This is a genomic window from Alistipes sp. AM16-43 (assembly GCF_003435745.1).
Lineage (GTDB): Bacteria > Bacteroidota > Bacteroidia > Bacteroidales > Rikenellaceae > Alistipes > Alistipes onderdonkii.
Genome location: NZ_QTUQ01000004.1, coordinates 57672 through 115342 on the forward strand (window position 1 = coordinate 57672; position 57671 = coordinate 115342).

Consider the following 57671-nt stretch of genomic DNA (forward strand, 5'->3'; position numbering starts at 1 on the left):
CGCTGCGACTCCTCGGCCGACACGCCGCGCTTGTGCAGCTCCTCGCGGACGTTCTCCTTGGTGAGGTTGGCCACCGGGATGTTGAACTTGTCACCCATGTACCCCCACAGAGCCCGGAGCATCTCCTCGTAGAAGGCATGGCGGTTTTGCTCCTCCATATAGCGTTTAGCGACCCGGAAACGCTGCACGGCGACCTTGTTGGCACGCTTTCCGCGCACCAGCGCGGCGTTCTGCGACTCGCGGATCTGCTTGCGCAGCGCCACGTAGACCGCCGTGAAGAAGGCCAGGATTCCGAAGAGCAGCACCCAGTAGACCGCACCGAAAAGGAACGGCTCGCGTACTGGGCGCAACTGCGCGTTGCCCAGCTTGATGAAACGGATGTCCTGGCCGAGCATCTTGACCTCCTCCTTGGACATGCCGCGTCCCTGCACGACATAGGCGTCGCCTCCGCCGCCCTTGGCATCGGGCGTGATCTCCAGTTCGAGCGGACGCGAGCGCAGCGTCATGTACTGCATGCGCGCCGGATCGAAATAGCTGAATTCGACGGGCTCGACTTCGTACGTGCCTTCGGCGCGTGCGATAAAGGGGTATTCGAACTGGCGGTAGCCGGAAATCCCGGCCGCCGAGGCGTTGATCGACTCGGTCGTCTTGACGTTATACTGCTCGAACGAGGCGGGCAGCGTCAGCTTGGGTGCCTGCACGAACGTGAGGTTGCCCGTACCGGAGATCTTCACCGTATAGGTCGCCGCAGAATTGGCTGCCAGCCGGTCAGGCGGCAGCACCGCATCCATCGCAAAACTGCCTACGGCGCCGCTGAAGCTGGCAGGAGCGCCCGCCGGCAGCGGTTTGACCGTGACGTTTATCCGCGGGCTCTGCACCTTGCGGGGTACGTTCACGAAATCGTGCCCGCCCCCGAAGAAGGGATCGAGGCTGCGCCGGCTCTGGATGACGACCTGCGCCACGGCGGTGATCTCGGCAGGCTCGATGACGAGCGTACCGGCCTGCTGTGGATAGAGCAGGTACTCCTTGGCCACGAGCGTCTCGTAGACTTTTCCGTTGAAGGTTTCGCGTTCGCGGCGGGCGTTCTCCGTATTGAGTTCCTGCGCCCAGAAGCCGTTGAACGAAGGGAATTTCACATCGTTATACCCCACTATAGGAACCCGCTCGTAGAGTTTGAAGGTCACGCGCAGCGGCTCGCCTTTGAAAACCGAAGTCCGCGACACGATGGCCCGCAACAGGATGTCGTCCTTGGCGACCCGGCTCTGCGCCGCACTCTCGGAGGAGGCTTCCTCGCGGCGCTGCGGCTGCCCGCCGGCGGCGGAACCGCCGCCTCCCGGCGCCTTGCCCTCATCCACCACCTCGATCGCCAGCGGCTTGGTACGGTAGGTAGTCCCCTCGACCGTCACCTCGGCCGCACCGACGGTGACGTTCCCAGCGCCCTGCGGCACGAGCACGTAGGTGATCGTGTAGTTGATAACCCGCGTCATCGAATTGTTCACGATCTGGATCGACTGTCCCTGCGCTTCGGCCGGGCCGGCGATCACGTCGAACCCTTCGAACGAAGGGGCTTTGAACGAGCCCGGCTCGGGCTGCGCGTTCAGTGCGAACTCCACGCGGAACGGCTCGCCGACAGCGACCGTCAGCGGAGAATTAGCCTCAAAAGTGACCTTCTCGGCAGCCGATGCCGAGAAGATCGCCAGCACGAAGAGTGCCGTCAGGGATATTTTCGCAATGAAATCTCTCATTGAGCTCTACAATAAAACCTTCTTTCAGATTTTACAACGTAAACTTTTGCCCGTTAGTATATCCGCGGGCCGGTTTTTAATGCTTGAAATCGGCAAAAAAATCGTTGCCTTTGTCATCGACGATGATGAACGCCGGGAAATCCTCGACGTAGATCTTGCGGACGGCCTCCATACCCAGCTCGGGGAAGTCCACGACCTCGACCGATTTGATGGAGTTCTTGGCCAGGATCGCCGCCGGGCCGCCGATCGAACCGAGGTAGAAACCGCCGTACTTCTTGCAGGCGTCGGTCACCTGCTGCGTGCGGTTGCCCTTTGCCACCATCACCAGCGAACCGCCCAGCGACTGGAACAGGTCGACGTAGGGATCCATACGCCCGGCCGTCGTGGGGCCGAACGATCCCGAGGCCATGCCGTCCGGGGTCTTGGCAGGCCCGGCATAGTATACCGGATGTTTCTTGAAATATTCGGGCATCGGCTTGCCCTCGTCGATCATCTGCTTGATGCGCGCATGGGCAATGTCGCGGGCCACGATGAGCGTGCCTTTCAGGTTCAGACGCGTCTTGATCGGGTATTTCGAAAGGATTTCACGCACCTTGTCCATGCCTTCGTCGAGGTCGATGTCCACGGCGGGCGACATGTTGGGCGCCTCCTTGGGCAGGAAACGCGCGGGATTCTTCTCCAGCTGCTCGAGGAAGATGCCCTCCGGGGTGATCTTGGCCTTGATGTTACGGTCTGCCGAGCAGCTCACGCCGATGGCCACGGGGCACGAAGCCGCATGGCGCGGGGCGCGAATCACGCGCACGTCGTGCACGAGGTATTTGCCGCCGAACTGGGCGCCGACACCGCTCTGCTGGCAGATCTTGAGCACCTTCTCCTCCCACTCCAGGTCGCGGAAGCAGCGGCCGCCCTCGTTACCCGAGGTGGGCAGCTCGTCGAGATAGCCGGCCGAAGCCTTCTTCACGGTCGAGAGGCACATCTCGGCCGACGTACCGCCGATGCAAATGGCCAGGTGGTAGGGCGGGCAGGCCGACGTACCGAGGTCGAAGATATGGGTCTTGATGAAATCGGTCAGCGATTTCTCGTTCAGCAGCGCCTTGGTCTGCTGGTAGAGGAAGGTCTTGTTGGCCGAACCGCCGCCCTTGGTAATGAAGAGGAATTCATACTCCATGCCGGGGTGGCCGCCGTAAATGTCGATCTGCGCCGGGAGGTTCGTACCGGAATTCTTCTCCTCGGTCATCGTGAAAGGCACGACCTGCGAATAGCGCAGGTTGCGGTCTTTGTAGGTCTCGTACACGCCTTTGGCAATGTATTTCGCATCGTCGGCGCCCGTATAGACGTCCTCGCCCTTGTGGCCGATGCAGATGGCCGTGCCGGTGTCCTGGCACGTGGGGAGTTCGCCCTCGGCCGCAACGACCTGGTTGAGCAGCATGGTGTAAGCCACGAACTTGTCGTTGTCGGTGGCCTCGGGATCGTCGAGGATGTTGCGCAACTTCTGCAGGTGGGCGGCACGCAGGTAGAACGACACGTCGCTGTAAGCGGCTTTGGACAAGAGTTCGAGGCCAGCGGGGTCGACCTTGAGGATCTTGCGGCCGTCGCATTCGACGACTTTCACGTAATCCTTCGTCAACAGACGGTACTGGGTTTTGTCTTCCCCGACGGGGAACGGCTCCTGATAAATGAAATCAGCCATAATCGTGATATGTTTTGTGTTTGTTAATGTCCGTTTGTCCCGTGCCCGGCATGCAGCGCGGCGCTTTTCCGCAGGCAGCCCCTGCAGCCGGGAGGCATCCTGCGCCGCTCTGCCGCCCGCAATCAACCGCATGCAGGCCGCACCGGGCATACCCTGCCCGCACACCGGGGCTTAAGGCCATGCAAAAATACAAAAAACTATCCGGATTGCACAACAATTTGCCGCCGGCTGTTATTATTTTCACAAAAAGAGAATAAAATAGCCGGATCGGACGCAATTAATTAGAATTTTTATTAAATTTGTGCAGTTTTTCGAGACAAACAATTCACTGCATAAATTAAATTATTATGGTATCGTACAAAGAATTGGGCCTTGTGAACACCCGTGAGATGTTCGCAAAAGCCATCAAGGGCGGTTATGCCATCCCGGCATTCAACTTCAACAACATGGAGCAGATGCAGGCCATCATCTCGGCTTGCGTGGAGGCTTCGTCGCCGGTCATCCTCCAGGTTTCGTCGGGCGCACGCAAATACGCCAACCAGACGCTGCTGCGCTACATGGCACAGGGCGCCGTCGAGTATGCCAAGGAGCTGGGCAAAAACATTCCCATCTGCCTGCACCTCGACCACGGCAACTCGTTCGAGTTGTGCAAGAGCTGCATCGACATGGGCTTTTCGTCGGTGATGATCGACGGTTCGCACCTGCCCTACGACGAAAACGTAGCCCTCACCAAGCAGGTCGTAGACTACGCACACCAGTTCGACGTAACGGTCGAAGGTGAGCTGGGCGTGCTGGCCGGCGTGGAGGACGAGGTTTCGGCCGAGCACCACACCTATACCGACCCCGCTGACGTGATCGACTTCGTTTCGAAGACCGGCGTAGACTCGCTGGCCATCTCGATCGGCACGTCGCACGGCGCCAACAAGTTCAAGCCCGAGCAGTGCACCCGCAACGCCGAGGGCATCCTCGTTCCGCCCGAACTGCGTTTCGACATCCTGGCCGAGATCGAGAAGAAGCTTCCCGGCTTCCCCATCGTGCTGCACGGATCGTCGTCCGTACCGCAGGAGTACGTGAAGATCATCAACACGCACGGCGGTGCGCTCAAGGATGCCGTAGGTATTCCCGAGGAGCAGCTTCGCCGCGCCGCCAAGAGCGCAGTCTGCAAGATCAACATCGACTCGGACGGCCGTCTGGCCATGACCGCAGCCATCCGCAAGATCTTCGTAGACCAACCCGCAGAGTTCGACCCCCGCAAATACCTGGGCCCGGCCCGCGACGAGCTGAAGAAGCTCTACATGCACAAATGCGAAAGCGTCCTGGGTTCGGCCGGACAGGCTTAATCCGAAATTCCCGACAGAAAAATCCCGGACCATCGCGGCCCGGGATTTTCTTTTATACCCGCAAGCCCGGTGCCCCCCGATCGGCACAGCCCGACAGACCGGCACAGCCGCCGTCCCGCAGATCGGCATAGCCCAGCACCTCGCAGTTCGGCACAGCCGGCACCCCGCAGTATACCCCGCCGCCGCGCCAGGCTCCGCCCCAAGGCCACCGACCGTGCCGGGAGGCCGCCTACACGCTGAACCGTTCGGCCTGCTGCCGGGTATTGCGCCCCAGCACATCCGATAAAGCCGCCCCGGTCAGCCGCGCCTCGATCCATGCCGTAAAATCGAAGTATTTGAGTAAAGGCCGCTCGTATTTATCGGCCGCAACCGCCTGCACCACACCGTACAGCCGTTCCCAAAGACGTCCCCTCTCGCGCCGGCTTGCAGGCAGCGGAAAGAGGCGCACAAACCTGAAAACAAGTTTTTCGACCGAGCTGTTTCCGATAGCGGTACTGCGGCGTATGGATTTGATTTCGTTTTCGGCGAAATCGAACCGCCCGCATTCCGCCTGCAGGAGCAAATTCACCAGCCGTGCAATGCGGAATGCCGGGAAATTATAGAACACGAGCCCGGTCGCCTGGATCCGGGTCATGGCCTTGCGGGCTTCGCCACCCCGGTCGCACACCAGATGCAGCACGACCAGATTGAGTTGCAACAACAGTTGGACATCGAGTTTTTGCTGCGACAGTTTGCGGAACAGGGTCTCCTCATGTTGCTTATAAAGTTCCTGCGCATCGGCGAACGCCCCGCAATTGATGAGCCGGAACGAATCGTACAGATAGATAAAGGCCAGCACTTTGCGGACAAACTCATGGGGGTAGTCGCTTTCCGTAAGCCGGTGCAGCTTGGCGATAAAAAAAGGCATCTCATCGTAAAGCCCCGCCGAAAGCAGGCTGTCCAATACCCCCAGCACGGCATCGAGGTAGTGCAACGGAGGGTTGAGCATCCGGCCCGGATTGTGGTCGAACAATTCGAGCAGTTGCTGATAGATGCGGATGGCAGCCTTGTAATTGCCCGACTGCAGGAAATAGGTCGACTGGAACAGCTGGTGGAGTTTATCCACCTCGAACCCGTTGTACGTGTTATTGGCGATCAGGTGCAGCTCGCTCAGCACCAGATCGTTCAGGCTCTGGCACTCCTGTTCGGAACGCACCTTGCTGCGGTAAAGCGCCCGGTACTTGAGGATATCGTAAAGCTGCATGTGCTGGTTGGCGCTGCGCAGATGCTTGAACGTCTCGTTCACTTTCATCTGTTTTTCGACCAACTGCTTTTCGCTCATCCCCTGATAATCCCCGGCACTCAGGTAACGCAATTCCGTCTGCCGGATCAGCATGAGCAAAGCCGTCATCTCATACTGCCCGGCCAGTTTTTTCGCCCGGCTCAGCTCTTCGGTCGCGGCCTGCAGCAAGCCGCAGCGGAAAAGGATCTCCGCCTCGGCCATGCGGTTGGAAATGCGGGCCTGGATGTCATACCGGCTCCGTAAATGCAGCAGGCAGTCGACAACTACCTTATACAGGTGCTTGACGGCAATGTCGAAGCTGCTCTCCCCGGCATCGACGCCAAAACGCCGGGTAACCTCCTCGACCGAAGAGCACTCCTCCATCAGGGCGAACAAAGTCAGATAGACCTTATCGCCCTCCTGCAGGTTGCTGTAAAGTTTGAAATAGCGTTTTTCCGCCTTCGTCATCGAATGGATAAGTACAAGCAGCGAAATAGCTTTGTTCATGGCCTTGCGGGTTAGTTACACAAAGATAGGAATTATTTGCCGGAGATGAAATCCCGGAAATTCCTGATGGAAGATCCGGGTTATAAAGGAATATTCCCGGACAATTTTGCACATATCCGGATAATCCCAAAAAGGTCATTTCACAGCCAAATACACGCAAAACCGGTATTGTCGCTCTATCGGGCAACTTCCCGAGGTATTTTTTACAGCCACAGGCCCTTATAAACATTAAGTTCGGATAAAATCATTTGAAAACAACCGGATAAAACATATAATAACACCCATAGTAATATAGCCACATCTATAATATTCAATATTTTAAATCCAACAATGCAATACATATTATTTTTAATAAATCACTTTGGGTTTATCCTAATTAAAGTAAAAATACACCTCCTTATTAGAACTTTTAAACTTATATTTGTATAACAAACGGCCGGACAAATACGCCAAACGATCCGCAAACAAGGCGACGAACCTATATATTCAATAATTTAATTAACCCAAAATACGCATAACCATGTAACCCAATGCCGGGGCAAAGCCCTCCCACCACCAGTTTAACCAACCAAACCTGTAAAACTATGACCCTAATTCTACGAAAAAACATGCTGCGCACCTGTTGTCTGGCCGCGCTGCTCGGTACGCTGCCGGCCGTCATGCATGCAGCCGGTACCCCAGATTACGACACCTTGCAACAAAACGACACCCGCCGGATCTCCGGCCGGGTAACCGACGACACAGGCAAGCCCCTGATGGGCGTAACGGTCGTCGAGAAAGGTACGACCAACGGCGTCAGCACCACTGCCGACGGCAGCTATACGCTGCGTCTGCAAAATGCGGAAAATGCCGTCCTCGAATTCTCATTCATCGGCTACCGGAACACGGAACTTCCGGCAGGAACGAAAACAACGCTCGATGTGCAGCTCACCGAGTCAGTCACGACGATGGACAACGTAGTCGTGATCGGGTACGGTACCACCACGAAAAAAGAGCTGACCGGCTCGGTCTCCTCCCTCAAGAGCGATGATTTCAAACAAGGGAACATCACCAATCCGCTGCAACTGCTCCAGGGACAGGTTGCAGGCCTGAATATCGTACGCGCCGACGGCGGAGACCCCAACGGCGACTTCGAAATCCAGTTGCGGGGCATGACCACAATGGCCGGCGGCGCTTCGCCGTTGGTCGTCATCGACGGCGTCGTGGGCGGCGACCTGTCGAACGTCAGTCCCGACGACATCGCCTCGATCGACGTGCTGAAAGACGGTTCGGCCGCTGCGATCTACGGCACACGAGGTACGAACGGTGTGATTCTGGTGACAACGAAAAAAGCCCATGCGGGGGAGAACCGTATCGAATTCTCGGCTTATGTCGCCATGCAAAGCGTGGACAAAAAACCCGACGTGATGTCGGCGAGCGAATACCGCAACACGATCCGGCAATATTTCCCCGACAAAGCGTCGTCGTACGATTTCGGCGGATCGACAGACTGGTTCGACGCCGTCACGCGCAAACACCCTGTAAGCCAAAATTATAACGTATCCTCATCGGGCGGCTCCGCAAAACTCAACTACCGCGCCAGCGTCTCCTACACCAATGACATCGGGCTGGTGAAAAAAACCGGGAACGAGAAACTCCGCGGTCGCCTGAACGTGAGCCAGTCGCTCATCCGGGATCGGCTGAAGGTGGATTATAATTTTGCGTACACCACCGGCAAGGGTTCCTATGCGGACAAGTTCATCATGCGACAGGCCGTATTGCGCAACCCGACCGAACCCATTTACGAAACCAACGGCAACAACCCCCAGTACGGCAAATACTTCTTCTCGCCGGGAATCGACTACCACAACCCCGTGGCGATGCTCGAACAACGTGACGACGAAGGCATCCGCAAAGAGTTCTCGGGCAGCGTCAATGCTTCGCTGCGCATCATAGACGGTCTGAAAATCAGTGCCATGGGCGCCATCATCGAGCGTTCGGAACGCTATGGGCACTATTACGGCCGCTATTACCCGGTAAATATCGGCAACAACGGGACGGCGGAAACTTACAACGACCACTACAAGAACAAGATGCTCGAAGCGACGATCGATTATTCGGGCACGTTCGGCGACCACAAACTGCAAGCCATCGCCGGTTACTCGTTCAGCGAGGAAAGTTCGGAAAGCTACGACCAGATGAACTACAAGTTCGATACGGACATCTTCGGGTTCTACAACATCGGCAGCGGCGGGGCGCTCAAGGAAGGGCTCGCCTCGATGGGCAGCAGCAAGGAAGACAACCGGCTCATCGCCTTCTTCGGCCGCGTGATGTATAATTACAAGGAAAAATACCTCTTCTCGGCATCGGTGCGCTATGAAGGTTCATCGCGTTTCGGCGACAACCACAAATGGGGAACCTTCCCGGCCGTGAGCCTCGGCTGGCGCATATCGCGCGAACCGTGGCTGAAGGACGCCAAATGGCTCAACGAGCTCAAGCTGCGCGCCGGCTTCGGCATCACGGGCAACCAGGAGATCGGCAACTACCGTTCGCTGTCGATCCTGCGCAAGGGTTCGTCGAATTTCTATTACAACAACAAGTGGATCAGCACCTATGAACCCGGCAGCAATCCCAACCCCGACCTGCGCTGGGAGAAGAAGAAAGAGTTCAACGTCGGGCTCGACATGAGCGTGCTCGGCAACCGGCTCAACGTCACGGTCGACTACTACAACCGCCGCACCAAGGATCTGCTCTACACCTATACCGTACCCGTACCGCCCAACCTCTACCCTTCGAAATTCGCCAACGTCGGCACGATCGACAACAAGGGTATCGAAGTGACGGTCAACGCCACGCCGATTTCACGCAAGAATTTCAGCTGGAACCTCGCGGCGACGATAAGCCACAACAAGAATAACCTGGTCAAATTCTCCAACGAGGATTACGAAATGGTGCAAATCCAGACCGGCTACTTCCCCGACGACCTGAAAATGTATACCATGCGCATCGTCGAAGGCGGTTCGCTGGGCAACTTCTGGGGCCCGAAATTTTTGGGATTCAACGATAACGGCGGCGCCATCTACGAAGACTTAGACGGTGTAGAGGGCATTACCGAAGCGGACTACCAGGTTATCGGCAACGCATATCCCGACGTACTGCTGTCGCTGCAGAATACCTTCAGCTACAAACAGTGGAGCCTGAGCTTCCTGCTGCGCAGTTCCATCGGCAACGACGTCCTGAACCAGAGCCGTGTCTATTACGAAGGGTTCGGTTACTTCGGCACCCGCAATATTCTGCGCTCGACACTCGACCATGCCAACTACAAGGACGGCGCATACTATTCGTCGCGGTTCGTGGAGGACGGCTCCTACCTCAAGCTCGACAACATAACGCTGAGCTACGACTTCAAACTCAAATCGAAGGTCATCTCCAAGCTGCGCTGCTATGTCACGGCACAAAACCTCTTTACCATCACCGGCTACAAGGGAATCGACCCCGAAGTCAGCATTTCGGGGCTGCAACCCGGCATCGACTGGTATGACTTCTATCCCCGCACGCGTACATTCGTTCTCGGAGCCGCCATCGCATTCTAAATCATCCGACCAACAAACGAACCTATTATGAAAAAGATAGTATCAATCCTGTCCACGATATTCCTGCTAAGTGCAACACTGAGTTCCTGCACCGACCTGGAAGAGAATCCCTACTCCTCGATCCCGTCCGACGAATTCTTCAACAACGAAGAAGAATTCCTGATGAGCGCCGGGCGTATTTACGCTTATCTGGTACGCTATACCTGCTACCGCTGTATCTGGGGCACGATTTCCGTATCGACGGACGAGGCGGTCAGTCCCCTGCGCGAAGGAAACCAGTGGGTCGACGACGGCGTATGGCGCGACATGCACGCACACACGTGGAATTCGCAGATGCAGGATCTGCAAACGATCTGGGAGTTCCTTTTCGGCGGCATTTCGCTCTGCAACCAGATACTCTATGAGTTCGACCAGTCGTCGGTCGATTTCGAGGCCAAACCCAGCCTGGTAGCCGAGGTGCTGGTCATGCGCGCATGGTTCTATCTGAATGCCATGGATCTGTTCGGCAATGTTCCCTTCACCACCGACTTCTCGGACACGAGCCTGCCCAGGCAGGTGGATCGCAAGTTCCTCTTCTCGTTCATCGAACAGCAGATCAAGGATAACGTCGGCCTGTTGCAGGACGTGCCTACCGCCTCGAACTACGGCCGCGTAACCAAGGCGATGGCTTACACCACGCTCGCCAAACTGTACATCAATGCGCAGGAGTGGATCGGCGAGGCCAAATGGGACGAAACCATCGCTGCCTGCGACCAGGTGATCGGGTTCGGGAAACTGGAGATAGAACCCGACTACTTCACGAACTTCAAGGTGGACAACACTTCGTCGAAGGAGAATATATTCGTCATCCTCTACGACAAGGTTTACACGTCGCAAAACTGGTGGCACGTCTTCCGGTTCCACCAGCTGACGCTCAACAGCCTCTCGCAACAGACCTACGGCATCCTCGACTTTTGCTGGAACGGTTTCGCCGCAACCGAATCGTTCTACAACAAGTACGATCCGAAAGACATCCGGCGCAGGCAATGGCTCGCGGGCCCCCAGTACGACATGTCGGGCAATCCCCTCCTGATGCAGAACGGGGAGCAGCTCGACTACACGCCGCATATCACCTCGCTGTTCGACTTCTCGAACCCGGCAAAATCGAACGAAGGCGTCCGCTCGGCCAAATACGAATATGCGAACGGGCTGCAGGGCGAATGCATGGACAACGACTATGTGGTCTACCGTTATGCCGACGTGCTGATGATGAAGGGCGAGGCGCTCGTGCGCCAGGGGCATGCCGATCTGGCCGTTCCCCTTTTCAACGAGGTTCGCCGCCGCACGGGGCTGGAAGACTACAAGGCCGCCGATCTGACACTCGATGAAATTTACGACGAACGGGGCCGGGAATTTGCATGGGAAGGATTACGTCGCCAGGATATGATCCGGTTCGGCAAGTGGAGCGAAGCACGCGACCTGAAACCGGCCGTCAGCCCGGCATACACGAAACTTTACCCTATTCCGGCCAACATCCGCAAGACCAACACGAACCTCAAACAAAACGACGGATATACCGATTGAACACCACCCCGCCCTGCCGGTTTGTAGGAACCGGCAGGGCGGGATAAACAGCCACACAGAAAAAACACCATGTCAGAATCAAAAATTCTCGTAATCGGCAGTTCGAACACCGATATGGTCATCTGCACCGGACACTTACCCCTTCCCGGCGAGACGGTCATCGGGGGCACCTTCTTCATGAACCCGGGCGGCAAAGGCGCCAACCAGGCCGTCACAGTGGCGCGTCTGGGCGGAAGGGTCTCCTTCATCTGCAAAACAGGCAGCGACATCTTCGGACACCAAGCCAACCAGTTGTTCAATGAAGAAGGGATCGACACTTCGTATGTATTTTCCGACACGAAAAACCCGTCGGGCGTGGCTTTGATTACCGTAGATACCGACGCTGAGAACTGCATCGTCGTCGCACCCGGAGCCAACGCACATCTCACCCCGAACGACCTCAAACGGTCGGCCGAGGCGGTCGAAGCGGCCGATATCATCCTGTTGCAACTCGAAATCCCGATGCAAACCGTGGAAGCCGCAGCCGCCATGGCATACCGGCTGGGCAAGAAGGTCGTCCTGAACCCGGCCCCGGCCTCGAAGCTCTCCGCCGGACTGCTCGAAACGCTGTACGCGATCACCCCGAATGAAACCGAAGCCGAAGCCATTTCCGGAATCCGCATCACCGATGAACACACGGCCGAAGAAGCCGCCCGTAAAATCGCGTCGATGGGCGTGTGCAACGTCATCATCACGCTCGGAGCCAAAGGGGCCCTGGTCTTCGACGGGGAACACTGCGAAGTCGTCCCGGCATATAAGATACAGGCTGTCGACACGACCGCCGCGGGCGATGTGTTCAACGGGGCGCTGGTCGTAGCCCTCTCCGAGGGGCGGACACTTCCCGAAGCCGTGCGTTTCGCCTGTAAAGCCTCGGCCATATCGGTGACACGCCCGGGTGCGCAAAATTCCGTACCTTACCGTACCGAAGTCGACGTATTCAACCTATAACGCTAAAACAGACCCGACCATGAAAAAAACCTTTTTGTTACTCTGCACGGCCGCGACCATCGTCTCGTGCAATGCCCGCCCGGCGCCCCGCGAGCTCCCGGAACAGGTCACCCTCACCAAAGAACGGCTGCTCGACAAAATCAAGGGCGGCTGGGCCGGCCAGACTATCGGATGCACCTACGGCGGCCCGACGGAATTCAAATTCAACGGCACGATGATCCAGGAATACACCCCGATCCCGTGGCCGGAACACTACATCAAATGGTGGTATGAAAACACCCCGGGACTCTACGACGACGTATACATGGATCTGACGTTCGTCGAAGTTTTCGACCGCCTGGGCATCGACGCCCCGGTGGATTCGCTCGCCGCAGCCTTCGCCAATGCCGGCTACGTACTGTGGCACGCCAACCAGGCCGCACGCTACAACATCCTCAACGGCATCCGCCCGCCCGAATCGGGGCACTGGATCAACAACCCCCATGCCGACGACCTCGACTTCCAGATCGAAGCCGATTTTGCGGGGCTCATGTCCCCGGGCATGCCCAACGCGGCCTCGGAGTTCTGCGACCGCGTGGGACACATCATGAACTACGGCGACGGCTGGTACGGCGGAGTTTACGTGGCAGCGATGTATTCGCTTTCGTTCGTCTCGGACGACATCGGATTCATCGTCGAGGAAGCCTTGAAAACCATCCCCGAACAGAGCCGCTATTACCGGTGCATGAAAGACGTCATCGCCTGGCACAAGCAGTATCCCGGCGACTGGAAACGCACCTGGTTCGAATGCGAAAAGAAATGGAGCTCGGATATCGGCTGCCCGGACGGCGTATTCGTGCCGTTCAACATCGACGCCGTGATCAACAGCGCCTACATCCTTATCGGCCTGCTTTACGGCGAGGGCGACTTCTCGAAGACACTCGATATCGCCACCCGCTGCGGACAGGATTCGGATTGCAACCCGGCATCGGCCGGCGGTATCCTGGGCGCAATGCTCGGGTACGGCAACATCCCGGAAAAATGGATGCGCAACCTGCGTGAAGTGGAAGATATGGACTTTGCCTATACCGACATCTCGCTCAACCGCACCTACGAAATGAGTTTCTGTCAGACTTTGGAAGTGATCCGCCGCAACGGCGGTTCCGTAGGTGAAACCGACGTGACCATCGCATGCCAGCAACCCGTACCCGTCCGTTTCGAACAGTCGTTCGAAGGGCATTATCCGACCGAACGCCGTTCGATACACAAATCGCTTCCCGAAGCCGGCGGAATCGAATTCGACGGCATCGGAGCGGTATTGACGGGCGCCCTGCGCTGCCCCGACGAGTCGTACGTGGCCGAAGTAACCTTCTCGATCGACGGGCAACCGGTCGAACGCGTCAAACTCCCCGCCCGCTACCGCACGCGCCGGCATGAACTTTTCTGGCGCTACCAACTCCCGTCCGGCACCCACCGTATCACGGCCGAATGGCATAACCCGCGCAAGGATGCATCGTTGCAGATCCGCGACCTGCTGGTCTACGACAAAGCACCGCGCCCGTCCGGAATTTAATCCAAAACCTGTAAAATACGGCACATTATGTTCATCGTTCAAAGTTATCCCCTGGCAATCGCCTTTTGCTTCATCACCATGCTGTGCTGGGGCTCCTGGGGCAACACCCAGAAACTGGCGGCCCGCACGTGGCGCTATGAACTCTTCTATTGGGACTACGTGGTCGGTGTCCTGCTCTTCTCCTTGCTGTCGGCCTTCACGCTGGGCAGTTTCGGCGCCGAAGGGCGCGGTTTCCTCGCAGACCTGGCACAGGCAGACGCAGGCAGCCTCTTCTCGGCATTCATGGGCGGCGTGATATTCAACGCATCGAACATCCTGCTCTCGGCAGCCATCGCCCTCTGCGGCATGTCGGTAGCTTTTCCCGTGGGTGTAGGGCTCGCACTGGTACTGGGCGTAGTGATAAATTATTTCAGCGCGGCCAAAGGCGACCCGACCTTCATTTTCCTCGGGGTACTGCTCATCGCCGCAGCGATCGTCATGAACGGATTCGCCTACAAGAAAGCCCAGACCGAAAAACGCAAACTCACGACAAAAGGCATTCTCATTTCGGTTGCGGCCGGCATCATCATGGCATTCTTCTACCGGTTCGTGGCCGCTTCCATGGATCTGAACGATTTTGCCGCCCCGGCAGCCGGCAAAATGACACCCTATACGGCCGTATTCATCTTCGCTGTCGGGGTTTTCATCAGCAATTTCCTGTTCAACACCGTCGCGATGAAACGTCCGGTGGACGGTGAACCCGTGCGGATCGCCGACTATTTCAAAGGCGGCTTCAAAACCCACATGGTCGGCGTGCTGGGCGGTATGATCTGGTGCCTGGGAGAATCGTTCAGCATGATCGCCTCGGGCAAAGCCGGGGCGGCAATCTCCTACGGCCTGGGACAGGGGGCGACACTCGTTTCGGCACTTTGGGGAATACTGATCTGGAAAGAATTCAAGGGGGCACCCAAAATCTCCCACAGGCTCAACCTGGGAATGTTCCTGCTGTTCCTCACCGGGCTCGGGATGCTGATCTATGCGGGCGCATAGGCGACTGAATACCCTATTAAAAAATCCCGAAGCATTGGCTTCGGGATTTTTTATTCTGGGCAGCAACCATCCCCGCACCCAACGCCCGGGCACCGGATGCGGCCTGGAGTAGCCAGGCGCCGCAATGAGCTACCCGACAATGATCCGGAAGCGGCATTCTCTGCCGCCCGACAACACGGTCTCGAGCTCTTCCACCCGGATGTCCTTGCCGGGCAACAGCTCCTCCATGACATAGAGGATGCTCTGGCGGGAGCATTCGCAATGGGCCGGAGAGTCCACGAACCCGGCGTCGACCTGCGGGCAGAGGCACCGGGGATACCCGACCTCGTAAACCCGCCCCGGCTCGATGATGTCCGCAAAAAAATACTCCGAGCGGCCGTATTTCGTATACTGCCGGTCGAGATCGCGGCCGCATTCTTCGAATTGCCTGCGGAGCTCCCTCAGGACGTCGTCCTTCACACAATCGACGGCACACGGCCGGTAAAGCGCCCCGCGCACATCGGCCGGGAGTTTAGCGACGCCTTCCTCCAAAATCCGGTAGAAGGACTTGACCCGCTGTTGATTATCGTTTTCCATAGTTTATTTCTATTATCCGAAGGGCATACTCCGAACCGGCAGAAGCGCCCGGAAACCGCCCCGGGCCCTTTTCAAGCGGGCCCGATATATTTCCCGACGAACTCCCCGACGCGGCGCGTGTATTCCTCCCGGTTGTCGCGGTACGAAGCGGCATGTCCGGCACCCGGCACGAGCCACAGCTCCTTGTCGCCCGGCTTCGCCTCGAAAAGCGGACGAACCATCCAGGTAGGGACGTAGTCGTCGGCATCGCCGTGGATGAAGAGCATCGGCAGGCGGCATTTCGCGACCTGCGCCAGCGCAGAAGCCTCGCGGAAATTCCACCCATATTTCAGGTCGCACAGCCAGCTGGCCGTATACAGCAGCGGGAATGCCGGCAGCCCGAACGACGACTTCAGTTCCTTGGAGAACTCGTCCCAGACGCTTGTATAGCCGCAATCCTCGACAAAACACCGAACGTAAGGTCGTTGGGGTTCGCCCGAGGCCATCATCGTCGTGGCAGCTCCCATCGAGATGCCATGCACGACCATCCGCGTGTCGCCGCCGAAAATCCCGTCGGCAACCTCCATCCAGCGCAGCAGATCGAAGCGGTCGAGCCACCCCATGCGGATCGCCCGCCCTTCGCTCTGTCCGTGGTAATACAGATCCGGCAGCAGGATGTTATACCCCAGGTCATGGTTATAGAGGTAACCGATCATCAGCATCCGCACGGCGCAGTCCGTATAACCGTGGACGATGACCGCCGTCCGGTCGGTCGGCACGGGAGCCGCCGCGTAGAGGGCGTGCAGCCGGACACCCTGCGGATCGGCGATCACGGTGTCGCGCAACGCCCCGGCCGTCTGCAAACTGTCCACCCACGGGCGCAGGAATGGGTATTCGGCATACATGTATTCATAGGCCGTGGCATTCTTTTCCCGCATCCTGGTGTCGGGACGCAGCGAGAACGCGAGCATATAGAAACTCCCGCCGATAACCGCAGCTACCAGCAACAGGATAAAACCGGTAATGATTCGCGCAATTCGTCTCGTCGTCATAACTTCTGGTTATAGGTCTGCACGCTCGGAAAGCGACATGCCCTGTGTTCCGGCATAAAACATCACCAGCTCCAGCTCCCCGTCGCCCCGGTTCTCGCCGTAATGGCGCGTACCGACCAGCTCCACGATGCCCTCTCCGGCCCGGAACATCCGTTGGGCACCGGTTTCGGCAATGACGGTCGGCTCGCCCCGCAGGATCACCCCCGCATTGACCAGGGCGTGCGTATGCATCGCCAGCGTAGTATGCGGCGGCACCGTTGCCCGGAGTATCGTCACCCGCGGCGCACCCCGCGGATAGGAGGGCAGCGGCGCCCCGTCCCAACTGGCCGCGGTTTCGACGACACGGGATATGGCAACGCCATCGTCCCCCGGATTCACTTCGCGGCGACTTTGGCACGGATATGCTCCAGCATATCGTCCGTCATGCGCGAGAGATCCCATTCGGGTTTCCACCCCCACTCCTCGCGGGCGCAGGTATCGTCGAGCGAGTTGGGCCAGCTCTCGGCGATCTCCTTCTTCACGGGGTCGACGTCGTAGTCCATCGTGAAGCCGGGCATCCGCTTTTGGATTTCGGCGCAGATAATCTCCGGGGTGAAACTCATCGACGCGATATTGAAGCTGTTGCGGTGCACGAGCTTCGCGGGGTCGGCCTCCATCAGTTCGACGCAGGCACGCAGCGCATCGGGCATGTAGATCATGTCCATATAGACGTCCGACGGTACGGGGCAGGTGAACCGGCCCGACCGGATCGCCTCATAGTAGATCTCGACGGCGTAGTCGGTCGTACCGCCGCCCGGCAGCGTGACGTTCGAGATAATGCCCGGAAAACGCACCGAACGGGTATCCACACCGTACTTATGGTGGTAGTAATTCCCCAGCATCTCGCCCGTGACCTTACAGATGCCGTAGATGGTCGTGGGCTGCATGATCGTGTCCTGCGGGGTCTTGTCCTTGGGGGACGAGGGCCCGAAGGCGCCGATCGAACTGGGCGTGAAGAGGGCGCAATGGTGCTGGCGCGCCACCTCGAGCGAATTGTTGAGCGCCCCCATATTGACGTTCCAGGCCATCTGCGGATTACGTTCGCCCACAGCCGAGAGCAAAGCGACCAGGTTGAAGATCGTATCGATGTGGTAACGCGCCACGACCGACGCCATCGCCGTCGCATCGAGCGCATTGAGCACTTCGAAAGGGCCGGCCTCGCCGAGGGCCTTGCATTCGCGCATGTCGGTAGCCACGACATTGTGGTCGCCGTAAATTTTGCGCAGATAGACTGTCAGCTCGGAACCAATCTGGCCTCCGGCACCTACTATTAGTATACGTTTCATGTGCATGGGTTATAATTCAAAAGTAAAGATAGAAAATAATTATGAATTATTCACAATTTTTTGGTCTTTTCATTTTTCTTATGTACTTTTGCACCACTCGAACGGGAAATGTTGCTGTTGTAGCTCAGTGGTAGAGCACTTCCTTGGTAAGGAAGAGGTCACGAGTTCAATCCTCGTCAACAGCTCTCGAAATCAAGCGGTTGCCAAAACAAGGCAGCCGCTTTTTTCGTGCATATACGGCAAAAAAGGCATGATTCGGAGCGGTTTTTCACCCGAATTTTTACCCGAATCCGACGGGTAAACGGCGAAATAGAAACGCGCGCTGCAAATAACGTAAAGCCATGAATATCACCGTTAACGTTGTTTGTCGCAAGGATAAGGCAAACAAAAACGGAACTACTCCCATCCATCTGCGATTTACCCGAGGCTCGAAAATTCGCTGTGTCAGCACCGGAACAGCAATCGTTCCTACGGCTTGGGATGCCCAAAACCGCAGTATCATCATTCAGAACGAGGAGCCGCAGGAAATCCAGTACCGCATCGACAGCCTGCTTGCAGAATACCACAAACGCCTGAAACGACTTGAGATTTTGGAAGCAGACATCACGCTCGATAATCTTCTCGAAACAAACGGGCGGAAAAACGACGGTACGACAGCCGAATATTTTGCACAAGCGATAACCCGGCAACAAGAACGGGCAAGATAAGCACAGCCACCAAATACCGTTTCACACTGGTATCATTGCAGAAAGTCCTGCCCCTACTCAAATTCGACGAACTGACACTTTCGCACCTGCATAATCCGGAGCAAAAGCTCCACGAAACGGACTGTTCCGCTAACAGCACAGCGGCAAAGATTAGCGTATTGAAAGTCGTTTACAAACGACAAAACCGACAACCGGCAGGCCCTTTTCCATCTATTTCACCAATATTATTCCCAAACAGAACTATGCGGAAACCGTGTTTGCCGTAACTTTGTGTTGTAAACGGACTCACATATGAAAATAACGATCAACCCCGCAATACGGCATGTGCAGCCATTCATCGAGCGGCTCCCGGAGGTTTTTCCCGTCTCGGGCGAAGTGCTCCACGAAGGGCGCAACCAGATACGGGCTTTCGACATCGGGGGCGAAAGCCTGGTCGTCAAACGCTACAAACGCCCCCATCTGTTCAACAGGGTCATGTATTCGTTCTTCCGCAAGAACAAGGCCCGCCGCGCCTACGAGCACGCTTTGCGCCTGCGCGGGATGGGTTTCGACACCCCGGAACCGGTGGCATGGAGCGAATACCGCAAGGACGGCCTGATCGCCGACACCTATTTCGTCTCCCGCCGGTCGGAGCTCACCCCGCTCCCGCAGACCATGCGACGCTTCCCGGCGCCGGACACGCTGCCCGTGCTCGAAGCCTTCGCCCGCTTCACCGTCCGCCTCCATGAGCAAGGAATCTGCCACGAGGATTTCAACCAGACCAACATCCTCTGGGAATACGACGGCGCGGCAGGCAACTACCGCTTCCAGCTGATCGACATCAACCGCATGAGATTCCACGCACGGCCGCTGCGCCCCGACGAATGCATGATCAACCTGCGGCGGCTGAGCTGCCCGGCCGTCCCGTTCCTGTACATATTGGATCGCTATGCCGACATACGCGGGTGGGACATCAACGACACGCTGCTGCGGGGGACTTTCTTCCGCCTGCTCTTCGGCCGCCGGCAGCAGTTCAAAAAGCGGTTCCGGGAACGGAAATCGGCCGCCGCAGGCAAAAAACAGGGCTGAGAATTTGGATTCCGCAAATATTTTACTACATTTGTCGCTGTTAATCCCCACAAGAGATGAGACTTTACGGTTTTGCATATTACTTTTTTTACTTTTTCTTTTATAGCAGGAGGAAGAGCGGGGTTGTATGCAATTAGCTGTATGATACGATAGAGTGAAAACACGAAGGATCCCGTTCTGCAAAGAGCGGGATTTTTTAATGCCTAAAATTCGATTATGAAACGCATCACCATACAGGGACAACCCGGATGTTTCCACGAGACCGCAGCCCGGTGCAGTTTCCCCGGCGAGCAGGTCGAAATCCTGCCCTGCGACAGCTTCGACCAGCAATTCGCCCGCATGGCCGCCGACCCGACGCTGCTGGGCATCGCGGCCATCGAGAACACCATCGCCGGCAGCCTGCTTCCCAACCACGAGCTGCTGCGGCGCAGTTCGCTGGCCGTCATCGGAGAATACAAACTCCGCATCTCGCACGTACTGGCGGCACTGCCGGGGGAGGCGCCCTGCGACATCGGCGAGGTACACTCGCACCCGATCGCCCTGATGCAGTGCGGCGACTACCTGAAAGCCCATCCGGCGATGAAAGTCGTCGAACGCGACGACACGGCGGGCAGCGCCCGCGAAATCGCCGAGCAACGGCTCCGCGGCACGGCCGCCATCTGCGGCGCCGGGGCGGCGGAGCTCTACGGGCTCAAAATCCTGGAACGGGGCATCGAGACTAACAAACACAACTTCACGCGTTTCCTCCTGCTGGCCGACCGCAGCCGCGCCGCAGGGTTCACCGACCCGGCGCGCACGAACAAGGCATCGCTGGTCTTCTCGCTGCCCCACACCCAGGGAAGTCTCTCCAAGGTGCTCACCCTGCTCTCTTTTTACGAAATCAACCTCTCGAAAATACAGTCGCTGCCGATCATCGGCCGCGAGTGGGAATACCGCTTCTACGTGGATGTCACCTTCGACGACCCGGTGCGTTACCGGCAGGCCATCGAAGCGGCGAGGCCGTTGACAAGCGACTTCCGCATCCTGGGCGAATACGCCGAATGTCCCAACCCGGCAATCTGACAAGGAACAAACGATAAAAACGAAAAACATAAAACCATGAACGACTTACAACCCATCAATCTCCCGGGGCTCGACCCCCGCCGGCCGCTGGTCATCGCGGGGCCGTGCAGCGCCGAAACCGAAGAACAGGTAATCGAAACAGCCCGCGAACTGGCCGCGGAAGGCTTCAAGCTATTCCGCGCCGGACTGTGGAAACCGCGCACCAAACCGGGCGGGTTCGAGGGCGTAGGCGTCGACGGCATAGCCTGGCTGCAACGCGTAAAACGCGAAACGGGGATGTACACAGCCACGGAGGTCGCTACGCGCAAGCACGTCCTGGCGGCGTTAGAAGGCGGCATCGACATGATCTGGATCGGGGCCCGCACGACAGCTAACCCGTTCGCCATGCAGGAGATCGCCGACGCGCTGCGCGGGCACGATATCCCGGTGCTGGTGAAAAACCCCGTGAGTCCCGACCTCGAATTGTGGATCGGCGGCGTGGAACGCATCTACAACGCCGGCATCCGCCGCCTGGGTGTCATCCACCGCGGGTTCACGTCGATCGACAAAAGCCTCTACCGCAACCACCCGATGTGGTCGATCCCCATCGAGCTGCACCGCCGCCTCCCGGGGCTGCAGATATTCTGCGACCCGAGCCATATCGGCGGGCGCCGCGAGCTGATCGCCCCCCTCTCGCAGCAGGCCATGGATCTGGGGCTCGACGGACTGATCGTCGAGGCACACTGCTCGCCCGACTGCGCATGGAGCGACAAGGCACAGCAGGTGACGCCGCAGGGACTGGCCTACATCTGCCGCAACCTCGTGATCCGTGAAACCAACGCCACGACCGAAAGCCTGACCGAACTGCGGTCGCAAATCGACAAGCTGGACGACGAACTGCTCGAACTGCTCTCGCGGCGTATGCGCGTCTCGCGCGATATCGGGCAGTACAAGAAAGAGCACAACATGCCCGTGTTGCAGGCGCAGCGCTACGGGGAACTGCTGACCCGGCGGGCGGATCAGGCCGTCCGGATGGGTATGGACCGGGAATTCATGCGTTCCGTCCTGCAGGCCATCCACGAGGAGTCGATCCGGCAGCAGATGGCCGTGCTGGGTGAGTGAGAGTCTGTTACATTTCGGTTAAATATGCGGCACGGGAGGTGCAAAAAGCGGTTTGTTACGTACTTTTGAGCCGGATTCCAATCCGTAACAGTTATGACAAAGTACAAAATCCTGGTAGTCGACGACGAAGAATCGCTGTGTGAGATTCTGCAGTTCAACCTCGAGGTCGAGGGCTATGAGGTCGACGTGGCTTACAGCGCCGAACAGGCACTCGACATGCACCCCGAACGTTATTCGCTGATCCTGCTCGACGTCATGATGGGCGAAACGAGCGGATTCAAGATGGCGCGGCAGCTCAAGTCGCGCCCCGAGACTGCCGGTGTGCCGATCATTTTCTGCACGGCCAGGGACACCGAGGACGACACGGTGGCAGGACTCAACATCGGGGCCGACGACTACATCGCCAAGCCCTTTTCCATCCGCGAGGTGCTCGCACGCGTACGCAGCGTGCTGCGCCGCACGGCACAGCCGGCCGCCGAAGAGAAGGCCGTGGCGTTCGAAGGGCTGCGGATGGATCTCACGCGCAAGGTCTGCACGATCGACGGAGAGCCGCTGGCGCTGACCAAAAAAGAGTTTGAAATCCTGGCGCTGCTGCTCTCCTCACGCGGCAAGATCTTCTCGCGCGAAGAGATCCTGCGGCAGGTGTGGAGCGACGAGGTAATCGTGCTCGACCGCACCATCGACGTGAACATCACGCGCCTGCGCCGCAAGATCGGCCCTTATGGGGAACACATCGTAACACGCCTGGGCTATGGCTACGGTTTTGAGGAGTAGGTTTTCCTACCACAGGCGGCTGTTCCTGCTGCTGCTCGCCTTTTCGTGGGCGCTGGTAGCCTGCTTCGTCACCTTCCAGTACAGCCGCGAGAAGCGCTTCAAGGCCGAGCGGCTCGATGCCCGGCTGCAACTCTTCAACCTGCGGCTGCTCGACGCGCTCGGCGAGGGCACCGCACCCGGGGCATTCCTCGCCGGTCATCCCCTTCCTTACGGCGACCTGCGCGTAACGGTCATCGACGACGACGGGGGCGTCCTGTTCGACAACTCGGCCGACTCGCTGCCCGCAGCCAACCACCTCGGGCGCCCCGAAGTCATCGAGGCGCTCGCCCATGACACCGGTTACACCATCCACCGCCACTCGGAAAGCACCGACCGATACTATTTCTATTCGGCCATGAAGGGCGACGGGATCATCGTCCGCTCGGCCGTCCCTTACTCCGTTTCGCTGCGCGAAGTACTCGCGGCCGACTGGGAATTCCTGTGGTTCATGCTGGGCGTCACGCTGCTGATGAGCATTGCGGCTTACTTCACGACCCGCCGCCTGGGGCACAACATCACACGCCTGAACGAATTTGCCGAGCGCGCCGAGCGGGGCGAGCGGATCGACGAGCGGGAGACCTTCCCCCACGACGAGCTGGGCGACATCTCGAACCACATCATCCGCCTCTACGCCCGCCTGCAACGCACGACGGCCGACCGCGACCGGGAACATGCCCTGGCGCTGCACGAGGAGCAGGAGAAGATCCGTATCAAGAAACAACTCACCAACAACATCAACCACGAGCTGAAGACCCCCGTGGCCGCGATACAGGGTTATCTGGAAACGCTGCTGGCCAACCCCTGCCTGACGGCGGAGAAACGCACGGCGTTCCTCGAAAAGAGCTGTGCGCAGGTCGAACGGCTGCGGCACCTGCTCTCCGACGTCTCGACCATCACGCGCATGGACGAGGGCAGGGAGCTCATCGGCAAGGAACCCGTGGTGCTGAACGACCTGATCGACGAGGTCAGGGCCGACATGGAGCTGCGCCCCGAGGGGCAGCGGCTGCGCGTGAACTGCGATTTCCGAGGCCCGGTCGAGGTCGAGGGCAACCCCTCACTGCTGAGTTCCGTCTTCCGCAACCTGGCGGACAACGCCGCGGCCTACTCGGGCGGGCGCGACATCTTCATCCGCCTGCTTTCGGACACGGCAGAGGCATGCACGATACTTTTCGCCGACAACGGCATCGGCGTCGACGAAGAACACCTCCCGCACCTCTTCGAGCGGTTCTACCGTATCGACAAGGGGCGCTCGCGCAAGCTGGGCGGCACGGGACTCGGGCTTTCGATCGTCAAAAACGCCGTCGTGATCCACGGCGGGACGATCACCGTACGCAACGGCGAACGCGGCGGACTGGAATTCGTCTTCACCCTGCGCAAACATTCATAAGGGCGCAACCGGACTGTAACGTTTTTGTAATATTTGTTTCAGACCTTTACGGCGGAAAAATCCAGAAACAGAACAAACCATGAGTCCCCTATTCACTTGTATCGTAATCATCATGGGCCTGCTGGCCGTGATGGGCATCGTCGTGGGCGTGGCCAACGACGCGGTCAATTTCCTCAACTCGGCCCTGGGGTCGAAAGTCGCCCCGCGGCGCGTCATACTTTGGATCGCAGCCGCAGGCATCCTCGTCGGGACGCTCACGTCGAGCGGCATGATGGAGGTCGCCCGAAGCGGCGTATTCTACCCCGGGCAATTCTCCTTCCAGGAGATCATGATGCTCTTCCTGGGCATGATGCTCGGCAACATCCTGCTGTTAGACCTCTACAACACGCTCGGGCTGCCGACGTCGACCACCGTGTCGATGGTCTTCGGGTTGCTGGGCGCCGGGGTCGCGGCGGCGCTGTTCCATATTTGGGGCGACGCCGGGGCTTCCATAGCCGACCTTTCGCAATACATCAACACGGGCAAGGCCATGGCCATCATCGCGGCCATCCTGCTCTCCGTGGCGCTAGCATTCGCCGCCGGGTCGCTGTTCATGTACGTCTCGCGGCTGATCTTCTCGTTCCGCTTCGCACCGGTGTTCCGCCGCTGGGGAGCCGTATGGTGCGGCATCTCGCTGGCGGGCATCCTCTATTTCGCCCTGTTCAAGGGACTGAAAAGCTCGGGGCTGATCCCCACGTCGGTGGCGGACTACGTCGGGGAACACGTGCTGGTAACGCTGCTGGCATTCTGGGCCGCATCGTCGGTCGTGCTGTGGCTTTTCCAGCGCATGCGGCTCAACATCATGCGCATCACGATCCTTTCGGGCACCTTCGCGCTGGCGCTGGCATTCGCGGGGAACGACCTGGTGAACTTCATCGGTGTGCCGCTGGCCAGCTACGACGCATGGCAGATCGCCCGCGAAGCCGGCAGCGAGTCGATCATGATGGGCGAACTGGCCGAACCGGCACGCGCCAATTTCCTGCTGCTGCTGGCATCGGGGCTGGTGATGGTGCTGACACTGTTCTTCTCGAAGAAATCGCAGCATGTCACCGAGACCGAGCTGTCGCTCGCCTCGCAGCACGAGGGTGAAGAGCGCTTCGGCTCGACGTTCATTTCGCGCAGCCTGGTACGTGCCACACTGGTACTCAACACGATGTGGACGGGGCTGATCCCCGTCCGCATGCAGAAGGCCATCGACCGGAGGTTCGAGCCGCTGCCCGCAGAGGAGCGTTCGTCGGCACCGTACGACATGATCCGCGCCGTCGTGAACCTCACGGCCGCATCGATCCTGATCGCCATCGGCACTTCGTACCAGCTGCCGCTGTCGACGACCTATGTGGTATTCATGGTGGCCATGGGTTCGTCGCTGGCCGACCGCACCTGGGGACGCGAGAGCGCCGTATACCGCATTACGGGCGTGATGGCCGTCATCTCGGGCTGGTTCATCACGGCGCTCGGCGGATTCCTGATCGCCTTCGGCGTGACACTGCTCCTGCTGTGGGGCGGCTGGATCGCCGTGACGGTGCTCGTCGCACTCTGCGCATGGCTGCTGGTTCGCAGCCACCGCAACGTCGAGCAGATCAAGGCCGCCGAAACCAAAGAATTGCCCGTCGTCAAGGCCGAGACCCCGGACGAGGTGCTCTGCGTCTGCATCGGCGAGGTCTGCACGACGATGGAGCACGTGACGCGCATCTACAACCGTACGCTAGTGGCGGTATTCAAGGAGAACCGCAAGGTACTCAAAGAGATGGTACAGTCGTCGGACAAGCTCTTCGAAGAGGCGCGCGACCGCAAGTACGGCATCATGCCTACGCTGCGGCGCCTGCAACAGTGCGACATCGACACGGGACATTTCTACGTACAGGTGGTGGATTACCTCTCGGAGGTGACCAAGGCGCTGATCCACATAACACGCCCGGCATACGAGCACATCAACAACCACCACGAGGGGCTCACGAAGGAGCAGATCGTAGACCTGATGCGCGTGAACGACCAGGTGGAAGCGATCTTCGACAAGATCAACGACATGCTGCGCACCAAGGACTTCTCCGACCTGGACATGGTGCTGGAGATGCGCGACAAACTCTTCGACACGATCGTCGAGGCCATCAAGAGCCAGCTGCGCCGCATCAACGGCGACGAGACGGTGAGCACACGCGCCAGCGTCCTCTACCTGACGATCCTCAACGAAACCAAAACGATGATCCTGCAGGCCCGCAACCTGCTCAAGTCGCAGCATTATTTTTTGGAGCACAAAAAATAGCACGGGGCTCCTATACGAAATCCACCCGAACCCTCCTTTTCGAAGGAGGGTTTTTTGAACGCCCCGGCAAACGCAGCCGGAATACGACAGGCCGCCCCGCAAAAGCGGCACCCGCAAAAAGCGGCCGGCAATCCGTCCCGCCGGAGGATTTTCCCGGACAGGGCGGCATTTGTCGCCGGAACGTAACGGGGCCGTCATTCGCCCGTAACGACGGCCCCGTATCTTTGCAACGTGGGAACCGGAAGAAGGTTTCCAAGTTGGTTTTAGGTTACATAAGTAGGTTAGTGGGAGATGCAGTGACGGGATGTCGCGGCATCTTCGTTTTTTCAGGGATATGGCATGGGAAGCGGAACCGCCGCGGTCATAGGGACAATTCCCCGGTGTCTCCCTGTGGAAAGGGAGACCAGCGCGCAACCGGACAAGACCGGCGAATTATTTCTCCATGTCGTGCAGGTGGATCTCCAGCGCACGCACCGAAATCTGGATTTCCCAAATCGACACGCCGAGCGACCCGATCAGCAGCAACAGCGCCGCACCGAAGACATAGGCGGAAAGGAGGATCAGGCCGACGTAGAGAAAGAACATCGTCACCACGCACAGGAACAGGCTCGTGACACCCAGGATCTGCATCGTACGCGTGAGGTGCAGGCGGCGGCGCAGGTTGTCGATCTGCGCACGGGTGACTTTCGAGGGGTGTTGCAGGTGTTGTTCCTTGAGCGTGCGAACCAGCTGGGCATAAGAAAGAAACCGGTTGGTATAGGCCAGCAGGATCAGCGAAACGGCGGAGAACAGCAGCGCCGGGGTGGTAAGTGTCAGCTCTTCCATAACGGGGATATTTTACTCCCGCAAAACTACGCAATAATCCCGCCCCGTGCAAACCCGCGGGCGGAAGCTCCCTATTGTTAGGTATTTTTTAAGTTTTTTTAAGAAAATACTCCGAAGATTTCGGTATTGTGATAAAAATAACATACCTTTGTGGCTCCCAAATACGACAATTTTAATCTCATTTTGAATAACATTCTATGGAATTGAACAAAACCTTTATCGACGGGCTTTGGAGCAAGGAAATCAACGTCACGAGCTTCGTGCAGACGAACATCACCCCCTACCTGGGCGACGCCACTTTCCTGCAGGGCCCTACCGAACGTACCAAGCACATCTGGAACCTCTGCCTCAAGGCGCTCGAAGAGGAGCGGAACAACAACGGCGTCCGCTCGCTGGACAATGCCACCGTCTCGACCATCACCTCGCACAAGGCGGGTTATATCGACAGGGAACAGGAGCTGATCGTGGGCCTGCAGACCGACGAGCTACTCAAGCGGGCCATCAAGCCCTTCGGCGGCATCAACGTCGTATCGCGCGCCTGCAAGGAGAACGGCGTGGACGTGGACGAGAAGGTCAGGGATATTTTCACCCACTACCGCAAGACGCATAACGACGGCGTGTTCGACGTCTACACCGAGGAGATTCGCTCGTTCCGTTCGCTGGGCTTCCTGACGGGCCTGCCCGACAACTACGCCCGCGGCCGCATCATCGGCGACTACCGCCGCCTGGCGCTCTACGGCACCGACCGCCTGATCGAAGCCAAGCAGCAGGATTTGCGCAACCTGACCGGCCCGATGACCGACGCCCGCATCCGCCTGCGCGAAGAGGTCGCCGAGCAGATCAAGGCGCTGAAGGAGATCCGCACGATGGGCGAATACTACGGGCTCGACCTGAGCCGCCCGGCGCATTCGGCACAGGAGGCCGTGCAGTGGGTTTACATGGCTTACCTCGCAGCCGTGAAGGAACAGGACGGCGCCGCGATGTCGCTGGGCAACGTGTCGTCGTTCCTCGACATCTTCATCGAATACGACCTGGCGCACGGCAACATCGACGAGGTGTTCGCACAGGAGCTCATCGACCAGTTCGTCATCAAGCTGCGCATGGTACGCCACCTGAGGATGCAGTCCTACAACGACATCTTCGCCGGCGACCCGACGTGGGTGACCGAAGCCATCGGCGGGCGTTTCAACGACGGCCGCACGAAGGTAACCAAGACCTCGTTCCGTTTCCTGCAGACGCTCTACAACCTCGGCCCGTCGCCCGAGCCCAACCTCACGATCCTGTGGAGCCCCGACCTGCCGCAGGGATTCAAGGATTTCTGCGCCAAGGTTTCGGCCGACACCAGCTCGATCCAGTACGAGAACGACGAGCTGATGCGCGAAGTGCGCCATTCGGACGACTACGGCATCGCCTGCTGCGTATCGTACCAGGACATCGGCCGCCAGATCCAGTTCTTCGGCGCGCGCTGCAACCTGGCCAAGGCGCTGCTGCTGGCCATCAACGGCGGCCGCTGCGAGAATACCGGCACGCTGATGGTCAAGGGCATCCCCGCCCTTTCTGAGGGCCCGCTGCGCTTCGAGGAGGTGATGCGCAACTACAAGATGGTGCTGACCGAAATCGCCCGCGTCTACAACGAGGCGATGAACATCATCCATTACATGCACGACAAGTACTACTACGAGAAGGCGCAGATGGCCTTCGTCGACACCGACCCGCGCATCAACCTCGCCTACGGCGTAGCGGGGCTTTCGATCGCCCTCGACTCGCTCTCGGCCATCAAATATGCCAAGGTGACCACCCGCCGCAACGCCGAGGGGCTCAGCGAAGGCTTCGACATCCAGGGCGAATTCCCCTGCTTCGGCAACAACGACGACCGCGTAGACCACCTGGGCGTAGACCTCGTGTACTTCTTCAGCGAGGAGCTCAAGAAACTGCCCGTCTACAAGAACGCCCGCCCGACGCTTTCGCTGCTGACCATCACCTCGAACGTGATGTACGGCAAGAAAACCGGCGCGACGCCCGACGGACGCGCCAAGGGCGTGGCCTTCGCACCGGGTGCCAACCCGATGCACGGACGCGACAAGAGCGGTGCCATCGCCTCGCTCGCCTCGGTGGCCAAACTCCGTTACCGCGACTCGCAGGACGGCATCTCGAACACCTTCTCGATCGTCCCCAAATCGCTGGGCCCGACCGAAGAGGAGCGGATCGAGAACCTGGTGACGATGCTCGACGGTTACTTTACGAAGGGCGCACACCACCTGAACGTCAACGTGCTGAACCGCGCGATGCTCGAAGACGCCATGGAGCATCCCGAGAACTATCCGCAGCTGACGATCCGCGTATCGGGCTATGCCGTGAACTTCACCAAGCTGAGCCGCGAACACCAGTTGGAGGTCATCAGCCGCAGCTTTCACGAGAGGATGTAAATTTTCAGCCGCCACTGCCGCGCCACACCACGCCGGATTTCCGCCGCAGGCGGACACAAGCCCCTCCCAAGGGAGGGGTGCGGAGTGGGGTCGGATTTATAAATTGCGGCCTGCAGGCCGCAGATTACGCCGACCAACCGCGAGCAGGGCGACAATATTCAGATTATGCTTCGAATACATTCCTACGAATCGATGGGAACTTTCGACGGGCCGGGACTCCGGCTCGTCGTTTTCCTGCAAGGCTGCAATTTCCGCTGCCTCTACTGTGCCAACCCCGATACGATCGACGCCTGCGGGGGAAAGCCCACGCCTGCGGAAGAGATCCTACGCATGGCCACAGACCAGAAACCGTTCTTCGGACGGCGCGGCGGGGTGACCTTCTCGGGCGGCGAGCCGACGTTCCAGGCCACGGCGCTGGTGCCGCTCGTGCGGCAGCTGCACGGGGCGGGCATCCACGTCTGCCTCGACTCGAACGGCGGCGTCTGGAACCCGGCGGTCGAGGAGCTGCTGGGGCTGGTCGACCTGGTGCTGCTCGACGTCAAGCAGGCCGACCCGGAGCGCCACCGCACGCTCACGGGACGCGACAACGCGCAGACGCTGCGCACGGCGGCATGGCTCGAGGAACACGGCAAGCCGTTCTGGCTGCGCTACGTACTGGTACCGGGTTACAGCGACGCCGAGGCCGACATCCGCGCGCTGGGCGAACGGCTGGGCGGCTACAAACAGGTAGAGCGGGTAGAGATACTGCCCTACCACACGCTCGGCGTTCACAAATACGAAGCAATGGGCAAAGAGTACAGGCTCGCAGGCGTACAGGAGAACACCCCGGAACAGTCGGAACGTGCCGCGGCGCTTTTCCGCGAATATTTCCCGACGGTCGTCGTGAACTGACCGGCAGGCGGCACCGGGCGCGGCGAACCGTGCGTCCCGGCGCAAGGACAGCCGGGAGACAAGGGCTCCGACGCAAGGGCGGGGTAAGAGCCGGGACGAAAGGGCCGGAAGGCAAGGGCCGGGACGTAATGGCTGAAGCGCAAGCGGCGGCAGGCAAGAGCTCTGACGAAAGAGCCGGGAGGCAAAAACCGAATGCCCGAACAAGGACGCAATGGCGGGCGAGACGGTGTATTCCGGCCCGAACAGGACGGCAGGGCATAAAAAACCGCACGTCCCGGCACAAAAAACGGCGCACCGCTGCGAAAAAAATCGTGGCGGCGCGCTTTTTTTCGTATCTTCGCAAAAATCCGATTAACCCCGACAAACAGATGGAGACCCGACTTCCCAACCCGAACGCCCCGGCCCGCGAACGCATCGGCTGGGTAGACCTGTTGCGCGTGACCGCCTGCTTCCTGGTGGTCTTTTCGCACTGCTGCGACCCCTTTGTCGGCCAGTTCGACAACGACCGCGCCGCATTCCTCACCGGAGCCTTTTCGGGCAGTTTCGTGCGCTGCTGCGTGCCGCTGTTCGTCATGATGACGGGCGTGTTGCTGCTCCCGGTGAAAACCGGCCTCGCCGGCTTCTACCGCAAGCGCATCGGACGTATTCTCGCGGCACTCGTTTTTTGGTCGGTCGTGCTGCCGCTGCTTTATTACGTCTACCTCAATTACGTCACCGCAAGCCAGAGCCCGGCGATCGACCCCGAAAATTTCACCTGGGGCGCCACGCTGCACAAACTCTGGACATTCGTATTCAATTTCACGTTCGACACTACGCCGTTGTGGTACCTCTACATGCTCGCAGGGCTGTATTTGATCATGCCCGTGATCAGCGCATGGCTCGAAAGGGCCTCGCGCAGCGAACTCAAAACGTTGCTCGGCGTATGGGGCGTGACCCTGCTGCTGCCCTACGCCAAGATGTTCGCGCCGATGCTGGGCTACACGGGGAATTTCGGGAACATGGGGCTCTACGGCGTCTGCGACTGGAACGAATTCGGGACGTTCTACTACGTCTCGGGCTTCGCGGGTTACCTCGTGCTGGCATACTACCTGGTGAAATTCCCGCCCGCATGGGACTGGCGCCGGACACTGGCCGTCTGTATCCCGATGTTCATTGCGGGCTACCTGATCACGGCCTTCGGATACGTCGCCCTGCAAAACCACTTCCCGGGCAACTACGCGTACCTTGAGATCGTATGGTATTTCGCGGGCATCAACGTCTTCATGATGACCTACCCGGTCTTCGTGATCGTGCGCAAGCTGGACTTCAAGCCCCGCGCATGGCTCTCGCGGCTGGCAGGCGCGACGTTCGGCATCTACCTCTGCCACTTCATCCTCGTGCAGGCCGGCTATGACCTCGTCGCCCGGATTCCGGCTCTGCCGACGCTCCTGCGCATCCTGCTGATCGCATGCCTCGCCTTCGCCGCCAGTTACCTCGTGGTGGCGGCCATGCAGCGATTCCGCGTGACACGGCGGTTCGTGCAATAGATCGTTTCCGCAGCAAGGTATACGGGGCGGGGTGCTACCAGCACTCCGCCTTGTCTTCAAGCGAGGGAATACGGTCGCGGGTATAGACCGGGTTTTTGATGCCGCGGCGCCGCTGGCCCACGTAGTCGGCCAGCAACAGGAACGCCTGGCGCCCGAGCAGGACGATCGCCACGAGGTTGATGAGGGTCATGAAGGCCATCGTGATGTCGGCCAGGCTCCAGGCCAGGTCAAGCGTGGCGAGCGCCCCGAACAGCACCATCGCACCGACCAGCACCCGGTAAAGGGTCAGTACCCAGGGGCGGCGGGTGATGAACCGGACATTGGCCTCGCCGTAGTAGTAATTCCCGATAATGCTGCTGAAGGCGAAGAGGAAGATCGCCACGGCGACGAAGACACTGCCCGCAGGGCCGATTTCGCCGACCAGCGCCGCCTGCGTAAGCCGTATGCCCGACAGCGAGGCATCGGGGACTCCGCCGAAAAGGATGATGAAGGCCGTACAGGTGCAGATCACGAGCGTATCGGTAAAGACCCCGAGGGTTTGGATCAGCCCCTGCTTGACCGGATGCGACACATGGGCCGTTGCGGCTACGTTCGGCGCCGAGCCCATGCCTGCCTCGTTGCTGAACAGGCCGCGCCTGATGCCCTGCATGAGCGCTGCGCCGGCACCGCCGCCCATCGCCTGCTCCCAACCGAAGGCATTGGCGACGATCAGCTCCACGACCTCGGGCAACCGCCGGAAATTGAAGAGCACGACGCCCAGCGCAAGGACGATATACCCCAGTGCCATGACCGGGACGACCACCCCGCTCACCCGGGCGATACGGTGGATGCCTCCGAAGATGACCAGCAGCGTGAGCAGCGTCAGGCCGGCGCCGACCCAATAGTGGTCGAAGCCGAAAGCACCCTCCCAGGCCGCGCAGATCGTGTTGCTCTGCACCGAGTTGAAGGCGAAACCGAATGTCACGGAGATCAGCACGGCGAAGAGGACGCCCATCCAGCGTTTGCCCAGTCCGCGTTCCATGTAGTAGGCCGGGCCGCCGATATAGGAGTCCCACCCCTTGCGTTTGTAGAGTTGGGCGAGGGTCGATTCGACGAAGGCGCTCGACGCGCCCAGCAGGGCGATGACCCACATCCAGAACACGGCGCCCGGCCCGCCGACGGCGATCGCCGTGGCGACACCCGCCAGATTCCCCGTGCCGACGCGGCTGGCCAGCGACACGGCGAATGCCTGGAACGACGAGACATGCCTCTCGCCCCGGGGGCCGCTTCCGGCCGACTCGCCCAGCACGCGCACCATCTCGCCCAGCATACGGAACTGCACGCCGCGCGTACGCAACGTGAACCAGACGGCGCACCCCAGCAGGAGTGCGACCAGCAGGTATGACCACAGCACGTCGTTGATGCCGTCGATCCATCGATAGAGGATTTCCATGGGAGGCCGTTTCCGGCAAAGGTAGCAAAGACGGTGCTAAAAATGAAAAAAGGCCGGATGATCCGGCCTTTTTCCGTAGTACGTTATTTCGTCCCGTCCACGCGGATCGTCGTCCCCGTGCGCCTGCTGCGCTCGGCGTCGTAGCAGATACGGTGGCTTTCGATCGAATCCTCGATGGTCGTCAGGAACGGATAGCCCGGATCGCGGAGCGCCCGGATGAAATCCCCGATCAGATGCAGGTCGGCACCGGCATGGAACGGCTGTCCGACGATATCCGAGAAATCGTAAGTTCGCTCGTCGCCGCCGCGGAACCTGCGCACGCGCAGCGTCCTCTCGTCGCCGTCGATCTCGCCGCCCGTCAGGCGGACGTGCGTCTTGCGGAAATCGTCGGCCGTGAACATCTCCATCGAAAGGCTCACGGTCACCTCGCCCTCCATCTCCATCGCAAGCAGCTGGTGGTCGACCACGTCGTTGTCGCAGTGGTAGACGCAACGGCCGTAGATCCCGGTGCGAAGCTCCTCGAGGATGGTCTCATCGAGGGTCTTGCCTTCGGGGACATCGAAGTTCGCCACCCAGTCGCGGCGGACATAATAGAGGTCGCGTGCCGAAAAAGGACAGGCGGACTCTATCGCGCAGTCGAGGCAACGGCGGCCCGCACCCGCGGGGGCATTCTCCGCACGGAACCAGCGCAGCGAGCCGAAGGACGACAGGCTGCGGCAATGCGCGCCGGTCAGCCACAGCAGGAAGTCGATGTCGTGGCAGCATTTGGCCAGCAGGATCGGATTCGACTCCCGCTCGCGGCGGAAAATCCCGCGCACGTAGCTGTGCGTGGCACGGTCGAGGCCCACGGCGGCGGTATGGTTGACCGAGACGACCTGCCCCAGCTCGCCCGAGGCGACGATCTCACGGATTTTGGCAAAATAGGGATGGTAGCGCAACACATGGCACACGCCGACCATCACGCCCCGTTCGCGGGCACGGCGGGCGATTTCGCGGCACTCTTCGAGGTGCTGGGCGATCGGCTTTTCGAGCAGGATGTGGTATCCCGCGTCGATGGCCTTGACCGCCGGGTCGAAATGGACGTTCTCGGGGGTCGAGATCAGCACCATGTCGGCTTCGACGCCATCGGCGAAGAAGTCGTCGTAATGCGCATAGCTCCTGCAGGCAGGCAGTCCGAAATCCCGGGCGAAGGCATGGCGGCGCAAGTCGTTCACATCGACGACAGCGACGGGCTGCAGCTGGTCGGGATACCGGCGGGCATATTCGAGGTACTTATTGGCCCGGTTCCCGGCTCCTATCACCACAATCCGCACGGGGCGGGAAACGGTCGGTTCGTTTTTCATCGGAATCCTCCAAAAGGTTATATCAGGCGGCGCCGCAATTCGCACGGCCGGGGCTCAATCTCCGCCCGCGGCGTACCCGCTGCGGCGCGGCACGCCCGACAGGTTACAAGTTTCGGGATCGGGTGCGGAGCGTTCCCGCGCCGTCCCCCGGGGGTCGCCTCCCGTCCGGAAAGAGATCCGGACGGGAGGCCCCGGCGGTTGTTATTTGCGGCCCGCGCCCATATCCAGCACACGCAGGTTGCGGAACTGGATGCCGGCACCATGGCCCAGCAGGCCGATATGGCCCGACTTGTTGAAAAGCCCCGGGTGGTTGCGGTGGTCGGCCGTATAGGGATTGACCTTCGAACCGTCCTCGGAAACATTGTGCCCCTGGCAGGCTTCGCGGATATTGCCGTCGAGGATCACCCGGCCGTTGACCGTGACCGTAATGCGGTCGCCCACGGCACGGATCTCCTCGGTATTCCACTCACCCAGCTCGCCGAACTTCACGCGGTCGGCCGCGATGACGCCGTAAACCGAACCGTGCTGCTGGTAATCGCTGATGTCCTTGTAGATCGGGGCGTCGTGGTCGAGAATCTGTATCTCCATCCCGTGGAACGCGGCATCGACGCCCATCGGCGTACGGATACCGATGCCGTTGTTGACGCCCTCGGTGAGGAACCGGAACTCGAAGCGCAGGATGAAATCGCCGTATTCCCCGACGGTGTAAAGGTTCCCCGAACCGCCGTAGGTGGCCGTCACGTCGATCGTACCGTCCAGCGGCACATAATTGGTCGTATTGCCCGTCCACTTGTGGAGCGAACGCCCGTCGAAGAGCACCTCGTAGCCCGCGGCAGCCTCGTCGGCCGGGAGGGAGAAAACGGGTGTCGACGGCAATTCGTTGATCCAGAGATTTCGGAAGGCGACGGGAGCACCCTGTCCGGCCAGTTCGATACGGCCTTGTGCATAAACCGGCTCGCCGGGCGCGCAGAGGTTCGTCATCATGGCATTTTCGGCAACTTTCACGCCATTCTCCACCAGCGTGATGCGATCGTCCACGACCTTAACATAGAGCGTATTCCACGTCCCCGGAGCGTTGTCGGCAACGGTTCGGGCGGCCTTGCCGTCCGCGAGCCCCGTCCCGGCGGCACCGCCCAGGCGGATCAGCGGCATCGAGCGCACGGCCATGCCGGCCTCGCCCTCGGAACGCCATTCGATCCAGAGTTCGAAATTCTCGTATTCCTTTTCAGTCCCGATCGTCGCGGGAGCCTCAGCGGCAAATTCGAGCAGGCCGTCCGCAGCGCCCCAGTTGGCTGCCACCGCCTCGCCGGCGGCTTTGCGGAGCTTCGCCACCTGACGGGCAGGCAGCCTCTTCGCCTCGGCAGGATTCACGGCCACGGCCGTCCATCCCGCGAGCCCGTTGGTCGGCAGCACGGCGAATCCGTCCGCCGGAATCTTACCGAGCAGACCCGTGATCTCATCCACGGCATACCCGGCGTCGGCGTCGGATTTGGCGAGTTCTTTATAGACCTCGTGCGCCCGCTCCAAAGCCTTGCGGACAGCCTCGCCGCCGGGCATCGGGTTGCACTTGGCAACGATGGTCTTCACGGCCGCGGCGGCCGGGGCGGCAGTCTGCGCATCGTCGAGGTATTCGGCGGCCAGCATCAGTGCCGGGAGGGCGTATACGCCCGAAAGGTAGCCGAGCAATTTGGCCTGCACGGCGGCCGAAGGCCTGAGAGCGAGAGCCTGTCTGTAAAGCTGGTAGCGGCGGATCGGGGTCACGGCGGCCTGCGAAGCCAGGTCGGCATAGCGCATCAGGGCGCGGTCGGTGAGCATCGGATTTTCGGCAGCGATCCCGTAAAGGATATCGGTCATGGCAGGATTTTCGACCGTCAGCAGGGCGGCGAAAGCCGCGTCGCGGTTCCCGGAGCGGAACCCGTCGAGCAGGCTGGCAACAGCCTCCTGCGTGCCGCTCTGCGCCAGCACGGGATAGTAACGCGCAGGGGTTTTCGAGGCCTTCATATAACCTGCGACGGCGCCGTACCGCCTGTCGGCGGGGAGCTGCCCCGAGGTGCGGATCAGCGCCGACTGGATCGCGGCCGTGTGGGCCTCATCGGAAGCGTCGAGCAATTCGGAAAGCCGATCCATGTGCTGCGGCTGGGCGACGAAGGGAAGCGCCCCGTACGCGGCGGCACGAACCTCCGCGTCGGAGGAGCCGAGCAATGCGAACACCCGGTCTGCGGCTGCGGACATGCGGCGTGCGGCAGCCAGTTTGAGCGCGGGAACGAGTGCCGCGGCATCATCCTTCGCAAGCAGCCGTTCCACTTCGGGGTTGATCTGTCCGTTGAATGCAAGGAGGGCTTTCATCGCGGCACCGGCATGGGGGCCTTCGAGCGCCCCGGCCAATGCCCGTAGCGCCTTTTCGCCGCCGATACGGCCCGAGGCGGCAATTGCGGCCTCGGCCACGCAGCCGTCGGGCGACGCTACGGCGGCCGTAATCACATCGGCCTGCGACACAGCGCCGCACTCCCCGAGCCATCCGATAACGGCGGCCTGCGCGACGGCATCGTAGCGCGGCATGCCGGCTGCAACCTGTGCGAAAAGTTTGTCGTCGCCTTTGCCGAGCGATTGCAGGGCGGCGAAGCGGTACTCCGCAGGGCCCTCCTCGAGGGCTTTGAGCACATAGGGCATCGCCTTCTGCACACCGAGGGCATCGGCCAGGATCGCGAGCGCACCGCCGCGGATGTACTGGAGGTCGCATTTGAGCAGCCCCTTGGCGGCCTTTACGGCCCGGGCATCGCCTGCGGCGGCGAGCCTTGCGAGCAGGCGCAGGTAAGCGTCCGCAGCGCCGGCGTCATCCCATGCGTAGCCGGTCTTGGCTGCGGCAGCGGCCAGCGGCTTGAGCGAGGCCTGCGAACCGCAGGCGGCCAGTGCGTTATAGATCTGCTCCGCGGTCTGCGCATCGGCACCTTCGAGCCATGTCAGGAGAAACGGTTCGGCAGCGGCAAGCCGCTTTTCAGCGAAAGCATAGGCGAGCGCTTGTTTGCGGGCAGCGGTAAGGTCGTCCTTGCCGGCCTCGGTGAGCAGCAGTGCTTCCGTACCCGGGGTCGAGATCAGTGCCCGGAGGGCATAGTCGGCCAGGTAGGGATCGTCCAGATAACGAGCCATGGCGGCGGCATCGGAGGCCGTCGAACAGAATTGCAGCTGCGAGAAAAGGAAAGCCCGGTTGGCGTCGTCACCGCAACGGTCGATAGCTGCCAGCAGGCCCTTGCGGACATCGTCACGCAGCGCTTCGTGCGCCGGGTCGGTCACATAGGCCACCACGCCGTTAAGGGCGTATTCGAACGTGGCGTTCTTGCCCTTGTCGGCAGGGACGAGCATGGCGGCGATCATCTCGACACCCTTACTTCCGGTGGCGGCCAGTTCGCCCATCACCTGGTTGAAAACCTTGGCATCGGCTGCGGGAAGCTGTGCGAGTCCGTCGGCGACGATGGTTTCCGTCGTGCGCTGGCGGGCATCCGATTGCTGGGCGGCGGCTCCTGCGGGCAACAGGGCGGCCAATGCTCCCAGCATAAAAAGTCGTATGATTATCTTTTTCATGGTAACTGGTGCTTAAATATGCCACGGGCCGCGCATCGGCTGGTCGATCAGTCGGTTGGCGGCATCGTCGCCGATGAAGAGTTGTTTGTCGGGGTCGAAATGCAACGTGCGGTTCAAACGCAGGGCGCAGGCACCCAGGTTCACGAGCGTCGAGCTGCGGTGTCCCTTCTGCTCGTCGAGCGCAAACTTGCTCCGCGTGCGGACGCATTCCAAAAAGTCGGTGTTCTGCGGCGCAGGGTCGGGCATCTCGGCCAGTTTCTCCATGATGTCGGGGATCGTGCAGCGGAACCCTTTATAGACCTTGCCCAGCGGGCCTTCGATATAAGGCGTGTCGTCGCCGCTTTCGAAGCCTTCGCCTTCGAGGACGATCTGACAGCCGTCGTCGTAGGTATAGACGATCTTACGCCAGATACCCACGGCGTCGGGGTGCTGCTCGGGGGCGTCGACCTCGACCTTCACGGGCGAAGTTTCGTCCTTGCCCAGCAGGTACTGCACGGGATCCATGTAGTGTTGCCCCATGTCCGTCAGGCCGCCGCCGTCGTAATCCCAGTAACCGCGGAAAGTCTGGTGCACACGGTGTTCGTTGTAAGGCTTGTAGGGGGCCGGGCCGAGCCACATGTCGTAGTCGAGATTCGACGGAACCCTCTGCGGGACGAGGTTCTCCTTGCCCACCCAGAAGAATTTCCAGGTGAAGCCGGTGGTGCCCGAGATGGTCACCTTGAGCGGCCATCCCAGCAGGCCGCTGTCGATCAGCTTCTTGAGCGGCTCGACAGTGGTACCCAGGCCGTAGAAGGTATCCGTGAAACGGAACCACGTATTGAGACGGAAGATGCGGTTGTTGCGCTTGACGGCCTCCACGACGCGCTTGCCCTCGCCGATGGTGCGGGTCATCGGTTTCTCGCACCAGATGTCCTTGCCGGCCTTCGCGGCCTCGACGGCCATGATGCCGTGCCAGTGCGGGGGCGTGGCGATATGGACGATGTCGACATTGGGGTCGGCGATCAGGCGGCGGAAATCGCGATAGGACTGCAACGTCTCGTTGAAACGCTTTTTGCCCAGGTCGAGCGCGCTTTGGAGATGCTTGCTGTCGACGTCGCAGACCGCCACCAGACGGCACTCCTTGGTGCTGGTGAAATGGTAGCTGCTCTTGCCGATGCCGCCGACGCCGATGATGCCTTTGGTGAGCTGGTCGCTCGGCGCCACGTGTTTCGGGCCGCCGAGCACATGGCGCGGGACGACCGTCAGCAGCGCCATGCCGCTCAGTGTTTTCAGAAAATTCCTGCGGGTACTCATATCGTGTTCAGGTTAGTGGTAATTATAAGGTTGTCAGACGGAAATTGCGCCAGAGCACCTTGATCCCGCCGCCGTCGTGGATCTGCAGGGCGATGCGCCCCTGTGCGGCGCCGATCCTGGCATCGGTGATGTCGACCATCTCTTCGCCGTTGAGCCACGTCTGCACGCGGTCGCCCTGGACTTTCAGGCGCAGCGTATTCCACTCGCCCTCCCGCAGGATGTCCTCCTTCTCGTCGGGGATCTGAACCAGCCAGCCGCGGCCGTAGGACTCGTAGATACCGGCCGTATCGAAGCCCTTGGGGGCCACTTCGCACTGCCAGCCGTGGACTTTCACGGGAGGCTCGACGAACGAGCGGAAAAAGACGCCCGAGTTACCGTTGGCCAGCTGCTTGAATTCGAGCGTCAGGTCGAAATCGTTATAATATTCGCGCGTGGCAAGGTAGCCGTACTCCTTGTCGGGGCCGCTCTCGCAAACCATGTTGCCGTCCTTGTCGACATACCACTTCTCCGTGCCGTAGGCCTCCCAGCCCGTCAGGTCTTTGCCGTTGAACAGCTCGACCTCGCGGCCGGCCTTGCGGGGCAGCTCCTTGATCTTCAGGTTGCGGAACGAAGCGGGCGAACCGTGATCCTGCAGGCAGATCACACCGCGGCGCGCAAGGCCGTATTCGGGTGCGGTCTCCCATTTGCCGCTGTGCTTGCGGGCGAACCAGTCGTCCGTCCAGGCTTCGAATTCGAGGATCTTGTGGCCGTTGAGCCAGTGCTCGACATGGCCGTTGTCGAAGACGATGCGCGACGAGTTCCACTCGCCCTGCGGGTTGACGAACAGCGAATCGGGATCGGGCAGGTGCATGGCGTAGTCCACGCCCAGTTTCTGCCACTCTTCGAGTTTGTTGGGGGCATTGACCTCTTCCCAGCCCTCGTTGTCGATCAGCTGGTATTCGGGGCCGGTTACGTAGGGTACCTTGAAATAGGGGTCTTCGACCACGTGGTAGATCATACCGCTGTTCCCTCCGTGGGAGAGTTTCCAGTCCCAGTCGAGGATGAAGTTTTCGTACTGTTTCTTCGTAACGATGTAGCCTGCCAGGTCGCTGCCGTCGCCCTTGGCCTGGATGCAGCCGTCGACGACATGCCACGGCATGGTCAGCTCTTCGCCGTTGTAGTCCTTCCACTGGTCGAGCGTCTTGCCGTCGAACAACAGCTGCCAGCCGTCGGCAATCTCCTCTTTGGTCAGCACATTCTGTTGCGGCGCACATGCAGCGGCAGCGCAGAGCACGAGTCCCAGCCCGCACGCTTGCGCGAGCTTTCTGCGAAAATAAGTTTTAGTCAGCATAATTTATGATTGGTTAAATGGTTCCGTGGCCGGGGTTAGGACAAAAATACCTATTATTTATGATTATTCCAGCGCACGTATAGAACTATATAGAGGTTTGACAATCTATATAGCATTACATATCAGGGTTTTAAAAACCGAATCCACACCCCGGATTATATAGACTATCCGAAAGATCAGAGACCGATCCGCGACACCTGCTGCTCGAAATTGTCCCGATCCAGCGCCGCATTGCGGAGTTTGGTGCGGTAGGTATAGACCGTCGCCGAAGCACAGTTGAGCAGCGAAGCGATGTGTCCGCTGTCGGTAATCCCGAGCCGGATGGCCGCCAGAATCCGCAGCTCGGTGGTCAGCGATGCGTCGGCGCGGGGCGCAAAATGCGACTCGGGCTGCAGGAGGGCATTGACCTGTTCGATGAATTGCGGGAAGATGTCGAGGAACGAGGAATCGAACGACTGGTAGAACTTCGCATATTCGCCGCTGACGGCCTGCGAGGTGTTCAGCCAGCGCACCAGTTCGTCGACGCCCTTGTTGCGGGCGACGCGGCAGACCTCGCGGCGGAAAGTGTCGATCTGCTTGATGTAATGGACGGAAAGGTCGATATAGTGGCAGACGTAACGGTCTTTGATCCGGTTGGAGTCGACCAGCGCGCCGTTGATCTCGCGGATATGGTCGTTCTTGGCCTGCATCTCGTCGTTCTTCGCCTGTAACTGGGCGCTCATGTCGATCAGCTGCCGGTGGTTGCCGCGCAGGCGGCGGTGCTGCCACAGCACGCACCAGAGGATACCGATGAGGACGACCAGGAAGACACCGGCCAACCAGATCGTCGTGGTCATCATGGCCTGCCTTTGGGCGATGTTCGAGGAGATGGCCTCGCTGATCTTGACGGCCGCGGAAGAGGAGACCGGTATGCGCACCATCGACCGGCAGTGCATGGCGTCATCGGACGCGCTGCCCATATAGGCTGCCGCACGGTCGTAATCCTTGCGGTCGAACAGCAGCAGCGCAAGGTCGTACAGCGAGGCATAGGAACGGGTGCCGGCACGCAGGTCGGCGACGGACGATTCGGCCAAGTAATAAAGCCGCAGGTCGTCGTCGCCCCACGCCCGCGCGATGCCTGCGAGGCCGTAATAGAGAAGCGCCAGCTCCTGGTAGTCGGGATTCCTGGCCGTATAGGGCTCGAGCAACTGTACGGCCTCGGCGAAGCGGCCGCTGTCGCGCAGAGCGGCGGCGGCGATCCGCGCCTGCGTCCACTCCGACTGCCCGGGCACGGACATGTGCCTGACACGCATCACCGTATCGCGCCATGCCGACCGCGAAGCCCCGTCCTCGGCTTCGGCCGCACGCCGGGCAGCGATCGAGGAGTAGCGCGAATGCCATGCGGCATACTCCGAAGGGGACATACCGGCAGTGTCTATCCTGCGGAAAAGTTCTTCGGCAAGCCCCAGCTGCCCGCGGCCCAGCCAGACGTCGATGTCGGCAAGCAGGGCGATGCGGCGGATATCCCCCGACCCGGCAGAGGCTGCCAGCCGGTAAAGGCGGTCGACGTAATAAGCCGCCGAATCCAGTTGGTAGGTCACGTAATTCTGCGACACGGCGAACAGGCGCCACGCCCGGTCGCCGGCGTTGCGGGCACGCGCCACCTCCCGGCGCAGACTGTCGTTCTGCGCCTGCCGCCACTGCTGGTAACGATCCTTGCGGGAAAGTTCCGCATCCAGCCGTTCCAGCGCCGCTTCGGTCTGGAGCGAGTATTTCGGGTGCCGCGTACATCCTGCGAGGAAAATGCACGCCAGAAGCACCCACAGGAAGCCGGATCGGGCGGGAAGGGTTCGCAGCATCATGGTTTCGGGTTTTGTGTCAGACAAAAATAAGACAAAAGCCGTTCAATACAAACTTTCCGGGCATAATTCGTCCGTCCCGCCATGGGTAAGCGCCCCGGCACGACAGGCCCGATGCTACGAAAATTACGGCCAAATGCCTCGCCCCATGCAGAAAAACACCGCACAAGCGGAAAAATATCGAGCAAAACCGTTAACTTCGCAGCAAACGCAAACGACCATGAATACCGAAGCAAACCGCAAGACAGAGTGGGTCGTCGGAATCGGCGAAGCACTCTGGGACATACTGCCCGAAGGGCGGAAGATCGGCGGCGCCCCCGCGAACTTCGCCTACCACATGTCGCAGTTCGGGCTGCACAGCTGCGCGGTCAGCGCCGTCGGCGACGACGAGGCGGGACGCGAACTCCGCAACCAGCTCCGCGAAAAAAGGGTGGGACATATGCTGGAAACGGTGCCGTTCCCGACCGGGACGGTCGAAGTCACGCTCGACGGGGCGGGCATCCCCAGCTACGAGATCCGGCAGGGCGTAGCCTGGGACAACATCCCGTTCACCCCGCAGATCGAGGAGCTCGCCCGGCACACCCGTGCAGCCTGCTTCGGGTCGCTGGCACAGCGCAGCCCCGTATCGCACCGCACGATCGGGCGTTTCCTGGAAACGATGCCCGACGGCGAGGGACAATACAAGGTCTTCGACATCAACCTGCGGCAGCACTTCTACACGCAGCAGGTGGTCGAAGAGTCGCTGCGAAAGTGCAACATCCTGAAGATAAACGACGAGGAGCTGGCCGTGGTCGGCAGCATGTTCGGCATGGAGGGGATGCAGCCCGGGGAGCAGTGCCGCACGCTGCTCGACAGGTACGGGTTGCGGATCGTAATCCTCACCTGCGGTGCCGCCGGGAGTTCGGTATTCGCCCCCGACACCCGGTCATATATCCCCACGCCGCGGGTCGAAGTGGCCGACACGGTCGGCGCAGGGGACTCGTTCACGGCATCGTTCCTGGCCGCCCTGCTCTCGGGGCTCGGCATCGGGGAAGCACACAGGCTGGCCGTGGATGTCGCGGCCCACGTCTGCTCGCAGCACGGCGCCATGCCCCGGCTGCCGGAACGGTTTACCGCTCGGCTGCGCAATGACGGTTCCGCCATACGATAGGGACGACCGGGACGCACGGAAGGGGCATCCCGCCCCGGGCCGCCGCTCCCCTATCCGGCATAACTGTGCATGCCGCCCAACAGGAAATTGACCCCGAAATAGGTGACCAGCACCGAGAGGAACGCCGCGATGCAGAACCAATGGAAAAACAACGGCCGGCGAAACCACGGCAGGGAACCGGCATGCAGGGGCAGCGCATAAACCAGCAGCGTAACGAGCGCCCACACCTCCTTGGGATCCCAGCCCCAGTAGCGTCCCCACGACACATTGGCCCAGACGGCGCCGACGAAGATACCGGCGGCGAGGCAGAAGACGGCCGGATAGAGCATCAGCCGGCTGACGGCCTGCAGCTGCGCGGCCGCCCCGCGGGCGCGGCGGTGCAGGACGACCCCTGCCACGCCGCCGAACATGACGAACGCCAGCAACGCATAGGCCACCATGACCAGCATCACATGGATGCAGAGCAGCGGCGAGTCGAGAACCGGCATCAGCTGCGTGATCTGAGGGTTCGACTCCCCCATCATCGAAACCATCAGCGACAGCCCGGCGATCAGGTAACCGAAAGGCAGCAGGAACAGGAAGCGGCGGGCGAAGAGCAGCGTGAGCAGCAACGTACACCATGCCATGAAGCGCATCGTTTCATAGCCGTTCGAAACAGGCCAGTGGCCGCTGACATAGCCCCGCAGCGCCAGCATCAGCGTAAGATACAGTCCTCCGGCGGCAACGCCCGCAAGGAGCCAGCCCCGGGTTTTCGCCCCGAAAGCCCGCCCGCGCACCATCCGGCGGCAGGCATCGAGGAATCCTCCGATCCCGATCAGGATGAATGCCGCGGCGAGCGGCAGCGACCAATCGAGCCGGTTATAGAGTTTTTCGGCACGGAAACGCAGCCCGGAAGGCATATGCGCTCCGCCCTCCTTCTGCTGGTAGCTGCGGATCTTGCGCAACACCCCTGCGACCCCCGCCCAATCCCGTTTTACGACCAGTTCGCTGACGTAGTTCATGGCCCGGCCGATAAAGAGCGCCTGCCCGTGAGGCAGCTCCCGCGGCAGGCCGTCGACCTGCGACGCCCAGCGCAGCAGGCTGTCCGAAGGGTCGGTATAGGGAAAAATCCGCAGCATACTGCCCGTGCAGACCATCCCGATGATGTTGAATTTCTCATCGGCCTCGCCCGCCGGACGCCCGGCAGCCCCTTCGAGCCGGTATTCGTTGACCCGGTTGCGGAAATCCGACAGCCGCGCATAACGCCCGCCGACCTCCAGCAGGCGGCGTGCCCCGGCACTCCTGATGCGGATCATCGGTTCGCGTTTCCAGTCGTCGTAATAGAACAGCCAGCCGGAAAGCACCTGCTCGGGCGTAAGTCCCCGGTAGCGGCTCTTCCCGCAGAGTTTCACCGTAAAATCCTTAGCCAGGGTCTGCAACGGACAGATACGGTCGTTGTAGTAGACATACAGGTCGCCCAATTCCGCGGCGACCTCGCGCGGAAGCGTCTGCGGCAAGGTGTCAGCCGCCCGGGCACCCTGTACGGCCGCCGTACAGAGGACAAGGCACAGCGCCGCCTTGCGGAGCGCAGGGCTGCGCAGCAACCGCCTGAAACCCCCGCGCCTGTCGCACAGGAACGCCAGCATGGAAACGAGCAGCAGCCCGTACCCGGCATAGGTGATGCCGATGCCCCACGGATCATACGAAACGGAAAGGGTCGTACCCCGTCCGTCCTCGTCATAGGCGGACTGGTAGAACCGATAATTCCGGAAAACCAGGATGCGGTTCATGCCGACTTCACCGTGCAGCGACCCGTCGTCGGCCGTCAGGGTGAGAAGGCTGACGAAATCCATCGGCGCACGGGTGCCGGCATAATACTCGATGCGGAAATCGTCCAGCCGGGCCCGGAAGGGCAGTATTTGCTCCGAACCGTCACGGCCGGCGAATGCGGTCGCCCCGGGATCGCCCGTGCGCAGGTGCAACGTCCCCTGCCGGCCGAAGAGCCATGTCACGGAAGCCCCCGCGAGGATGACCGCGAAAGAGAGGTGCAGCAACAGGACGGCGGGCCTCCGCCACAATTTCCGGCGGAACAGGCAGGCCAGCGCCGCGAGGGTGAGGGCACCCCAAAGCGCGGCGAACCAGCCCGCGCCGTAGATATGCGCAGCGGCGAAATCCGTACCGTATATCTTTTCAAGTACCGTGGCCGTAACGAGCACCGCCATCACGGCTCCGAGCAGCCCGAAGGCAAGGCGTTTCAACAGTTTCAACAGTTTCATCCGTTCGTTCGTGTGTGAATGCATCGTCCGGACACGGCAAAGGCCGATGCACGGGGCACCGGCGCTTCGCACATATCCGGGAAGGGTTAGATGGATTCGATGAATTCGACCACCGCGTCGCGGTCGTCCTTGCTCAGCGTGCGGAACTTCTCGACCGACCAGCGGGCGTCGCTCTGCGCCGCGCCATGCCACATGATAGCCTCGATGACCGTCCGCGCACGGCAATCGTGCAGGCGGTCGCTGGCGCCCGTGCACTTCTCGCTCAGGCCGCGGCCCCAGAGCGGCGTCGTACGGCACCAGCCCGTGCGGATGTCGTTCACCATGAAGAGCCGGTGCTGCACCATGTCGGAGTAGGGCCAGATCTTCTGATTAGGATAACGCGGCAGGCGGCTGTCGCCGTCGGCAAAGAAACCGTTGGGGTCGGTAAAGACATCGTCGCCCGTCGTCCAGGTCGGACGGTGGCAGGTGGCACAGCCGATCTCGGTGAAGAGCGCCTTGCCGCGTTTGACGTCCGCATCGTCGAGGTTACGCGCCGCCGGTACGGCCAGACCGCGGTGCCAGACCATAAAGTCGACATAGTCCTCATCGCTCATCTCGACAGGCAGTTCCTTGTTCATCAGATAGTCGTAAATATCCTGCGCGACGTCGCCCGTTTTGTTCCACGCCGGGAAAAGCGTGTAGAAATCCCGCTGCACATCGGCGTCCTTCGACGCTACTTCGGCATAAGCAGCGGTCATGTAGTGGTAGCGGCGGTCGGAGCGGGTCACGTTGGTAATGTTCCAGATGGCATTGGCACCCGCCGCATCCTGCAACGGGCCGCGGCTCAGGGCATAGGTATAGCGCAGCGGATGGGTGGTCGTCCCATAGGTCTTGACCCACTCGCCGTTCCTGAAGATCGCGGGATTGAGCGGCACGCCGTTCTGCTCCTGGCGAACGTACTCGGCTTTCAGGTCGCTGTCTGAAATGGCATCCAGCAAGCCCGTACCGTAGATGCCGATGGTCGATTCGAGGCGCACGCGCACCTTGGCATAGGGCACCTCGCCCTTGGCGCCGATCAGCGGCACGTAATAGGCGTCCTCGGGGATCGTCACTTCGGGATAGATCAGGCTGTAAGACTCGCCGTCGGGAAACTTATTGCCCCACTCGTCGGTATACTCCTGCCAGCCGATCATGATCTTCGATTCGTCGATCGGGGCTTTGAACGGCGCCACGGCCCGCGTTTGCGGCATACCGGTGAGCGATGTCAGGTAATTGTCGTCCTCGTCGGTGATGACCAGCAGATAGCCGTTGCCGATCTGGTTGGTGTTGAACGCGCCTTCGATACGCTTGCCGTGGCCGTAGCCCGGGTGGCAGTGCAGGCACGAGGTGCGGATATAGAGCGGCCCGAGGCCGTAGCGCACACCCGACGAGTTGGCCGTGAAGGGTTTTTCGAACAGTGCCTCGCCGTTCAGGAAACGCTGCGTCATCGCGGCGTCGTCATCGACGACCGGCGTAGGCTGCTCGTAGGCCACCGACGTGGTGTTGAAAGCCGTGCCGAGCTTGCCGCCGGCGTAATACTCCTCGGGAACAGGGTCGGGATTCGGATCGGGGGCGGGATCCGTCCCCTTGTCATCAGCGCACGCGGCAGCCATCAGGGCTGCCGACATGAACAGGCTGTAAATCAAGTGCTTTTTCATTGCTGAAAAATGGTTATTTTTCGACCGACAGTGCCGTCAGCGCCTTCGTAAGCGCGTTCACAAGGTCGTTATTGCAATAGGTGGCGGCATCCTTCCATGCCTGTGCCGTACGGTTGTCGACGAACGGGGCCGGGCAGGCCTCGATCTTTTCGATCGCCGTGGAAATCGCATTGCGAACCTCCGTATCGAGGACGGGGGCTACCACCTCGATCCAGTCGCTCACCGAAGCGTCGCCGGAGGTCATGCCCTGATAGGTGTTCCGGATGCTGATGATGTTGTCGATGAAATCGGTCTTCGAATTCTGGCTGTAAGGCGACTCGATGTAATTGATATCCTCGGAGCTGGTTCCGTTGGCCGGACGGCCGATCTTCTGCGAGCCGACCTCAGTGGCGATGTCGATGCAGCCCTGGATGATCTCCTCGGCGGCATCCTTATAGTTGCGGTACTTGCTGCCGCCCTTCCCCGAATTGCGCATCGAAGCGCCGTAGTCGAAGGTCGGCTCCAGTTCGGCATCGCCCAGGATCGTCTGCTTCTCTTCGGTGACATTGTCCAGCCCCGCCCACGAAGCTTCGAGGCGTACGCACATGTTGCACAGATCGTTGGCCACACCGACCAGGTATACCAGCTGGGGACGGGTGTATTTGCCGAGGGCGCGGGGGCCCGCATTCTCGAAGAGCATGTATTCCAACGCATGGAACCCGAGCAGGCCGTAACCCAGATTGGCGCTGACATAATCGGGATTCCTCTCGATCTCGGCCATCATACTGTTGTTGTTCAGCAGGTTCTGAAGCGCCGTGCCGTCCAGCGGCCAGGAGTCGATATGCGGGTCGATGTCGTAATCGGCCGCAGCGCCGTAAAGGTAGGCCTCGCTGAGCTCCCAGTGCTTGCGCGTGGTGATCCAGTCGTTGCAGGCGGCCTGCACCAGCGGGGTCGTAAGGGTTCCCGCGTCGAAAGCCGCCAGCATGGCCTCGCAATCCTCCTGCAAGGCGATGCTCCCGTCAGCCAGGGCCTTATAGGTCGGAATCACGTTATTGTCGACGAAATCTACGGCAGCATCCCTGAGCGCCTCTTCACGCTCGTCGGCAAACGTGTAATCGCCGTCGCTGTCGCTGCACGATGCGGCCCCGAGCGCCAGGACGAGTGCCGCGGCTGCATAAACGGAATTTTTGAACAGATTTTTCATATTCTCATTATGATTTGGTTAACGTCTGAAAAAGCCGGAATAGGCGATCCCCAGCGAAAGGGAGGGCTCATTGTTGAAACGCCCCGTGCGGGCCTCCCCGGTGGCGGAGTCGGTGTAGTCGTACGACCGGAGCAGGCCGATGCCGTACTCGGCCTTGATGACAATGTTCCTGATCGGGTAATAGTTGAACCCGACGGCTACCCGCTGGCGGCCGCACCAGTCCTGGCGGATTACCGACTTGGCGGTATCGAACATCGAATCGTAGAACTCATAGCGGCCGAAGACGTAGAAGCGGTGTCCCCTCTCCTTGAGCCTGCGTATCTGCGAGAAGATGTCGTAACCGGCTTCCACCCCCGTGGCGATGGCGTCCGAACCCACATATTGTTTGGGCGAGGGCGATGCGTTGGGCATATCGCGGTTGAACTGGGAAATCTTGTCCGAATTGGTCAGGTGCCCGTAGTCGAAGTTACCGCGAACGATCCAGTTATGGGCATCGTAGAGGAAATCGAAGGCGCCGATCATCACCGTACCCTTCACGTCCTTGTATCTGTCAGTACCGGTACGGTTGGCACTCAGGGTATTGCTGAAACTGTTGCCCGCATAGCCGCTCAGGCTCAGGCGCAAGCCCGGGACGGAGTAGTTGTCGATGCGGAACGCCCCGGCATAGGCATTGGCGATCTTGAATTCGTAGGGGCTTCCGGCACCGCCGCTGACCCAACCGTTGTCGCCGAACCGGTCGGAATCCAGTCCCGGCAAGAACATCACCTCGTAACGCCAGTCACCGGCACGTCCCCAGAGGCTGATGCCCGTTTCGTGCCATGTGCAGGGCAGGATCGTATTCTCGCCCTCGGGACGGTAGACCCCGAAGAACTCGGTGGGCATGTGGTGCTGGTTGGTTCCGCCGACGGGCACGATCATATGCCCCAGGCGCAGGTTGAAGACCGGGCTGAAGCTTTTCTGGAGCCAGAACTGTTCGAGGGCGACCTCGCCGCCGCGTTCGATCTCCGACTCATACTCGCCGCCCTCCTCGAATTCGGTTTCGAAGGCGCTCTCCGTGCCGCCGTGCTCGAATTCGATCTCGGTGCCCATCGACCAGCCGCGCCCGAAATCGTAGCCCAGGTAGATGACCACGTGCGGGAGGTCGAAGCGGCCGTGGCTTTTGTCATTCTTGTACTTGTCGGGGCTGATATAACGCAGGTAGTTGTCGCTGAAAAAATTGCGCGTCATGACGGCTTCGCCGTACCCGCCTACGGTCAGCCGTGAGGGTTTGTCGGCCTCTTTGCTGACGGCGGTCTTCACTTCGGAAGAGAGCTCGGCACGGATCTCCGACAGGAGTTCGGCTTTCAGCTGTGCCTTCAGCCTGGCATTGGCAGCCGAATCGGCCGCAGCCGCAGATTCGGGGATGGGGACAGGGGCGGGGGCGGTCACAGCTTCCTGCGCATGCAGGGTAATACCCGCCAGTAATAAAATAGAAGTAAACAGTAAAATTCCAAGACGCATAGGCTCTCCGTTTATTTTGTTTGCAGTGGCAAAGTTAAGGTGGCCGCCGAGCCCGGGCAATTCCCTGTTTTAGGTAATTTTCGGGACAGAATAATAACATGTAGGTATTGCTTTCCGACGGTGCGGGAATCCGGCGGGTGCCGGTCGTTTCGCCGGCGTTTTTTACCGTTTCGCCGGATACGGGCATACACGAACCCGCAACCGGCCCCGTTTTTACGACAAACGGATGCAATTGTACCTTTCGGCAGCGGAGGCATAGCGGGTTTTTTCGTATCTTTGCATATCCCTCATTAAAGACAACCTCTCCGGTATGAAAAAAAAGAAATGGATCATCACGTCCGTCATCCTCGTAGTATTCTGTGCTGGGCTGTTCGTTTACAACCACTACCGCGGCAGTTCGTCCGCCCCCGACCCGGCAGCAATCAGCATACCCCGGAAAAATAGCGTCCTGAACGTCAACGGGCTCGTCGTGCGGCCGCAAACCCTCACGGACGGAATCACCTCGGTGGGCAGCCTGCTCCCCGACGAGGAGGTAGACCTCTCGTTCGAGACCTCGGGCAAGATCGTCTCGATCAACTTCCAGGAAGGCTCAACCGTCCGCAAGGGCGAATTGCTGGCCAAAGTCAACGACAAACCGCTGCTGGCACAGCTGTCGCGCTACGAAGCGCAGCTCAAACTGGCCGAAGACCGTGTTTACCGCCAGAGTGCCCTGCTCGAAAAGGACGCCGTCAGCCAGGAAGCCTACGAACAGGCACGCACCGAACTGGCGATGCTCAACGCCGATATCGACATCGTGCGTTCGAACATCGCGCTCACGGAGCTGCACGCCCCGTTCGACGGCGTGATCGGCCTGCGCAACGTCAGCGAAGGCGCCTATGCCTCGCCGAGCGTCGTGGTGGCCAAGCTGACCAAAATCAAACCGCTGAAGATCGACCTCTCCGTCCCGGAGCGCTACGCCAGCCAGATAAAACCCGGGACGCGCCTCACGTTCACGGTCGAGGGGTACAACGAGACGTTCCACGCCGAGGTATATGCCACCGAGTCGAAGATCGACCCGAATACTCACTATTTCTCGGTGCGTGCGCACTACCCCAATACGCGGGGCAGGCTGCTGCCCGGACGCTTCGTAAGCGTAAAGATCCGGATGCACGACATCCCCGACGCCATCGCCATCCCGACCCAGGCCGTCGTCCCCGAGATGGGCGTGGACAAGGTATTCCTCTACAAGGGCGGCAAAGCCCACGCCGTAGCCATAAAAACCGGGCTGAGGACGGAATCGCGGATACAGGTTGTCGAGGGACTGTCCCCGGGCGACACGCTGATCGTTTCCGGCACGCTCCAGCTGCGTGAAGGGCTCCCCGTAAAACTCGACACCGTCGAATAAAACCGCCGCCGCATGAATATTTCCGAACTGAGCATCCGGCGGCCGGTAATGGCATCGGTGCTGACGATCATCATCCTGCTATTCGGTTTCATCGGGTACAGCTACCTCGGCGTACGCGAATACCCGAGTGTCGACAACCCCATCATCTCGGTGACGTGCTCCTATCCGGGAGCCAATGCCGATGTGATCGAGAACCAGATCACCGAGCCGCTCGAACAGAACATAAACGGCATCCCGGGCATCCGCTCGATGTCGAGCGTCAGCAGCCAGGGACAGAGCCGCATCACGGTCGAATTCGAACTCTCGGTAGACCTGGAAACCGCGGCCAACGACGTGCGCGACAAAGTGTCGCGCGCCCAGCGCTACCTGCCCCGCGACTGCGACCCTCCGACGGTCACCAAAGCCGATGCCGACGCCACGCCGATCCTGATGGTAACCATCCAGAGCGACAAACGTTCGCTGCTGGAACTGAGCGAGATCGCCGACCTGACGGTCAAGGAGCAGCTGCAGACGATCAACAACGTCAGCGGCGTGCAGATATGGGGTGAGAAACGCTACTCGATGCGCCTGTGGCTCGACCCGGCCAAGATGGCCGGATACGGCATTACGCCCGTGGACATCAAGAACGCCCTCGACCGCGAAAACGTAGAGCTTCCCTCGGGCAGCATCGAAGGCAACACCACCGAGCTGACGATCCGCACGATGGGGCTGATGCACACCACGCAGGAGTTCAACGACCTGGTCGTACGCGAAGCCTCCAACCGCATCATCCGCCTGAGCGACGTGGGACGCGCCGAACTGGGCCCCCAGGATACGCGCAGCTACATGAAGATGAACGGCATCCCGATGGTGGGCGTCGTGGTGATCCCCCAGCCGGGAGCCAACCACATCGACATCGCCGATGCGGTTTACCAGCGCATGGAGACGATGAAGAAAGACCTGCCGGACGACGTGGTGACCTCCTACGGGTTCGACAACACGCGCTTCATCCGCGCCTCGATCGACGAGGTGCGACAGACCGTCTACGAGGCCTTCATCCTGGTCATCATCATCATCTTCCTCTTCCTGCGCAACTGGCGCGTGACGCTCATCCCGTGCATCGTGATCCCGGTCTCGCTCATCGGCACGTTCTTCCTGATGTACGTCGCCGGGTTCTCGATCAACGTGCTGTCGATGCTGGCCGTGGTGCTCTCGGTCGGGCTGGTGGTCGACGATGCCATCGTGATGACCGAGAACATCTACATCCGCATCGAACGCGGCATGACGCCCAAGGAGGCCGGCATCGAAGGCGCCAAGGAGATCTTCTTCGCCGTCATCTCGACGTCGGTCACGCTGATCGCCGTGTTCTTCCCGATCGTCTTCATGGAGGGCATGACCGGCCGCCTGTTCCGCGAATTCAGCATGGTGATCTCGGGCGCGGTGGTCATCTCGACCTTCGCTGCGCTGACCATCACCCCGATGCTGGCGACCAAACTGCTGGTGCGGCAGGAGCGCAAGAGCTGGTTTTACAGCAAGACCGAGCCCTTCTTCGTGGGAATGAACAACTTTTACCAGCGCACGCTGGCCGGGTTCCTGCGGCGGCGCTGGGTGGCATTGCCGCTCATCGCCCTGATGGTCGGACTGATCGGCTGGCTGTGGCGGGCCATCCCGGCGGAAATGGCGCCGCTCGAAGACCGTTCGCAGATTTCGATCAATACCCGCGGGTCGGAAGGCGCCACCTACGAATACCTGCGCGACTACACCGAGGACATCAACCGCCTGGTCGATTCGCTCGTGCCGGAGGCCCAGTCGGTCACGGCACGCGTATCGAGCGGCTCGGGCAACGTCCGCATCGCCCTGACCGACATCTCGGAACGCAAACGTTCGCAGATGGAGATCGCCGAGGAGCTTTCGGCGGCCGTGCGTACCAAGACCAAGGCCCGCGCCTTCGTGCAGCAGCAGAGCACCTTCGGCGGCCGCCGCGGCAACATGCCCGTGCAATACGTCCTGCAGGCCACCGGCATCGAACGGTTGCAGGAAGTGCTGCCCGAATTCATGCGCAAGGTCTACGAAAGCCCCGTGTTCCAGATGGCCGACGTCGACCTGAAATTCAGCAAGCCCGAAGCGCGCATCATCATCAACCGCGACAAGTCGAACCTGCTGGGCGTCTCGACGCGCGACATAGCCCAGACGCTCCAGTACGGCTTGAGCGGCCAGCGTATGGGTTACTTCTACATGAACGGCAAGCAATACGAGATACTGGCCGAGATCAACCGCCAGCAACGCAATAAGCCCGCCGACCTGCGGTCGATCTACGTACGCAGCGACAAGGGCGAGATGATCCAGCTGGACAACCTGATCGCACTGGAAGAGAACGTCGCCCCGCCGCAATTGTACCACTACAACCGGTTCCTCTCGGCGACCGTATCGGCCGGGCTGGCGAAGGGCAAGACCATCGGGCAGGGGCTCGACGAAATGGATCGCATCGCCGCCGAAACGCTCGGCGACGATTTCCGCACGGCGCTGGCCGGCGACTCGAAGGAGTTCCGTGAAAGTTCGTCGAGCCTGATGTTCGCCTTCCTGCTGGCCATCCTGCTGATCTACCTGATCCTCGCGGCACAGTTCGAGAGCTTCAAAGACCCGCTGGTCATCATGCTCACCGTGCCGCTGGCCATTGCGGGGGCACTGGTGTTCATGGCCGCCAACGGGCAGACGATGAACATCTTCAGCCAGATCGGCATCATCATGCTCATCGGCCTGGTGGCCAAGAACGGCATCCTGATCGTGGAGTTCGCCAACCAGAAGCAGGAAGCGGGAATCGACAAACTGCACGCCATCGAGGAAGCCTCGCTGCAACGCCTGCGCCCGATCCTGATGACGAGCGCCTCGACCATCCTCGGCCTGCTGCCGCTGACCGTCGCCACGGGCGAAGGTGCCAACGGACGTATCGCCATGGGTATCGCCGTAGTGGGCGGTATGGTGGTATCCACCCTGCTGACGCTCTACATCGTCCCGGCAATATACAGCTACGTATCGACAGACCGGAGTAAGAAACAGAAATAAGGAAGCCCAATGAAACGAGTGATTTTATCGGCCCTGGCCGCGGGGATTTTCGCAACGGCGGCGGCACAGGAGGAGCTGACCCTCCGCAAGTGCCTGGAAATAGGGTTGGAAAACAACTACGACATACGCATCGTGCGCAATGAGGAGCGCATCAGCGACAACAATGCCACGGCGGCAAATGCCGGCATGGTGCCGACGATCGACTTCGAGGCGGGTTATTCGGGGGCGCTGGACAACGAGCGCACCACACCGCGCGAAGGGGACGCATGGTCGGACAACGGCATCTACGACCAGACGTTCAACGCCGGGATCAACCTCAACTGGACGATTTTCGACGGATTCCGCATCCGCACCAACTACAAAAAGCTCAAAGAGATGCAGGAGATGGGCACTGTCCGCACCCGCATCACGATCGAGGACTTCGTAGCCAGCCTGACGGCCGAATACTACAATTATGTCCAGCAAACGCTGCGCCTGCAGAATTTCCGCTATGCCGTGGCGCTTTCGCGCGAGCGGCTGCGCATCACCGAAGCGCGGGTCAGCGTCGGCAATTTCTCGCGCCTCGACCTGTTGCAGGCACGCGTGGACTTCAATGCCGACAGTTCGAAATACATGTCCCAGCAGGAGCTGGTTTCGGCTTCGCGCATCCGCATCAACGAACTGCTGGCCAACAAGGACGTCAACGAAATGCTCTGCATCCGCGACTCGGTGATCGAGGTCAACGGCGAGCTCAAATGGGAGGAGCTGCTGGCGCAGACGCTCGACACGAATGCCTCGCTGCTGCTGGCAGGGCATGACAATGTGCTGGCCGAACTCGACCTGAAAACCGTGCAGGCGCGCAACTACCCCTACCTGAACCTGACGACGGGATACGGTTACACCTACAACCGTTTCGGGAACGGGACGACCCGGTCGCGCGGAACGCTGGGACTGAACGCCGGGGTGAAACTCGGCATCACGATCTTCGACGGCAACCGCCGCCGGGAGCAGCGCAACGCCCGCATCGACGTGGAAAATGCGCAGCTCACGCGCGAAAGGCTCGAGCAGTCGCTGCGTGCCAACCTGTCGAACTTCTGGCAGGCCTACCGCAACAACCTCGAGGTGATCCAACTGGAAAAGGAGAACCTGATCGCCGCCAAGGAGAACTACGAGATCGCCATGGAACGTTACCTGCTGGGCGACCTGCCGGGCATCGAGATGCGCGAAGCGCAGAAGAGCCTGCTCGATGCCGAAGAGCGCATCCTCACGGCCAAATACAATACGAAGGTTTGTGAAATATCGTTGCAGCAGATCAGCGGCAACGTCATGACTTACATGGAATAAACCCGCGGTTCTCTGCTCGTCCCGGGCATCGGGGAACGCGCCGCGAGGAAATCACGGAACAGCCGCCTGTAATTCCCGCAGACAGGGATATACTCCTTGCGAAGACGATGCGGTTGCGGTCGATCACGCGGATTCCGGCGGGCAAGCCCCCCTGCAAAACAAGGGTGCCCGGCGTGCGTTACGCCGGGCACCCTCTCCTACCCAACCTGTCCGGGCCCTGCCCGGACATCGTTACCCGTTACAAATCAATACGCTTGCAGGACGCACCCGCCACCTCGAAGGGCTTGTCCACGCCGGGTAACGAAACCTTATGTTTTTTTTCATCCATATTGACAACGATATAGACCTTGCGGCCGTCCGGCTTCCGCCACTCGGCGGCCAGCACCGACGCGTCATCGCCGAACCCGGGGATCTTCACGATGGGATTGTCGCCCGCCGGGGTGAGCTCGCGGATGAAGAGGCCGCCGTACACGACATCGTGCAGGCTGCGGCGGAAATCCATGAGCGTCTTCATGAAACGCGCCTCGCTGACGGCCTGTTCCGACATCAGCGGGACGGGGTCGACCCACCCGATCTGCGAACCCCACAACAATGCCTTCGCCAGTTCGTAACGGAAGTCGCCCAGCGACATCTTATCCGCCTCGCTCGGCGTATAGGTGAAGGCGCTGGTGACGGCACGGTCGGAATAGACCATCGGGAACACCGGCCGGATGATGCAGTTGTCCTCCTCATGGGGCGTATTGACGACCAGCAGCATGTCGAACAGGTCGATATAGCACTCGGCATTCTCCTCGCTGGTCAGGATCCTGTCCTCGAGCAGGTGGTGTGCGCGGATCTCGCCGATAAGCCTGCGGTAGCCGTCGTACCAGAAATCGCCGCCCCCGACCGGGTGGCCGTGCGCCTCGTTCCAACAGGGTTCGGGCGCGGCGGCAGCGATCTGGTCGATATAGATTCCGTTCACCCCGATCGCGTGTTGCAGGCTGTCCACCAGCCCGATGATCTTCCGGTGCCAGATATCCGTCGAGGGGCAGGTCACCGTATTGAGGACTTTCGACGT

Annotated in this window: 39 protein-coding genes and 1 tRNA gene (2 of these 40 cut by a window edge); 21 read left to right on the top strand and 19 right to left on the bottom strand. The window is 60.3% G+C overall.

What is annotated here, in order from left to right:
• Both DW189_RS08820 and DW189_RS08825 read right to left on the bottom strand, forming a co-directional pair.
• Nucleotides 1-1745 carry the 5' portion of a BatD family protein gene (locus DW189_RS08820; RefSeq protein ID WP_117507607.1) on the bottom strand. It extends 127 nt beyond the left edge of the window, so the window shows 1745 of its 1872 coding nt (coding positions 1-1745); it begins with the start codon at nucleotides 1743-1745; its stop codon lies beyond the left edge, outside the window.
• Between the two features lie 76 nt (nucleotides 1746-1821).
• Nucleotides 1822-3435 (bottom strand): fumarate hydratase, encoded by a 1614-nt coding sequence (locus DW189_RS08825; protein ID WP_117507609.1) that lies wholly within the window; start codon nucleotides 3433-3435, stop codon nucleotides 1822-1824.
• A 347-nt stretch (nucleotides 3436-3782) separates the two neighbouring features.
• Between DW189_RS08825 and DW189_RS08830 the strand changes: the two genes are divergently transcribed.
• Nucleotides 3783-4775 (top strand): class II fructose-bisphosphate aldolase, encoded by a 993-nt coding sequence (locus DW189_RS08830; protein WP_018696169.1) that lies wholly within the window; start codon nucleotides 3783-3785, stop codon nucleotides 4773-4775.
• Between the two features lie 229 nt (nucleotides 4776-5004).
• Here DW189_RS08830 and DW189_RS08835 read toward each other — a convergent pair whose 3' ends face one another.
• Nucleotides 5005-6543: a hypothetical protein gene (locus DW189_RS08835; protein WP_117507611.1), complete on the bottom strand. Its 1539-nt coding sequence runs from the start codon at nucleotides 6541-6543 to the stop codon at nucleotides 5005-5007.
• Nucleotides 6544-7127: 584 nt separating this feature from the next.
• Here DW189_RS08835 and DW189_RS08840 point away from each other — a divergent pair.
• The 5 genes from DW189_RS08840 (at nucleotide 7128) to DW189_RS08860 (ending at nucleotide 15246) form a co-directional block, all read left to right on the top strand.
• Nucleotides 7128-10115 carry a SusC/RagA family TonB-linked outer membrane protein gene (locus DW189_RS08840; RefSeq protein ID WP_232044610.1) on the top strand — a complete coding sequence of 996 codons (2988 nt, stop codon included), beginning with the start codon at nucleotides 7128-7130 and terminating at the stop codon, nucleotides 10113-10115.
• Between the two features lie 27 nt (nucleotides 10116-10142).
• Nucleotides 10143-11678 carry a RagB/SusD family nutrient uptake outer membrane protein gene (locus tag DW189_RS08845; protein ID WP_032135425.1) on the top strand — a complete coding sequence of 512 codons (1536 nt, stop codon included), beginning with the start codon at nucleotides 10143-10145 and terminating at the stop codon, nucleotides 11676-11678.
• A gap of 69 nt (nucleotides 11679-11747) precedes the next feature.
• On the top strand, nucleotides 11748-12665 hold the full coding sequence (gene rbsK, locus DW189_RS08850) for a ribokinase (RefSeq protein WP_018696183.1): 918 nt from the start codon (nucleotides 11748-11750) through the stop codon (nucleotides 12663-12665).
• A 19-nt stretch (nucleotides 12666-12684) separates the two neighbouring features.
• Nucleotides 12685-14217 (top strand): ADP-ribosylglycohydrolase family protein, encoded by a 1533-nt coding sequence (locus tag DW189_RS08855; protein ID WP_117507615.1) that lies wholly within the window; start codon nucleotides 12685-12687, stop codon nucleotides 14215-14217.
• A 27-nt stretch (nucleotides 14218-14244) separates the two neighbouring features.
• Nucleotides 14245-15246: a GRP family sugar transporter gene (locus DW189_RS08860; RefSeq protein ID WP_117507617.1), complete on the top strand. Its 1002-nt coding sequence runs from the start codon at nucleotides 14245-14247 to the stop codon at nucleotides 15244-15246.
• Nucleotides 15247-15375: 129 nt separating this feature from the next.
• Here the strand turns inward: DW189_RS08860 and DW189_RS08865 are convergent, their stop codons facing one another.
• The 4 genes from DW189_RS08865 to DW189_RS08880 all read right to left on the bottom strand — a co-directional run bounded on the left by DW189_RS08865 (nucleotide 15376) and on the right by DW189_RS08880 (nucleotide 18178).
• The gene (locus DW189_RS08865) at nucleotides 15376-15822 is read right to left on the bottom strand and encodes a hypothetical protein (RefSeq protein WP_022333877.1); all 447 of its coding nucleotides are present in this window, start codon (nucleotides 15820-15822) and stop codon (nucleotides 15376-15378) included.
• A gap of 71 nt (nucleotides 15823-15893) precedes the next feature.
• On the bottom strand, nucleotides 15894-16853 hold the full coding sequence (locus DW189_RS08870) for an alpha/beta hydrolase (RefSeq protein ID WP_117507619.1): 960 nt from the start codon (nucleotides 16851-16853) through the stop codon (nucleotides 15894-15896).
• Between the two features lie 9 nt (nucleotides 16854-16862).
• On the bottom strand, nucleotides 16863-17231 hold the full coding sequence (locus DW189_RS08875) for a cupin domain-containing protein (protein WP_117507621.1): 369 nt from the start codon (nucleotides 17229-17231) through the stop codon (nucleotides 16863-16865).
• Nucleotides 17228-18178 carry an NAD-dependent epimerase/dehydratase family protein gene (locus DW189_RS08880; RefSeq protein ID WP_117507623.1) on the bottom strand — a complete coding sequence of 317 codons (951 nt, stop codon included), beginning with the start codon at nucleotides 18176-18178 and terminating at the stop codon, nucleotides 17228-17230. Before DW189_RS08880 ends, DW189_RS08875 begins: the two co-directional genes overlap by 4 nt.
• Nucleotides 18179-18291: 113 nt before the next feature.
• Here DW189_RS08880 and DW189_RS08885 point away from each other — a divergent pair.
• The 8 genes from DW189_RS08885 to DW189_RS08920 all read left to right on the top strand — a co-directional run bounded on the left by DW189_RS08885 (nucleotide 18292) and on the right by DW189_RS08920 (nucleotide 26618).
• Nucleotides 18292-18363: transfer RNA gene (locus DW189_RS08885), tRNA-Thr, on the top strand.
• Nucleotides 18364-18519: 156 nt separating this feature from the next.
• Complete coding sequence (locus DW189_RS08890) at nucleotides 18520-18885, top strand: Arm DNA-binding domain-containing protein (RefSeq protein WP_117507625.1); 366 nt, start codon at nucleotides 18520-18522, stop codon at nucleotides 18883-18885.
• A gap of 291 nt (nucleotides 18886-19176) precedes the next feature.
• Nucleotides 19177-19953, top strand: a complete 777-nt coding sequence (locus DW189_RS08895) for a lipopolysaccharide kinase InaA family protein (protein ID WP_117507627.1) — start codon at nucleotides 19177-19179, stop codon at nucleotides 19951-19953.
• Between the two features lie 216 nt (nucleotides 19954-20169).
• Nucleotides 20170-21015 (top strand): prephenate dehydratase, encoded by an 846-nt coding sequence (locus tag DW189_RS08900; RefSeq protein ID WP_117507629.1) that lies wholly within the window; start codon nucleotides 20170-20172, stop codon nucleotides 21013-21015.
• A gap of 36 nt (nucleotides 21016-21051) precedes the next feature.
• Complete coding sequence (locus DW189_RS08905) at nucleotides 21052-22116, top strand: bifunctional 3-deoxy-7-phosphoheptulonate synthase/chorismate mutase type II (RefSeq protein ID WP_117507631.1); 1065 nt, start codon at nucleotides 21052-21054, stop codon at nucleotides 22114-22116.
• Nucleotides 22117-22209: 93 nt separating this feature from the next.
• Nucleotides 22210-22890: a response regulator transcription factor gene (locus tag DW189_RS08910; RefSeq protein WP_018696193.1), complete on the top strand. Its 681-nt coding sequence runs from the start codon at nucleotides 22210-22212 to the stop codon at nucleotides 22888-22890.
• Nucleotides 22868-24316: an ATP-binding protein gene (locus tag DW189_RS08915; protein WP_117507632.1), complete on the top strand. Its 1449-nt coding sequence runs from the start codon at nucleotides 22868-22870 to the stop codon at nucleotides 24314-24316. Before DW189_RS08910 ends, DW189_RS08915 begins: the two co-directional genes overlap by 23 nt.
• 79 nt (nucleotides 24317-24395) lie before the next feature.
• Nucleotides 24396-26618, top strand: coding sequence for an inorganic phosphate transporter (locus tag DW189_RS08920; RefSeq protein ID WP_018696195.1), 2223 nt, complete (start codon nucleotides 24396-24398; stop codon nucleotides 26616-26618).
• Nucleotides 26619-27050: 432 nt separating this feature from the next.
• On the opposite strand, the gene DW189_RS08925 is transcribed toward DW189_RS08920, so the two are convergent.
• A complete protein-coding gene (locus DW189_RS08925; RefSeq protein ID WP_117507633.1) occupies nucleotides 27051-27443 on the bottom strand; it encodes a DUF2721 domain-containing protein in 393 nt (130 codons plus the stop codon).
• A 197-nt stretch (nucleotides 27444-27640) separates the two neighbouring features.
• On the opposite strand from DW189_RS08925, the gene pflB reads away from it, so the two are divergent.
• From pflB to DW189_RS08940, 3 genes are all read left to right on the top strand, one after another.
• Entirely contained in the window at nucleotides 27641-29869 is a 2229-nt protein-coding gene (pflB, locus tag DW189_RS08930; RefSeq protein ID WP_032135439.1) for a formate C-acetyltransferase, read from the top strand.
• Nucleotides 29870-30034: 165 nt separating this feature from the next.
• Nucleotides 30035-30760: a pyruvate formate-lyase-activating protein gene (pflA, locus tag DW189_RS08935; protein ID WP_153918885.1), complete on the top strand. Its 726-nt coding sequence runs from the start codon at nucleotides 30035-30037 to the stop codon at nucleotides 30758-30760.
• Between the two features lie 368 nt (nucleotides 30761-31128).
• Nucleotides 31129-32286, top strand: coding sequence for an acyltransferase (locus DW189_RS08940; RefSeq protein WP_022333890.1), 1158 nt, complete (start codon nucleotides 31129-31131; stop codon nucleotides 32284-32286).
• A 34-nt stretch (nucleotides 32287-32320) separates the two neighbouring features.
• Here the strand turns inward: DW189_RS08940 and DW189_RS08945 are convergent, their stop codons facing one another.
• The 6 genes from DW189_RS08945 to DW189_RS08970 form a co-directional block, all read right to left on the bottom strand.
• Nucleotides 32321-33718, bottom strand: a complete 1398-nt coding sequence (locus DW189_RS08945; RefSeq protein WP_117507637.1) for an alanine/glycine:cation symporter family protein — start codon at nucleotides 33716-33718, stop codon at nucleotides 32321-32323.
• Nucleotides 33719-33801: 83 nt separating this feature from the next.
• Nucleotides 33802-35061, bottom strand: a complete 1260-nt coding sequence (locus tag DW189_RS08950; protein ID WP_117507639.1) for a Gfo/Idh/MocA family protein — start codon at nucleotides 35059-35061, stop codon at nucleotides 33802-33804.
• Between the two features lie 201 nt (nucleotides 35062-35262).
• Complete coding sequence (locus DW189_RS08955) at nucleotides 35263-38640, bottom strand: DUF1080 domain-containing protein (protein ID WP_117507641.1); 3378 nt, start codon at nucleotides 38638-38640, stop codon at nucleotides 35263-35265.
• A 12-nt stretch (nucleotides 38641-38652) separates the two neighbouring features.
• Entirely contained in the window at nucleotides 38653-39933 is a 1281-nt protein-coding gene (locus DW189_RS08960) for a Gfo/Idh/MocA family oxidoreductase (protein ID WP_117507643.1), read from the bottom strand.
• A gap of 22 nt (nucleotides 39934-39955) precedes the next feature.
• Nucleotides 39956-41263, bottom strand: coding sequence for a DUF1080 domain-containing protein (locus DW189_RS08965; protein ID WP_018696204.1), 1308 nt, complete (start codon nucleotides 41261-41263; stop codon nucleotides 39956-39958).
• A gap of 176 nt (nucleotides 41264-41439) precedes the next feature.
• The gene (locus DW189_RS08970) at nucleotides 41440-43104 is read right to left on the bottom strand and encodes a DUF6377 domain-containing protein (protein ID WP_018696205.1); all 1665 of its coding nucleotides are present in this window, start codon (nucleotides 43102-43104) and stop codon (nucleotides 41440-41442) included.
• Between the two features lie 334 nt (nucleotides 43105-43438).
• On the opposite strand from DW189_RS08970, the gene DW189_RS08975 reads away from it, so the two are divergent.
• Nucleotides 43439-44251 (top strand): carbohydrate kinase family protein, encoded by an 813-nt coding sequence (locus DW189_RS08975; protein WP_409012330.1) that lies wholly within the window; start codon nucleotides 43439-43441, stop codon nucleotides 44249-44251.
• 50 nt (nucleotides 44252-44301) lie between these two features.
• Here the strand turns inward: DW189_RS08975 and ccsA are convergent, their stop codons facing one another.
• The 4 genes from ccsA to DW189_RS08995 form a co-directional block, all read right to left on the bottom strand.
• Nucleotides 44302-46506, bottom strand: a complete 2205-nt coding sequence (gene ccsA, locus DW189_RS08980) for a cytochrome c biogenesis protein CcsA (RefSeq protein WP_117507646.1) — start codon at nucleotides 46504-46506, stop codon at nucleotides 44302-44304.
• 86 nt (nucleotides 46507-46592) lie between these two features.
• Nucleotides 46593-48182, bottom strand: coding sequence for a di-heme oxidoredictase family protein (locus DW189_RS08985; RefSeq protein ID WP_117507648.1), 1590 nt, complete (start codon nucleotides 48180-48182; stop codon nucleotides 46593-46595).
• Nucleotides 48183-48195: 13 nt separating this feature from the next.
• Nucleotides 48196-49365 (bottom strand): imelysin family protein, encoded by a 1170-nt coding sequence (locus DW189_RS08990; RefSeq protein WP_117507650.1) that lies wholly within the window; start codon nucleotides 49363-49365, stop codon nucleotides 48196-48198.
• An 18-nt stretch (nucleotides 49366-49383) separates the two neighbouring features.
• Nucleotides 49384-50865 (bottom strand): hypothetical protein, encoded by a 1482-nt coding sequence (locus DW189_RS08995; RefSeq protein WP_259295437.1) that lies wholly within the window; start codon nucleotides 50863-50865, stop codon nucleotides 49384-49386.
• A gap of 310 nt (nucleotides 50866-51175) precedes the next feature.
• On the opposite strand from DW189_RS08995, the gene DW189_RS09000 reads away from it, so the two are divergent.
• Genes DW189_RS09000 through DW189_RS09010 form a run of 3 tightly spaced genes read left to right on the top strand, consistent with a single transcriptional unit; the run spans nucleotide 51176 to nucleotide 56614 of the window.
• On the top strand, nucleotides 51176-52249 hold the full coding sequence (locus DW189_RS09000) for an efflux RND transporter periplasmic adaptor subunit (RefSeq protein ID WP_117507654.1): 1074 nt from the start codon (nucleotides 51176-51178) through the stop codon (nucleotides 52247-52249).
• Between the two features lie 12 nt (nucleotides 52250-52261).
• The gene (locus tag DW189_RS09005) at nucleotides 52262-55291 is read left to right on the top strand and encodes an efflux RND transporter permease subunit (RefSeq protein WP_117507656.1); all 3030 of its coding nucleotides are present in this window, start codon (nucleotides 52262-52264) and stop codon (nucleotides 55289-55291) included.
• A 9-nt stretch (nucleotides 55292-55300) separates the two neighbouring features.
• Nucleotides 55301-56614: a TolC family protein gene (locus DW189_RS09010; RefSeq protein ID WP_022333904.1), complete on the top strand. Its 1314-nt coding sequence runs from the start codon at nucleotides 55301-55303 to the stop codon at nucleotides 56612-56614.
• A 238-nt stretch (nucleotides 56615-56852) separates the two neighbouring features.
• Here the strand turns inward: DW189_RS09010 and DW189_RS09015 are convergent, their stop codons facing one another.
• Nucleotides 56853-57671, bottom strand: the end of a protein-coding gene (locus tag DW189_RS09015) for a DUF6259 domain-containing protein (RefSeq protein WP_232045440.1). It continues 1221 nt past the right edge of the window; only the last 819 of its 2040 coding nucleotides appear in the window; its start codon lies off the right edge, out of view — the gene reads right to left on this strand; it ends in the stop codon at nucleotides 56853-56855.

Excerpts from the sequence above, each read along its gene's own strand:
- DW189_RS08925 (WP_117507633.1), bottom strand. The coding sequence starts at position 27,443 with ATGGAAGAGCTGACACTTACCACCCCGGCGCTGCTGTTCTCCGCCGTT.
- pflB (WP_032135439.1), top strand. The coding sequence starts at position 27,641 with ATGGAATTGAACAAAACCTTTATCGACGGGCTTTGGAGCAAGGAAATC.
- rbsK (WP_018696183.1), top strand. The coding sequence starts at position 11,748 with ATGTCAGAATCAAAAATTCTCGTAATCGGCAGTTCGAACACCGATATG.
- DW189_RS08985 (WP_117507648.1), bottom strand. The coding sequence starts at position 48,182 with ATGAAAAAGCACTTGATTTACAGCCTGTTCATGTCGGCAGCCCTGATG.
- DW189_RS08950 (WP_117507639.1), bottom strand. The coding sequence starts at position 35,061 with ATGAAAAACGAACCGACCGTTTCCCGCCCCGTGCGGATTGTGGTGATA.
- pflA (WP_153918885.1), top strand. The coding sequence starts at position 30,035 with ATGCTTCGAATACATTCCTACGAATCGATGGGAACTTTCGACGGGCCG.
- DW189_RS08965 (WP_018696204.1), bottom strand. The coding sequence starts at position 41,263 with ATGCTGACTAAAACTTATTTTCGCAGAAAGCTCGCGCAAGCGTGCGGG.
- DW189_RS08880 (WP_117507623.1), bottom strand. The coding sequence starts at position 18,178 with ATGAAACGTATACTAATAGTAGGTGCCGGAGGCCAGATTGGTTCCGAG.
- DW189_RS08835 (WP_117507611.1), bottom strand. The coding sequence starts at position 6,543 with ATGAACAAAGCTATTTCGCTGCTTGTACTTATCCATTCGATGACGAAG.
- DW189_RS08895 (WP_117507627.1), top strand. The coding sequence starts at position 19,177 with ATGAAAATAACGATCAACCCCGCAATACGGCATGTGCAGCCATTCATC.
- DW189_RS08960 (WP_117507643.1), bottom strand. The coding sequence starts at position 39,933 with ATGAGTACCCGCAGGAATTTTCTGAAAACACTGAGCGGCATGGCGCTG.
- DW189_RS09000 (WP_117507654.1), top strand. The coding sequence starts at position 51,176 with ATGAAAAAAAAGAAATGGATCATCACGTCCGTCATCCTCGTAGTATTC.
- DW189_RS08830 (WP_018696169.1), top strand. The coding sequence starts at position 3,783 with ATGGTATCGTACAAAGAATTGGGCCTTGTGAACACCCGTGAGATGTTC.
- DW189_RS08970 (WP_018696205.1), bottom strand. The coding sequence starts at position 43,104 with ATGATGCTGCGAACCCTTCCCGCCCGATCCGGCTTCCTGTGGGTGCTT.
- ccsA (WP_117507646.1), bottom strand. The coding sequence starts at position 46,506 with ATGAAACTGTTGAAACTGTTGAAACGCCTTGCCTTCGGGCTGCTCGGA.
- DW189_RS09005 (WP_117507656.1), top strand. The coding sequence starts at position 52,262 with ATGAATATTTCCGAACTGAGCATCCGGCGGCCGGTAATGGCATCGGTG.
- DW189_RS08995 (WP_259295437.1), bottom strand. The coding sequence starts at position 50,865 with ATGCGTCTTGGAATTTTACTGTTTACTTCTATTTTATTACTGGCGGGT.
- DW189_RS08955 (WP_117507641.1), bottom strand. The coding sequence starts at position 38,640 with ATGAAAAAGATAATCATACGACTTTTTATGCTGGGAGCATTGGCCGCC.
- DW189_RS08865 (WP_022333877.1), bottom strand. The coding sequence starts at position 15,822 with ATGGAAAACGATAATCAACAGCGGGTCAAGTCCTTCTACCGGATTTTG.
- DW189_RS08825 (WP_117507609.1), bottom strand. The coding sequence starts at position 3,435 with ATGGCTGATTTCATTTATCAGGAGCCGTTCCCCGTCGGGGAAGACAAA.
- DW189_RS08840 (WP_232044610.1), top strand. The coding sequence starts at position 7,128 with ATGACCCTAATTCTACGAAAAAACATGCTGCGCACCTGTTGTCTGGCC.
- DW189_RS08890 (WP_117507625.1), top strand. The coding sequence starts at position 18,520 with ATGAATATCACCGTTAACGTTGTTTGTCGCAAGGATAAGGCAAACAAA.
- DW189_RS08975 (WP_409012330.1), top strand. The coding sequence starts at position 43,439 with ATGTCGCAGTTCGGGCTGCACAGCTGCGCGGTCAGCGCCGTCGGCGAC.
- DW189_RS08945 (WP_117507637.1), bottom strand. The coding sequence starts at position 33,718 with ATGGAAATCCTCTATCGATGGATCGACGGCATCAACGACGTGCTGTGG.
- DW189_RS08940 (WP_022333890.1), top strand. The coding sequence starts at position 31,129 with ATGGAGACCCGACTTCCCAACCCGAACGCCCCGGCCCGCGAACGCATC.
- DW189_RS08870 (WP_117507619.1), bottom strand. The coding sequence starts at position 16,853 with ATGACGACGAGACGAATTGCGCGAATCATTACCGGTTTTATCCTGTTG.
- DW189_RS08855 (WP_117507615.1), top strand. The coding sequence starts at position 12,685 with ATGAAAAAAACCTTTTTGTTACTCTGCACGGCCGCGACCATCGTCTCG.
- DW189_RS08845 (WP_032135425.1), top strand. The coding sequence starts at position 10,143 with ATGAAAAAGATAGTATCAATCCTGTCCACGATATTCCTGCTAAGTGCA.
- DW189_RS08905 (WP_117507631.1), top strand. The coding sequence starts at position 21,052 with ATGAACGACTTACAACCCATCAATCTCCCGGGGCTCGACCCCCGCCGG.
- DW189_RS08915 (WP_117507632.1), top strand. The coding sequence starts at position 22,868 with ATGGCTACGGTTTTGAGGAGTAGGTTTTCCTACCACAGGCGGCTGTTC.
- DW189_RS08990 (WP_117507650.1), bottom strand. The coding sequence starts at position 49,365 with ATGAAAAATCTGTTCAAAAATTCCGTTTATGCAGCCGCGGCACTCGTC.
- DW189_RS08920 (WP_018696195.1), top strand. The coding sequence starts at position 24,396 with ATGAGTCCCCTATTCACTTGTATCGTAATCATCATGGGCCTGCTGGCC.
- DW189_RS08910 (WP_018696193.1), top strand. The coding sequence starts at position 22,210 with ATGACAAAGTACAAAATCCTGGTAGTCGACGACGAAGAATCGCTGTGT.
- DW189_RS08860 (WP_117507617.1), top strand. The coding sequence starts at position 14,245 with ATGTTCATCGTTCAAAGTTATCCCCTGGCAATCGCCTTTTGCTTCATC.
- DW189_RS08900 (WP_117507629.1), top strand. The coding sequence starts at position 20,170 with ATGAAACGCATCACCATACAGGGACAACCCGGATGTTTCCACGAGACC.
- DW189_RS09010 (WP_022333904.1), top strand. The coding sequence starts at position 55,301 with ATGAAACGAGTGATTTTATCGGCCCTGGCCGCGGGGATTTTCGCAACG.